The sequence below is a fragment of the Streptomyces sp. NRRL S-1813 genome (assembly GCF_000719605.1).
Lineage (GTDB): Bacteria > Actinomycetota > Actinomycetes > Streptomycetales > Streptomycetaceae > Streptomyces > Streptomyces decoyicus.
Window position 1 is genome coordinate 1 of record NZ_JOHB01000047.1, and the last position, 46387, is coordinate 46387.

At 71.5% G+C, this 46387-nt stretch carries 40 protein-coding genes; 31 read left to right on the forward strand and 9 right to left on the reverse strand.

Annotated elements, in window-relative coordinates; genetic code table 11:
* The first annotated feature begins 827 nt into the window (after positions 1–827).
* The 5 genes from IF67_RS0135860 (at position 828) to IF67_RS0135880 (ending at position 6389) form a co-directional block, all read left to right on the forward strand.
* The gene (locus tag IF67_RS0135860) at positions 828–1682 is read left to right on the forward strand and encodes a response regulator transcription factor (RefSeq protein ID WP_030992848.1); all 855 of its coding nucleotides are present in this window, start codon (positions 828–830) and stop codon (positions 1680–1682) included.
* Positions 1683–1760: 78 nt separating this feature from the next.
* Positions 1761–2786 (forward strand): LacI family DNA-binding transcriptional regulator, encoded by a 1026-nt coding sequence (locus IF67_RS0135865; RefSeq protein WP_030992850.1) that lies wholly within the window; start codon positions 1761–1763, stop codon positions 2784–2786.
* A gap of 115 nt (positions 2787–2901) precedes the next feature.
* Complete coding sequence (locus tag IF67_RS0135870; RefSeq protein ID WP_030992851.1) at positions 2902–4008, forward strand: S1C family serine protease; 1107 nt, start codon at positions 2902–2904, stop codon at positions 4006–4008.
* 159 nt (positions 4009–4167) lie between these two features.
* The gene (locus IF67_RS0135875; RefSeq protein ID WP_030992853.1) at positions 4168–4902 is read left to right on the forward strand and encodes a response regulator transcription factor; all 735 of its coding nucleotides are present in this window, start codon (positions 4168–4170) and stop codon (positions 4900–4902) included.
* On the forward strand, positions 4899–6389 hold the full coding sequence (locus tag IF67_RS0135880) for a HAMP domain-containing sensor histidine kinase (RefSeq protein WP_051818983.1): 1491 nt from the start codon (positions 4899–4901) through the stop codon (positions 6387–6389). Before IF67_RS0135875 ends, IF67_RS0135880 begins: the two co-directional genes overlap by 4 nt.
* A 56-nt stretch (positions 6390–6445) precedes the next feature.
* Here the strand turns inward: IF67_RS0135880 and IF67_RS0135885 are convergent, their stop codons facing one another.
* Positions 6446–7828 (reverse strand): DUF2993 domain-containing protein, encoded by a 1383-nt coding sequence (locus IF67_RS0135885; RefSeq protein WP_030992857.1) that lies wholly within the window; start codon positions 7826–7828, stop codon positions 6446–6448.
* Positions 7829–8136: 308 nt separating this feature from the next.
* Between IF67_RS0135885 and IF67_RS0135890 the strand changes: the two genes are divergently transcribed.
* Positions 8137–8994, forward strand: coding sequence for an SDR family oxidoreductase (locus IF67_RS0135890; protein WP_030992858.1), 858 nt, complete (start codon positions 8137–8139; stop codon positions 8992–8994).
* Here IF67_RS0135890 and IF67_RS0135895 read toward each other — a convergent pair.
* Positions 8930–9547, reverse strand: a complete 618-nt coding sequence (locus tag IF67_RS0135895) for a DUF3995 domain-containing protein (protein ID WP_158713213.1) — start codon at positions 9545–9547, stop codon at positions 8930–8932. The genes IF67_RS0135890 and IF67_RS0135895 overlap by 65 nt on opposite strands.
* 188 nt (positions 9548–9735) lie before the next feature.
* On the opposite strand from IF67_RS0135895, the gene IF67_RS0135900 reads away from it, so the two are divergent.
* Together IF67_RS0135900 and IF67_RS0135905 are read left to right on the forward strand one after the other, a co-directional pair.
* Positions 9736–10662, forward strand: coding sequence for an aminoglycoside phosphotransferase family protein (locus tag IF67_RS0135900; RefSeq protein WP_030992862.1), 927 nt, complete (start codon positions 9736–9738; stop codon positions 10660–10662).
* A 324-nt stretch (positions 10663–10986) separates the two neighbouring features.
* Positions 10987–11520: a class I SAM-dependent methyltransferase gene (locus IF67_RS0135905; protein WP_234341576.1), complete on the forward strand. Its 534-nt coding sequence runs from the start codon at positions 10987–10989 to the stop codon at positions 11518–11520.
* 131 nt (positions 11521–11651) lie between these two features.
* Here IF67_RS0135905 and IF67_RS0135910 read toward each other — a convergent pair whose 3' ends face one another.
* Entirely contained in the window at positions 11652–13460 is a 1809-nt protein-coding gene (locus IF67_RS0135910) for a bifunctional metallophosphatase/5'-nucleotidase (protein WP_051818985.1), read from the reverse strand.
* Positions 13461–13614: 154 nt separating this feature from the next.
* Here IF67_RS0135910 and mshD point away from each other — a divergent pair, with 154 nt between their 5' ends.
* Positions 13615–14553, forward strand: coding sequence for a mycothiol synthase (gene mshD / locus IF67_RS0135915; RefSeq protein WP_030992866.1), 939 nt, complete (start codon positions 13615–13617; stop codon positions 14551–14553).
* Positions 14554–14641: 88 nt separating this feature from the next.
* Here mshD and IF67_RS0135920 read toward each other — a convergent pair whose 3' ends face one another.
* A complete protein-coding gene (locus IF67_RS0135920; RefSeq protein ID WP_063754428.1) occupies positions 14642–15289 on the reverse strand; it encodes a GNAT family N-acetyltransferase in 648 nt (215 codons plus the stop codon).
* A gap of 102 nt (positions 15290–15391) precedes the next feature.
* Between IF67_RS0135920 and IF67_RS0135925 the strand changes: the two genes are divergently transcribed.
* The 7 genes from IF67_RS0135925 to IF67_RS0135955 all read left to right on the forward strand — a co-directional run bounded on the left by IF67_RS0135925 (position 15392) and on the right by IF67_RS0135955 (position 24481).
* Complete coding sequence (locus IF67_RS0135925; protein WP_078889848.1) at positions 15392–16483, forward strand: ABC transporter ATP-binding protein; 1092 nt, start codon at positions 15392–15394, stop codon at positions 16481–16483.
* Positions 16480–17523, forward strand: coding sequence for an ABC transporter permease (locus IF67_RS0135930; RefSeq protein WP_030992871.1), 1044 nt, complete (start codon positions 16480–16482; stop codon positions 17521–17523). The genes IF67_RS0135925 and IF67_RS0135930 overlap by 4 nt, the downstream gene beginning before the upstream one ends.
* A gap of 508 nt (positions 17524–18031) precedes the next feature.
* A complete protein-coding gene (locus IF67_RS0135935; protein WP_030992872.1) occupies positions 18032–20314 on the forward strand; it encodes an RNA degradosome polyphosphate kinase in 2283 nt (760 codons plus the stop codon).
* Positions 20277–21620 (forward strand): CHAD domain-containing protein, encoded by a 1344-nt coding sequence (locus IF67_RS0135940; protein WP_030992874.1) that lies wholly within the window; start codon positions 20277–20279, stop codon positions 21618–21620. The genes IF67_RS0135935 and IF67_RS0135940 overlap by 38 nt, the downstream gene beginning before the upstream one ends.
* A 134-nt stretch (positions 21621–21754) precedes the next feature.
* Positions 21755–22192, forward strand: coding sequence for an NUDIX hydrolase (locus IF67_RS0135945; RefSeq protein ID WP_030992879.1), 438 nt, complete (start codon positions 21755–21757; stop codon positions 22190–22192).
* Between the two features lie 256 nt (positions 22193–22448).
* Entirely contained in the window at positions 22449–23879 is a 1431-nt protein-coding gene (gene rox, locus IF67_RS0135950) for a rifampin monooxygenase (RefSeq protein WP_030992880.1), read from the forward strand.
* 275 nt (positions 23880–24154) lie between these two features.
* Positions 24155–24481, forward strand: coding sequence for a histone-like nucleoid-structuring protein Lsr2 (locus IF67_RS0135955; protein ID WP_030080924.1), 327 nt, complete (start codon positions 24155–24157; stop codon positions 24479–24481).
* Between the two features lie 236 nt (positions 24482–24717).
* On the opposite strand, the gene IF67_RS0135960 is transcribed toward IF67_RS0135955, so the two are convergent.
* Positions 24718–25725: an aldo/keto reductase gene (locus IF67_RS0135960; protein WP_030992881.1), complete on the reverse strand. Its 1008-nt coding sequence runs from the start codon at positions 25723–25725 to the stop codon at positions 24718–24720.
* Positions 25726–25900: 175 nt separating this feature from the next.
* Here IF67_RS0135960 and IF67_RS0135965 point away from each other — a divergent pair, with 175 nt between their 5' ends.
* Positions 25901–26788: a helix-turn-helix transcriptional regulator gene (locus tag IF67_RS0135965; protein ID WP_030992882.1), complete on the forward strand. Its 888-nt coding sequence runs from the start codon at positions 25901–25903 to the stop codon at positions 26786–26788.
* 120 nt (positions 26789–26908) lie between these two features.
* On the opposite strand, the gene IF67_RS0135970 is transcribed toward IF67_RS0135965, so the two are convergent.
* Positions 26909–27769 carry a class I SAM-dependent methyltransferase gene (locus IF67_RS0135970; RefSeq protein WP_030992883.1) on the reverse strand — a complete coding sequence of 287 codons (861 nt, stop codon included), beginning with the start codon at positions 27767–27769 and terminating at the stop codon, positions 26909–26911.
* Positions 27770–27945: 176 nt separating this feature from the next.
* Here IF67_RS0135970 and mshA point away from each other — a divergent pair, with 176 nt between their 5' ends.
* The 3 genes from mshA (at position 27946) to IF67_RS0135985 (ending at position 30937) form a co-directional block, all read left to right on the forward strand.
* Positions 27946–29316: a D-inositol-3-phosphate glycosyltransferase gene (mshA, locus tag IF67_RS0135975; protein ID WP_030992884.1), complete on the forward strand. Its 1371-nt coding sequence runs from the start codon at positions 27946–27948 to the stop codon at positions 29314–29316.
* Positions 29309–29860, forward strand: a complete 552-nt coding sequence (locus IF67_RS0135980) for a YbjN domain-containing protein (protein WP_030992885.1) — start codon at positions 29309–29311, stop codon at positions 29858–29860. The genes mshA and IF67_RS0135980 overlap by 8 nt, the downstream gene beginning before the upstream one ends.
* 168 nt (positions 29861–30028) lie before the next feature.
* Entirely contained in the window at positions 30029–30937 is a 909-nt protein-coding gene (locus IF67_RS0135985; RefSeq protein WP_078889843.1) for a class I SAM-dependent methyltransferase, read from the forward strand.
* 91 nt (positions 30938–31028) lie between these two features.
* Here the strand turns inward: IF67_RS0135985 and IF67_RS0135990 are convergent, their stop codons facing one another.
* Positions 31029–32444 (reverse strand): MDR family MFS transporter, encoded by a 1416-nt coding sequence (locus IF67_RS0135990; protein ID WP_078889844.1) that lies wholly within the window; start codon positions 32442–32444, stop codon positions 31029–31031.
* A gap of 278 nt (positions 32445–32722) precedes the next feature.
* Between IF67_RS0135990 and IF67_RS0135995 the strand changes: the two genes are divergently transcribed.
* Entirely contained in the window at positions 32723–33484 is a 762-nt protein-coding gene (locus IF67_RS0135995; protein WP_030992888.1) for a phosphoglyceromutase, read from the forward strand.
* 180 nt (positions 33485–33664) lie between these two features.
* Complete coding sequence (locus IF67_RS0136000; protein WP_030992890.1) at positions 33665–33913, forward strand: SCO4226 family nickel-binding protein; 249 nt, start codon at positions 33665–33667, stop codon at positions 33911–33913.
* Positions 33914–34329: 416 nt separating this feature from the next.
* Here IF67_RS0136000 and phoU read toward each other — a convergent pair whose 3' ends face one another.
* Complete coding sequence (gene phoU / locus IF67_RS0136005) at positions 34330–35007, reverse strand: phosphate signaling complex protein PhoU (protein ID WP_030080899.1); 678 nt, start codon at positions 35005–35007, stop codon at positions 34330–34332.
* A 539-nt stretch (positions 35008–35546) separates the two neighbouring features.
* Between phoU and IF67_RS0136015 the strand changes: the two genes are divergently transcribed.
* Together IF67_RS0136015 and IF67_RS0136020 are read left to right on the forward strand one after the other, a co-directional pair.
* The gene (locus IF67_RS0136015; protein ID WP_030992895.1) at positions 35547–36815 is read left to right on the forward strand and encodes a sensor histidine kinase; all 1269 of its coding nucleotides are present in this window, start codon (positions 35547–35549) and stop codon (positions 36813–36815) included.
* Complete coding sequence (locus IF67_RS0136020; protein ID WP_006603892.1) at positions 36812–37492, forward strand: response regulator transcription factor; 681 nt, start codon at positions 36812–36814, stop codon at positions 37490–37492. The genes IF67_RS0136015 and IF67_RS0136020 overlap by 4 nt, the downstream gene beginning before the upstream one ends.
* Positions 37493–37671: 179 nt before the next feature.
* On the opposite strand, the gene IF67_RS0136025 is transcribed toward IF67_RS0136020, so the two are convergent.
* Entirely contained in the window at positions 37672–38313 is a 642-nt protein-coding gene (locus IF67_RS0136025) for a hypothetical protein (protein WP_030992898.1), read from the reverse strand.
* Between the two features lie 853 nt (positions 38314–39166).
* Here IF67_RS0136025 and IF67_RS0136030 point away from each other — a divergent pair.
* The 7 genes from IF67_RS0136030 to IF67_RS0136060 all read left to right on the forward strand — a co-directional run bounded on the left by IF67_RS0136030 (position 39167) and on the right by IF67_RS0136060 (position 46232).
* The gene (locus IF67_RS0136030) at positions 39167–39649 is read left to right on the forward strand and encodes a CarD family transcriptional regulator (RefSeq protein WP_003953493.1); all 483 of its coding nucleotides are present in this window, start codon (positions 39167–39169) and stop codon (positions 39647–39649) included.
* 357 nt (positions 39650–40006) lie between these two features.
* Complete coding sequence (gene ispD / locus IF67_RS0136035; protein WP_030992901.1) at positions 40007–40753, forward strand: 2-C-methyl-D-erythritol 4-phosphate cytidylyltransferase; 747 nt, start codon at positions 40007–40009, stop codon at positions 40751–40753.
* Positions 40740–41273 carry a 2-C-methyl-D-erythritol 2,4-cyclodiphosphate synthase gene (ispF, locus tag IF67_RS0136040; protein ID WP_078889846.1) on the forward strand — a complete coding sequence of 178 codons (534 nt, stop codon included), beginning with the start codon at positions 40740–40742 and terminating at the stop codon, positions 41271–41273. The genes ispD and ispF overlap by 14 nt, the downstream gene beginning before the upstream one ends.
* Before the next feature lie 153 nt (positions 41274–41426).
* A complete protein-coding gene (locus IF67_RS0136045) occupies positions 41427–41831 on the forward strand; it encodes a PPOX class F420-dependent oxidoreductase (RefSeq protein ID WP_030992905.1) in 405 nt (134 codons plus the stop codon).
* Between the two features lie 123 nt (positions 41832–41954).
* Entirely contained in the window at positions 41955–43349 is a 1395-nt protein-coding gene (cysS, locus tag IF67_RS0136050) for a cysteine--tRNA ligase (protein ID WP_030992907.1), read from the forward strand.
* Positions 43350–43477: 128 nt separating this feature from the next.
* Complete coding sequence (gene rlmB, locus IF67_RS0136055) at positions 43478–44434, forward strand: 23S rRNA (guanosine(2251)-2'-O)-methyltransferase RlmB (RefSeq protein WP_030992909.1); 957 nt, start codon at positions 43478–43480, stop codon at positions 44432–44434.
* A 157-nt stretch (positions 44435–44591) separates the two neighbouring features.
* Positions 44592–46232 carry a DoxX family protein gene (locus IF67_RS0136060; protein ID WP_199812844.1) on the forward strand — a complete coding sequence of 547 codons (1641 nt, stop codon included), beginning with the start codon at positions 44592–44594 and terminating at the stop codon, positions 46230–46232.
* The last annotated feature ends 155 nt before the right edge of the window (positions 46233–46387 follow it).

The window sequence follows — 46387 nt, forward strand, 5'->3', positions numbered from 1 at the left end:
CTGCGCTCCGCCTTTGCTCTTTCTTGGAGCCTTCGGAAGCAAAGCCCACACACCAGGCCCCTCCGGCCCGTCCCCTCCCGTGAGTGGAGAAAGTAAAAGCGGATGGGGGCGGGCCCCCGGCGTGGCCGTTTCCATGTGATCCACAAGCAGCACCGGACCACCTACGAGCACCCCCACCAGCCTTCCCCCATCCCCCAACGGGAGGGGACGCGCCGCAGGACGAAGTCCGCAGGAGCGGCACCGCACCCGACAGCCCCGCGCAGCGACCCGGCCCGCCGCAGGCGCAACGGCGAGACACCACCACGGCGGGACAGCCAAAAGCGTGGGAAGACCACAACCGTCCGCATCGTGGGAAAGCGCGAAGGAAAATGCAGGGCTTTCCGGAGTGCCGCCGGAGCTGCCCGCGAGGGCGCTGCCGGAGGGGTGACCGGAGGGGACGTCGGCCGCTTCATATGGGGGCTTGCGAGGGGTGGGGGCCGGCCTCGGCCCCCACCCCGTCGGCGGTCAACATTGGCCCCGATGACCACTCGAAGTGATCGACGGAACACAAGAAGCTGCCGAATCGGCCTCGGGTCCGGGGAGCATCTGAGCTATTCTGCTGGGCATGAAGGATCCGGGCAGCGTTGCCCCCGGGTCCTTTTGTGCTTTCAGCCACGCGAGCCGCGGCTGTGAGGACCGTACGAAGCAGTGCCGCAGACTCCCCCGGCCGAGGCCGGGAGCCCCGTCGCAGGGACCGAGGAGGAACCAGACGTCATGGGCGAGCGAAGCAGGCAGGACCGCACGCAGCAGAGGATGGAACACCCCGAGAACCGGGTAGGTGGTCGGAAGTGAGTTCCCTTCTGCTGCTGACCAATGCACTCCAGCCGTCCACGGAGGTGCTCCCGGCGCTCGGCCTGCTGCTCCACAGTGTGCGGGTGGCTCCCGCCGAGGGCCCGGCCCTCATCGACACCCCGGGGGCCGACGTCATACTGATCGACGGCCGCCGCGACCTTCCGCACGTACGGTCGCTGTGCCAGCTGCTGCGGTCCACGGGCCCCGGCTGTCCGCTGGTCCTGGTCGTGACGGAGGGCGGACTCGCCGCCGTCACCGCGGACTGGGGCATCGACGACGTCCTGTTGGACACCGCGGGCCCCGCCGAGGTCGAGGCGCGGCTGCGGCTGGCGATGGGCCGCCAGCAGATCACGACCGACGACAGTCCGATGGAGATCCGCAACGGTGATCTCTCGGTGGACGAGGCGACCTACAGCGCGAAGCTCAAGGGGCGGGTCCTGGACCTGACCTTCAAGGAGTTCGAGCTGCTGAAGTACCTGGCGCAGCACCCGGGCCGGGTCTTCACCCGCGCCCAGCTCCTCCAGGAGGTGTGGGGCTATGACTACTTCGGCGGTACGCGGACGGTCGATGTGCACGTCCGCCGGCTGCGCGCCAAGCTCGGCCCCGAGCACGAGTCGCTGATCGGCACGGTCCGTAACGTCGGCTACCGCTTCGTGACACCGGAGAAGGTGGAGCGGGCGGCGGAGGCCAAGGCCAAGGAGGCCAAGGCGAAGGAGGACGCGGCGAAGGCGGCGCAGTCCTCCCCGGACGCGGCACCGGCCGAGCGCCGGGCGCCCGAGAGCGGTGACGGCTCCGGGAAGGCGGTCACCGGGGGCGTGGACCCGCACGGTGTACGGGCGGGCCGCAGGTAGCAGGGTGGTGCGGCAGGTCCGTGAACCCGCGGAGAACTGCCGCACACCCCCTTGCACCACCCGCGTAGACTGCCGCGCGTGGCCAAGGTGACGCGGGATGATGTGGCAAGACTGGCGGGTACATCCACCGCCGTTGTCAGTTACGTCATCAACAACGGACCCCGGCCGGTCGCCCCGGCCACGCGCGAGCGGGTGCTCGCCGCCATCAAGGAGCTCGGCTACCGGCCGGACCGTGTCGCCCAGGCGATGGCGTCCCGCCGTACCGACCTCATAGGCCTGATCGTGCCGGACACCCGGCAGCCGTTCTTCGCGGAGATGGCGCACGCCGTCGAACAGGCCGCCGCCGAGCGCGGAAAGATGGTCCTGGTCGGCAACGCCAACTATCTCGACGAGCGCGAGGTGCACTATCTGCGCGCGTTCCTCGGGATGCGGGTGTCCGGGCTGATCCTGATCAGCCAGGGGCCCAGTGAGCATGCCGCCGCCGAGATCGATGCCTGGGACGCGCGTGTGGTGCTGCTGCACCGGCGCCCGGACGCCATCGACGACGTCGCGGTGATGACGGACGACATCTGGGGCGCGCAGCTGGCGACGCGGCATCTGCTGGAGCACGGCCATCCCTATGTCGCCTTCCTCGGCGGCACGGAGGAGACCCCGAAGTCCGGTGACCCGGTCACCGACCACGTCGAGGGCTGGCGGCGGGCCATGCTGGAGTCCGGGAAGCCCACGGACGGGCGCTACTTCCAGGCGCCGTACAACCGCTACGACGCCTACCAGGTCGCGCTGAAGCTGCTGGCGGGGCCGGACCGGCCGCCGGCCATCATGTGCGCGACGGACGACCAGGCGATCGGGGTGCTGCGGGCCGCCCGCGAGCTGCGCATCGATGTGCCCGGCGAGCTGGCGGTCGCCGGCTTTGACGACGTGAAGGAAGCCGGGCTGACCGATCCGCCGCTGACCACGGTCGCCTCGGACCGCCAGGCGATGGCGCGGGCGGCGGTGGACCTGGTGCTGGACGACGGGCTGCGGGTGGTGGGCTCCCGGCGGGAGCGGCTGCGGCAGTTCCCGTCGCGGCTGGTGGTGCGGCGCTCCTGCGGCTGTGGCGGCTGAGGGAGCCGGGAAGTAACGCTGATCCGGAGGCCTTTATTCCGGGCATATTCGCTTCTGTCGGGTCTCTCAGGGCGCTCTCAGGCCGTTCTCATGCATCCGCGGCAGAGTCATCACCATGACCGAGAGCTACCGCCGAAGCGGCGATGAGTTGCCCCAGGACCGGCCGTACGCATACGGCAATGACTACGGCCACCCCTACGGCCACGAGGCGGGCGGGGCCGCGCAGAGCGCCCCGGGCGCCGGGGAGCGGGCGTTCCCGCCGCCTCCGCCCCCGTACGCCCCCGAGCCGCAGGCGCCCCGGGCGCGGCGCCGGGCCCGCCGGCCGGTCGCGCTGATCGCGGCGGTGGCACTCGCCTCCGGTCTCATCGGCGGGGGCAGCGCGGCACTGATCGCCGGCGCCACCACCCAGTCGGCGCAGAACGGCCCCTCCACCCCGCTCGTCAACGCGGGCAAGACCGGCGGCAGCGGCGTCTCGGGCGTGGCCAAGGCGGTCAGCCCGGCGATCGTGGAGATCAAGGCGCAGACCGGCAGCGGTGAGTCCACCGGCTCCGGTGTCGTCATCACCAGTGACGGCGAGATCGTCACCAACAACCATGTGGTGGCCGGCGCGAACACGGTGACCGTGACCTTCAGCGACGGCAGCCGGAAGACGGCCGAGGTCACCGGCACCGACCCCGGCAAGGACCTGGCGCTGATCAAGGTGCGCGGCGCCAAGGGCCTGACCGCGGCCTCGCTCGGCGACTCCGACAAGATCTCGGTCGGCGACCAGGTGGTGGCGATCGGCTCCCCCGAGGGCCTCACCGGGTCCGTGACCAGCGGCATCGTCTCCGCCCTCAACCGGGATGTCACCGTCCCCAAGGAGCAGGGACAGGGACAGGGGCAGGGGCAGGACGGGGGCCAGGGCGGGGGGCAGGGCGGCCGGGACGGCTGGCCGTTCGAGTTCGGCGGCAACGAGTACAACGGCGACACCGGCTCGTCGAAGACCTCGTACAAGGCCATCCAGACCGACGCCTCGCTCAACCCCGGCAACTCCGGCGGCGCCCTGATCAATATGCAGGGGCAGATCGTCGGCATCAACTCCGCGATGTACTCGCCGAGTTCGGCAACGAGCAGCACGGCCGGCAGCGTCGGCCTCGGCTTCGCCATCCCGGTCAACACCGTCAAGGCCGACCTCGACTCGCTGCGCGGCGGCGGGGACGGTGGCAGCAACAGCGGCGTCTGACCGCGCACCCGTCACCCCGTCACCCCGGCACGAGACGCTCCGGGACGGACCTGCCGGACGTCGTCCGGAGGGCCCCCGTCGCGTTACCCCTCTCGGAGCGCCCCGCGCCGTGCAAGGCTGAAGGCCAGCCGTTCCGTATCCCACCCGAGGTAGTCACGCATGAGCCCCGCCGAGCACGGTGACCATCCCGCCCGCATCCTGATCGTCGACGACGAGCCCGCGGTCCGTGAGGCCCTGCAACGTTCGCTGGTCTTCGAGGGGTACGGGACCGAGCAGGCGGTCGACGGTCTGGACGCGGTCGAGAAGGTCGCGTCCTACGACCCCGAACTGATCGTGCTGGACGTCCTGATGCCCCGGATGGACGGGCTGACCGCCGCCCGCAGGCTGCGGGCGAGCGGGGTGCGGGTGCCGATCCTGATGCTCACCGCCCGTGACACGGTCGGCGACCGTGTCACGGGTCTGGACGCCGGTGCCGACGACTACCTCGTCAAGCCCTTCGAGCTGGACGAACTGCTCGCCCGGATCCGTGCGCTGCTGCGCCGCAGCTCGTACGCGGCGGCCGGTGCGCCGCCCGAGGAGGGCGAGACGCTGAGCTTCGCCGATCTGCGGATGGACCTGGCGACCCGCGAGGTGACCCGGGGCAGCCGGCAGGTCGAGCTGACCCGTACGGAGTTCACCCTGCTGGAGATGTTCCTCGCCCATCCGCGGCAGGTCCTCACCCGTGAGCAGATCCTGAAGGCCGTATGGGGCTTCGACTTCGAGCCCACCTCCAACTCCCTCGATGTGTACGTGATGTATCTGCGCCGCAAGACGGAAGCGGGCGGTGAGCCGCGGCTGGTGCACACCGTGCGGGGGGTCGGCTACGTCCTGCGGGCGGACGGCGGTGCGGAATGAGCACGGGCGAGACCACGCGGCACGTCCGGCGGCCGGGCCCCATGGACCGCTTCCGGCAGCTGCCGCTGCGCTCGCGGCTGGCGATGCTCACGGCCGTGGCGGTCGCCATCGCGGTGGCCCTCTCGGCCGCCGCCTGCTGGCTGATCACCCGTGACCGGCTCACCGAGCAGCTGGATGTGCAGCTCAGCAGCGTCGAGGTGAACCCCAGCTACGTCCAGGCGCTCAGCGCCTACTGCGCCAACCCGGACGACGGGGTGCACTTCCAGCCGACGCCGTACACCATCCAGCTGGTGTCGGCGGGCGGCTATGTCTGCACCTCGCCGGAGAAGGCCTCCATCGCCGCGCAGCGCCCGGACACGGCGGTGGCCGAGGGGCGGCTGGAGAGCACGGTGCACACCACGAAGGCCGAGGACGGGGCCGAGATGCGGGTGTGGACCAAGCAGTACCGCGGCCCGCTCACCGACGCCCAGGGCAAACGGCTGGCCATCTCGGTGGCGGTGCCCATGAACCAGGTCTCCCAGCCGCTCGACCAGCTCGCGCTGGTGCTGCTGATCGTCGCCGGGGTCGGGGTGCTCGGCGCGGCGACGGCCGGCCTGTGGGTGGCCCGTGCGGGTCTGAAGCCCGTCGACCGCCTCACCGACGCCGTCGAACACGTCGCCCGCACCCAGGATCTCGCCATCCGCATTCCGGTCGACGGCGAGGACGAGATCGCCCGGCTCTCCCGCTCCTTCAACTCCATGACCGCGGCGCTGGCCGCCTCCCGTGATCTCCAGCAGCAGCTGATCGCGGATGCGGGCCATGAGCTGCGTACGCCGCTGACCTCGCTGCGTACCAATATCGATCTGCTGGTGCGCAGCGAGCAGTCCGGCCGGCCGATCCCGTCCGCCGACAAGGTGGCGCTGCTGGCGTCGGTGAAGGCGCAGATGGGGGAGCTGGCGGCGCTGATCGGCGATCTCCAGGTGCTGTCGCGGCCCTCGGAGCCGGGGCAGAGTGCCGTCGAGGTCGTGGCGCTGCACGAGATCGTCGGATCGGCGCTGGAGCGGGCCCGGCTGCGCGGCCCGTCGCTGACCATCGCGGCGGACCTCGCCCCCTGGTACGTACGGGCCGAGCCCGCCGCGCTGGAGCGGGCGGTGGTGAACCTGCTGGACAACGCGGTGAAGTTCAGCCCGCCCGGCGGCACCGTCGAGGTACGGCTGGCCGGCGGCGAGCTGACCGTGCGCGATCACGGTCCGGGTATTCCACAGGACGAACTGCCCCATGTCTTCGAGCGGTTCTGGCGCTCCCCGTCCGCCCGCAGCCTGCCGGGCAGTGGCCTGGGGCTGTCGATCGTGGCGCGTACGGCGGAGCAGGCGGGCGGCGCCGTGCGGCTGCGGTCCGCGGACGTCGGCGGTACGGAGGCGGTCCTGACGCTGCCGGGCGCCGCGACACCGCCGCCCGGGATGCCGGAGCCGCCGCGGCCCCAGGGACCGCCTCAGGGGCCGCAATAGCAGGAGCGGCGGCGTGCCCCACGCACGCCGCCGCTCCTGCGGCCCTGCGGTGTTCCCTACTTCTTCTTCGCGGCGTCCCCGAACGGGAGATTCGACCCCGAGAGGTCGGCGCGGATGCCGTCCCGCTCGACGGAGATATGCCGCAGCCGGACGTCCCCGGGTGCCTTGGGGAGCTGGAAGGACAGCGACAGCCGGTCCGCGAGCTGCGGCTTGGTGAGCCCGGTCAGGGCGCCGAGGATCTTCGGGTCGATACCGACCTTCTGAAGCATCCAGGGGTGGTCCGCCACCACGTCGACGAGGTTGACCTTCATCAGCTTCTGGATGAAGCGCGGCGACCCGGTCAGCTCGTGCAGCTTCTCCTCGTTGCGCAGCGCGTCCTGGATGTACGCCTTGGGGATGCCGATCCGGTCCGCGATCGCCGGGACGCCCAGCATCGCCTTGATCTTGGCGGCCTGGTGGCTGAGCTCGGCGGCGGTCTTGCGGGTCAGCCGCAGGCCCTCTTCCTTGCCGGTGCCGGGGCGGTAGACGGCGATATCGCCGATGTCCAGGCGCATCCGGCTGATGTCGGTGGAGATCCCGCGGTCACCGGCCCGCTGAATGCGCGCCTCGGCCCGTACCCGCAATTCATGGCCGGCGATCGGCAGTTGTCCGACCGCGCGGACCGCGTTGGGGCCCATTTCGCTGAATTTCACCTGCGAGGCGCCCAGCTCGCGATTCATGTCGTCGAAGGCGAGCAGCACGCTGCCGTGCATGGTGCCGATCGTGGCGCCCTTGATGGAGCTGGGCAGATCGCCGTCGATACGGACGTCGTTGGCGGTGGCCTCGAATTTCGCCAGGGAAACCCGGTCGGCGGCCAGGTCGGGAATCGTCACCTTCACCTGGTCGACGTGCTTGCCCATGACCTGGGTGAGGAAGGGGAATCCCGCGATGTCGACCTCGGGAGTGGCGTTCAGATGCAGGGCATCCTTCACCTTTTCCGCGGTCTTGTTCTGCGCGTAGAGCACCGCGAACCGGTCGAAGAGCGCGAGGAACGACGTCCCGACGAGGACGGCGACCAGCAGCTTCACGGTGATCGACATGGCGGCGAAACGGCTGATGCCGCGCTTCTTGCGGCGGTGGTTCGGCGGCTTCCAGGCCGGGCCGTCCGTGTCGTCGTCCGAGCGCAGGCCGAGGCCCAGCGGGTCGTCGCTGTCGTCGCGCTCGTTGAGGTAGGTGCGGCGGCGGGGAGCGCCGGCGGCGTCGAACGCGTCGGCTGCCGGGGCGGGTTCGGGCTCCGGCTCGGGGTCGGCGAGGGCTGCCAGGTCGGCGTAGGGATTGACCGTGTCGAGCTTTCTGGTGTCGCCCGTGGGGTCGTTCGCGGCGCCCGTCGCGGCGTCGGCGGAGTGGTGCCGGGTGGCGGGCGAGGGCGGCGGCGAAGATATGCGTGTGGGGGTTCGCATCCGTACATCCCACCACGGGCGGGACCCTTGAATGCAAGTTGTACTGGTGGTAAGTCGGATACGCGAAGCTTGTCCCGCCGGACTTGATAAAAAATTGCCGCGCTTGTGGGGTGACCTGAACTACCGTCACACCTCTTGGTGACCTGAGCGGCCGTGCGCACCTTGTTGGGGTCTGTTGATATCTGTCCGCGCTCCCGCCTTATTTACCGCACTTACTCGTTTCCTTCCACTCATTCCACTCATTCCGCTCACTCGACCGACAAACGGAAGACGGTAGTCATCCCATGACGTCTCACGAAGGCAGTTCCATGATCGTGGTAACCGGCGCAACGGGCAATATCGGCCGCAGTCTTGTCGGCCGGCTCCTCGCGGAAGGCGCCGCGGTACGCGCGCTGACCCGCGATCCGGCGCGCGCGGGCCTGCCGGCCGAGGCCGAGACGGTCCGCGCCGACCTCACCGGCACGGACGACCCCGGACCGCTGCTGGCCGGCGCGGAGGCGCTGTTCCTCAACCTCGCGGCCGGCGGCGACCGGGCCGCGGCCGCGCTGCTCGGCGCCGCCGTCAAGGCCGGGGTGCGCCGGGTCGTCCTCAACTCCTCGATGGCCGTGACCGATACCCCGGCCGACGAGGACAACTTCATCGCCCGGCTGCACGCCGGACTGGAGCGCGCGGTGCGCGACTCCGGCCTGGAGTGGACCTTCGTCCGCGGCGGCAACTACGCCACCAACGCCCTTGGCTGGGCCCCGTCGATCCGTGCGTCGGGTGTGGTGCGCGAGGCGCACCCGGACGCCCAAGGGGTCCCCGTCCATGAGGCCGACCTCGCCGATGTCGCGGCCGTCGCCCTGCTCGACCGCAGCGGCGCGCATCTGGGCAAGGCGTATGTCGTCACCGGTCCGGAGCGGATGACCGTTGCGCAGCAGGTCGCCGAGATCGGGCGGGCGACCGGGCGCGAGACCCGGGTCGAGCGGATCTCCGAGGAGGAAGCGGCCGAGGCGATGACCGGGCGGCATCTGACCAAGGAGGCCGCGCTGGAACTCGTCCGGATGTTCGGCCGGACGGTCGACGCGCCGCCCTTCCCCGTCTCGGACGCCGTCGAGCGGGTCACCGGCCGGCCGGGCCGGACGTTCGCCCGCTGGGCACAGGACCACGCCGCCGACTTCTCCTGAACGGGCCGGCCGCCGGCGCCCCGGCGGCCCGCAGGCTCCTTTGATGGAGCACGGCCAGCGGCAGCAGCACCACCGCGCCCACGAAGAAATACGCATTGATCGCCATGCCCGTCCAGAACTCCCCGGACGAGGGGTCGGCCGGCCGCTCCGCCAGCCCCAGCAGGCCGTACGGGGTGAGCCCGGTGACCATGGTGAGGTTTTCCACGAGGCCCGGCACTCCGCGTACCACGAGCAGGACCGCCCCGAACCAGAGTGGGAGGGCCACCGCCCACGGGGGGAGGCGGCGGCCCCACGGCCGGACGGTCGCCAGTGAGAGGACCGCGCCGACCGCGGACATCGCGGTGATCAGCCCGTCGTACGCGAGGAATCCCCACACGGGGACGCTGTCCTGCCCGCCCATCGCCGACCGGTAGTCGATGCCCATCCACAGATGCCATACGAACGAGGCGGTCAGCCAGCCGAAGGCCGCATACGCCCAGAACGCCGTCCGCCGGCGCAGGTGCCGCGCCGTAGCCGCAGGTGCCACCGGAGCCTTGCTCCGCAGAGAAGTCATGTCCCGCACGCTACGAGCGCCGCGGTCGAGCGGCGTCCTCCTCCGGGTGCGGTTCCTTCCCCCGTACGGCGGATCCCCAACTCGCCCTGGAGGGAACCCTGATGCCCCCGTGTCGCGCCGCAGAGCCCTCTGCCGTCGCGCCGGAAAAGCCTTTGCCGCCTCCCCGCTCACCGCCTTACCGTCCGCGCATGCTGCCTCGCGTGGACACGGACGAAGAATGGGACGCGATCGTCCCCGACGAAGCGGTGATGCGGCCCGGCGCCGCCGCTCTGTGCGCCCGGCTCGGCGTCCGCGCGGGCCCCCTTTCCCGCTTCCCCACGGGCTCCCAGCCCGTCTACGCCGTCGGGGACCGCTACGTCCTCAAGCTCTTCCCCGCTGCCGCTGCCGACGACGGGATCGCCGAGGCGCGGGTGCTCGCCCACCTCCAGGGGCGCCTCCCCGTCCCCACCCCCTATGTCCACGACGCCGGCGGGTGCGAGAACGGCTGGCGCTATGTGCTGATGTCCCGGCTGCGCGGCACGGACCTGGCCGTCGCCTGGCCCCGTATCCCCGCGGCCGACCGGGACCGGATCGCCACCGAGGCCGGTGAGACCCTGGCCGCCCTGCACGCCCTGGACCCGGCACCGCTCGCCGATGTGCTCGGCCCCGGCGACTGGGGAGCCTTCACCGACCGGCAGCGCGGCACGGCGGCCGGCCGGCAGCGCGCCCATGACCTGCCCGAGCCCTGGCTGGAACAGATCCCGGGCTTCCTCGCGTCGGTGGCGCTGCCCGCCGGGCCGCCCGGCGTCCTGCTGCACACCGAGTTCATGCGGCAGCATCTGACCGTCGACCCCTCGGACGACTGGCGGCTGACAGGACTCCTCGACTTCGAACCGGCCATGATCGGGCCTCGCGCCTATGACTTCGTCGCCGTCGGCCTCTTCGTCTCCCGGGGCGACCCCCGTCTGCTGTCGCGCATCTTCCGCGCCTACGGGGAGTCCTTCACCCCCGGCGAACTCCTCGCCCACACCCTGCTGCACGTCTACAGCAATCTGCCCTGGTACCTCCGCGAACTGCCCGCCCCGCCCGAGCCGACCCTGGAGTCCCTCGCGGAGACGTGGTTCGGGGCGAGCTGAGGGCGGTGCGGCGGCGGGCCGGTCAGCGACAACCGGCCCTGACCTGCCCGCCGGCGCCTTTCTGCACTTGCTGACCCGTCCCGGATGCCGCCGTTCTCTTGCGCCGGCTGGGGCGGGAGTTCGGGTGAGTCGTTGTCCGGCCTGTACCAGCGGCTTCGCGCCCCGGCACGCACGGACTGCCCTATGGCCGTGATCCACCAGGGCGGGGCTGGAGGCCCCGGGTTCGGACGCAATCCGTGTGCACACGGATGGTGTTACTGGGGAGTGCCCGCAAGGGGTTGCCGGTGAGCACGACACGATGTCGCGCTCGGTATCCTCGCCGGAGTGCCGCGTCCAGTGGCTGTTGCGGATGCCGCGCAGCTCCCCTTGGCATCGACAAGCGTCGACGGCGCGCTCACCCTTCACATGCTTTACCACGTCGAGGACATTCCCACGGCGATCAAGGAACTCGCCCGGGTCGTCAAGCCGGGCGGAGTCGTGATCGCGTCCACCAACAGCGCTCGCGACAAAGCAGAGCTCGACCGTCTGTGGGAGCGCGCTGCGGGCGACGTGCTCGGTGTAGTCAAGGGGCCGGCCAGGATTTCCCTCAGTGCCCGCTTCTCCCTGGAGCGGGCATCCGGCCTGCTCGGCGCGGCGTTCGACAACGTGGAAACGATCGCGCTACCGGGGACCATCGCCGTGCGCAGTCCGGAACCCGTCATCGCGCACATGAAGTCGTACCGCGCGTGGGCCGACCAACACGCGGTCCCGTTCGAGGAAACGGTCGAGCGGGCGCGGGAGATCGTGTCCGAGCACATTGAGAGGAACGGCGCGTTCGAGATCGGGTGTCTTGGCGGAATGCTTGTCGGCACTCGGTGAGCCGCCCCACCGACGAAGACGTCCCCGCTCCGGCGCATGGCCGGAGCGGGGACGCGGTGTTCGAGGGAGCCGAAGCGGTGCCCGGCGCCGTCGGGAGGTCCTGAGTGGAGGTCCTGAGCGGGTGTTGCTGCCTACTTCACGACCGTGATGCGGTCCGCCTTCGGCGGGGTGAGGGGCTTGTCCGCCGAGGAGTGTGCCGTCAGGTAGGCGGTGAAGGCGTCCAGGTCGGAGGGGCCGACGTACTTGTTCTTGCCGTCCTTGAAGGCGGCGAAGCCGTCACCGCCGCCGGCCAGGAACTCGTTCATCGCGACGCGGTAGGTCTTGGCCGGGTCGAGGGCGGCCCCGTCCAGCTTCACCGAGTCCTTGACGACGCGCGCGGCGCCCGACTTGGTCATGTCGAGGGTGTAGGTCAGACCCTCGGAGACCTGGAGGATCTTCGGGGAGGCCTCGTTGGGGCCGCTGACCTGCTGCTGGAGCCCGGCCAGCAGCTGGGCGCCGGTGAGGTCGACGACGTTCAGCATGTTGGTGAAGGGCTGGACGGTGAACGCCTCGCCGTAGGTCACCACCCCGTCGCCCTCCGAGCCGGACGCCTTGAAGGCGAGGTCGGAGCGCACCCCGCCGGGGTTCATCAGGGCGAGCTGGGCGCCGCCCTTGCCGTCCGCCTCGGTGGCCTCCAGCTGGGCGTCGGAGATGACGTCGCCGAGCGGTGACTCGGGGGCGTTGGCGCCGCGGCCCGCGATGTCGGCGGAGATGTGGCCGACGGGGCGGCCCGCGACCGGTGCGGCCAGCTTGTTCCAGCGGGTGATCAGCGACGTCATGTCCGCGGCCTTGGGCTGGGTGCGGTCGACGACGTGGTTGGCCGCATGGGGCGCCTTGACCGTGGTCCGCACGATGTCGTGGGTGCGACGGTCGTAGGTCAGCGTGGTGTCGGTGTAGAGCTTGCCGTAGGACGCGGCGGAGGTGACGGTGCGCGGCCTGCCGGACGGGTCCGGGATGGTGCAGCTGTAGGCCTGGTGGGTGTGGCCGGTGACCAGCGCGTCGACCTTCGGCGTGACGTGCTTGGCGATGTCGGTGATCGGCCCGGAGATGCCGTCGCCGGGGCCGGGGCTGTCGCACTTGTAGTTGTACGAGGTGGAGGCGGGCAGGCCGCCTTCGTGGATGAGGGCGACGATCGACTTCACGCCCTGCTTGTTCAGCACCTTGGCGTACTTGTTGATCGTCTCGACCTCGTCGTGGAACTTCAGGCCCTTGACGCCGTCGGCGTTGACGATGTCCGGGGTGCCCTCCAGCGTCACCCCGATGAAGCCGATCTTGACGCCCTTGTGCTTCCAGACGGTGTACGGCTTGAGCAGCGGCTTGCCGGACTTCTCGTCCGTGACATTGGCGGTCAGGTACGGGAAGCCCGCGCCCCGGAACTTTTTGCCCTTCTCGTAGCAGCCGTCCTTCGGGTGACAGCCGCCCTTCTGAAGGCGGGTCAATTCGGCCCGGCCCTCGTCGAATTCGTGGTTGCCGACGGAGGTGACGTCCAGGCCCAGCTTGTTCATCGCCTCGATGGTCGGCTCGTCGTGGAACAGGCCGGAGAGCAGGGGGCTGGCGCCGACCAGGTCGCCGGCCGCGGCGGTGACCGAGTAGGGGTGGCCCTTACGGGCCGTGCGCAGGGACTGTGCGAGGTACTCGGCACCGCCCGCCGGCACGCTCTTCTTGCTGCCGTCCGGCTGGATCTCCTCGACCGTGCCGGAGGAGCCCTGCGGCGGTTCGAGATTGCCGTGGAAGTCGTTGAAGGAGAGCAGCTGCACATCGACGGTGCGGCCGGCGCGGGCGGCGTGGCCGGTGTCGGCACCGGCCGGCAGGGCGGTGGCGGTGAGCCCGGCGGCGGCCAGTACGGCGGCGCCGATCGTCAATCTTCGTACGGTGCGGCGCCGTTGCGGTGTCGCTGGCATGTGTTCCCCTCCTGGATGGTCCTGAGCGGACGGCAGCTTATTGTCGACGCGCGTAGCGCAACAGGGGTCTCCGGGTTACGAGCCGGTTGCCGGGAGGACGAGGAGCCGCGGGTGGTGCCCCGCCGGGAACCCGGCAGGGTCGTACGCTTCACACATGACTGACGCTGCACAGGAGATGGGCCGGGCCGGCCGCAGGATCCAGGTGGTCGACGAGCTCGCGCCGGAAGAGGCCGGAGCCGTCCTCGATCTGATCGAGCAGGCCGCGCGTACGGACGGGCAGCCCGCCGTGTCCGAGCAGGGGCGGCTTCAGCTGCGCGGAGGCGTACGCGCGGGCGTGCGCCATGTGCTGGTGTACTCGCACGGCGACGAGGCCGAGGGGCTGGTCGCCTACGGGCAACTGGAGGACACCGACCCGGTGGAGGCACCGGCCGCCGAGCTGGTGGTGCACCCGGGGCACCGCGGCCGCGGGCACGGCCGGGCGCTGGGCAGCGAGCTGCTGGAGCAGTCCGGGCGCCGGCTGCGGGTCTGGGCGCACGGCGGGCATCCGGCCGCCCGGCACCTCGCCCAGACCCTGGGGCTGACGATGTTCCGGGAGCTGCGGCAGATGCGGCGCTCGCTGACGGACCTGGAGCTGCCGGAGCCGGTGCTGCCCGAGGGGGTGTCCGTACGGACCTTCCAGCCCGGCACCGATGACGCGGCCTGGCTGGAGGTGAACGCGGAGGCCTTCGCACACCACCCGGAGCAGGGTTCGCTGATCCAGCGCGATCTGGACGACCGCAAGGCCGAGGGGTGGTTCGACCCGAAGGGCTTCTTCCTGGCGGAGAAGGACGGGCGGCTGGTCGGCTTCCACTGGACCAAGGTGCACGCCGACGACGGCCTCGGTGAGGTCTATGTGCTCGGGGTGCGCCCCGGCGCCCAGGGCGGCGGTCTGGGCAAGGCGCTGACGTCGGTCGGACTGCGGCATCTGGCCGGTCAGGGGCTGCCGACGGCGATGCTGTACGTCGACGCGGACAACGCGGCGGCGGTGAGCGTGTACGAGCGGATGGGGTTCGCCACGCACGAGACGGATCTGATGTACCGCTCGGAGACGTGAGACGGATCTGATGTACCGCTCGGAGACCTGAGCGGGACGGAGGACGAGCGCCGCCGCGGGGCGGGCCCACGAGGGCCCGCCCCGTTCGTCATTGCTGCCGGGCGCGCTCGTCCGGCTGTTGCCGCCGCTCCTCCTGCTCCTCCTGCTGCGCCCGCCACTCGCGCGCCAGCATCGCGTAGACGACCTCGTCGCTCCACTCCCCGTCGAGGAACTCGTTCTCCCGCAGATGGCCCTCCCGGCGCATCCCCAGCCGTTCGAGCACCCGGGCCGAGGCGGTGTTGCGCCCGTCCAACTCGGCCTGGATGCGGTGGAGGTGCAGCTCCTCGAAGCCCAGTTTCAGCAGCGCCCGGCTCGCCTCGGTGGCGTAGCCGTGACCGGCGTGGTCCGGGTGGAAGACGTAGCCGATGCCGCCCTGGCGGTGTGCCCGGCTCTTCCAGACGAGGGTGACGTCGCCGACCAGGGTGCCGCTCTCGCGGACGACGACGGCGAGCTGGAGGACGTCGCCGGACTCGCGCAGCGTGGTGCGGGTGGTCTTGGCGTCGACGGAGGCCCGCGAACCGGCCTCGTCGAAGGGGCCCCAGTAGAGGTAGCGGCAGACCTCGGGGCGGCGCTGGTAGGCGTGGATCGCGGCGAAGTCGTCGTGGAGGACGGGGCGCAGATCCAGGCGCTCGGTGCGTACCGGGTAGCCGGGGGTGTACGGCAGCGGCGGCGTCACGGGTGCGGAAGAAGGGGGCACACCGGAAGCGTATGCAGCGGAGGTTGACAGGTGCAGCCCATTTCCCCCACCCTTTCACTACTTAATTAGTGGAATGGCTTAGGGGGACGGGTGATGCGGCCGATGGCCACGGAAGAGGTGACCGGCCGGGCCTCGGGGCGCACCGCCATCGAGGCGATCGGCCTCGGCAGGCGCTACCGCCGCCGCTGGGCGCTGCGCGACTGCACCTTCCGGCTGCCGGCCGGCCGTATCTGTGCACTGGTCGGGCCCGGCGGCGCCGGGAAGAGCACCCTGTTCTCGCTGGCTTCCGGCCTGGTCCGCCCCAGCGAGGGGACCGTACGGGTCGGCGGCGCGGCCCCGGACACCGCCGCGGGCCGCGCCCGGGTCGCCCACCTCACCCAGGGCAAGCCGCTCTACCCCCGGCTGACGGTGGCCGAGACGCTGCGGCTGGGCCGCGAGCTCAACCCCGGCCGCTGGGACGGGCGGTGCGCCGAGCGCGTCGTCCAGGAGGGCCGGATGCCCCTCGACGCCCGGGTCGGCGCTCTCTCCGGCGGGCAGCGGACCCTCCTCGGGCTCGCCCTCGCCTTCGCCAGGAGCCCCGAACTCCTGCTGCTGGACGAGCCGCTGGCCGGCCTCGATCCGCTCGTACGGCACCGGGTCACCGCACTGCTGCTGGCCCGGGCCGCCGAGCACGGCACCACCGTCGTGCTGTCCTCGGACCTGCTCGCCGAGCTCGACGGGGTCTGTGACTATCTGCTGGTGCTGGGCGGCGGCCGGATGCGGCTCGCGGGCGAGATCGACGACGTCATCGGGGCGCATGCCCTGGTGCTGGGGGCGCACCGGGACGGGGCGCTGCCGCCCGCGGTCGCGGCGCACACGGTCATCGACACACAGACGTCAGGGCGCCACTTCACCGCCGTCGTACGGCGCAAGGGTGCGGTCGCCGCCGGGCCCTGGGAGACCGTGGAACCGTCCCTGGAGGAACTTCTGCTCGCTTATCTGCGCGCGCCCGACGCGCCCGCACTGATAGCGCCGAGCGCGGAGCCGGTCGCGGCGCGGTGGCGCCGCCGGCCGGGCAACAAGCCGGGGATTCCCGGTATGCCGCGCAACGGACCGCCCGGCCCCACAGGCCGTACGGGCGGCTGGAAAGGCCCGCCGGGCGGCGCGGCGGGCACACGGTACGACCACCACAGCGGCAAGGGAGCGGCAGCATGACCACCACGGCACACCCCGGCACGAACGGGCGCGGCACAACGGGCGGTCCGGGCGGCACCCGCCAGGCGGACGGCCGTGGGCCGCTGGGCGGGCTCGTGTGGCTCGTGTGGCGCCAGCACCGCCTGGTCTTCGGCGTGCTGCTGGCCGCGGCGGTCGCCGGCGCGGTCTTCTGCGCGGTGCTGCGCGGCCAGATGGCCGGGTTCATCGACTCCCACCACATCGCCGGCTGTTCGCAGATCTCCCTCGTCCCGCGCTGTGCCGACGCCCAGGAGGCGGTCACCGAGTTCCGCAACACCTACGGCTCGCCCCTGCGGCTCGTCGAAGTGGGCCTGGTGCTGCTGCCCGCACTGATCGGGCTGTTCCTCGGCGCCCCGCTGATCGCCCGGGAGCTGGAGGCCGGCACCGACAAGCTCGTACTGACCCAGTCGGTCGGCCCGCTGCGCTGGCTGGCGGCGAAGACCGGTCTGCCCGCGCTGATCGTCCTCACCGCCACCACGGGGCTGTCGCTGGTCTTCAGCTGGCTCTGGCAGGTCGCCGGTGACGAGGTCTCCGGCTTCTACTGGTACTCGGCCCTCGGCTTCCAGTCGCTCGGCCCGGTGCCCGTCGCCTACTCCCTGCTGGCCCTGGCGGTCGGCGTACTGGCCGGTCTGCTGCTGCGCCGTACGGTGCTGTCGATGGGCGTCACGCTCGCCGCCGTGGTGGTGGTGCAGGTTGCGCTGGCCCAGCTCAGGCCGTACCTGCTGCCGGCCGTGACGGCCGAGTTCCCGAACAGCCGGCCGGCCCAGCTGCCGGACGACGCGTGGATGGTGGGCCAGGGCAACTACACCCGGTCCGGCGCCCGGCTGTCCGACGCCCCGTGCGATCCCGCCCCCAGCTACGAGGCCTGTCTGCGGCAGCACGATGTGGCCGGCCAGTACATGGAGCACCACCCCGTGTCGCAGCACTGGCCGCTGGCGTGGATCGAAGCCGGGATCGTGCTGGCGGTGGCGGCGGTGCTGACGGTGATCGCCTTCCGGGTGATGCGGCGCCGGCACGGCTGAAACGGGCGGCCCGGCTGAAACGGAACGGGCGGCCCGGCCGAAAAACGGGCGGCCCGGGTCCGGCCGGCGGCCGGCCCCGGGCGCAAAGACGGGAAACGGGGGATGCCGCGGCGGCCCCCGCATGCCTCCCGGGATGCGGGGCCACGGCGCTCCGCATCCCGGGAGGCACCATGCGTGTGACAAAGGCTGCCCCGGGGGAAGCACAGGGGGACGCACCCCGGCGGCGGCACCGGATACCGGGCCCCGGACCGCACCGCCCCAGGAGCCCTCCCGGCCCCGGGCACGGCCACCGGCCCCCGGCAACAGCCTCCGGCTGCCCCGGAAAACGCCTGGGAGTAGCACCCCGCTTGCCTGGCCGCCATATCCGCTTCACCGGCGATTCAACGTCGCTTGCGAGCATCGGTGAATGCAGCCCGCTGTGCCGAACGTCCCCCACCCGAGGCTCCATCTCGCGCCGCCGCCATTCCCTGACGCGCCTGGAACCCCCAGGACGCGGAAGAATAAGGTCATGAACCAGCAGCCCAGCGCTGAGGCACAGGCCCAGCCCGAGACGCCGACCCCGCAGCCCCCGCGGGCCGCGGCCCCCTCGGCTCAGCCTTCCGTGGGCTCCATCGCCGCGCACCGCCCGCAGGCGGTCCGGGGCACGGTGCCCGGACTGGAGCCCGACCTGGACGCCGATCCCGATGCGTACGAGGACGAGGGCGTGGTGGGCGCCGACGGCGAGGAGCTGCCCGGCGACCGGTTCCTGGACCGCGAGCGCAGCTGGCTGGCCTTCAACGAGCGCGTGCTCGAACTCGCCGAGGACCCGGCCACCCCCCTCCTCGAACGGGCGAACTTCCTTGCGATTTTCGCCAGCAACCTGGACGAGTTCTTCATGGTCCGGGTGGCCGGACTCAAGCGACGGATAGCCACCGGCGTCGCCACCCGCTCCGCGTCCGGACTCCAGCCCCGCGAGGTGCTGGACCTGATCTGGACCCGCTCGCGTGAGCTCATGGCCCGGCATGCCGCCTGCTTCCAGCAGGACATCGCCCCCGAGCTCGCCGACCACGGCATCCATCTGATCCGCTGGCCCGAGCTGACCGAGAAGGAGCAGGCCCGCCTGTTCACCCTCTTCCGCCAGCAGATCTTCCCGGTGCTCACGCCCCTGGCGGTGGACCCCGCGCACCCCTTCCCGTACATCTCCGGCCTCTCGCTGAACCTGGCCGTCGTCGTGCGCAACCCGGTCAGCGGCCATGACCACTTCGCGCGGGTCAAGGTGCCGCCGCTGCTCTCCCGCTTCCTGGAGGCATCCCCGCAGCGCTACGTCCCCATCGAGGACGTCATCGCCGCCCACCTGGAGGAGCTGTTCCCGGGCATGGAGGTGCGCGCGCACCACATGTTCCGGGTCACCCGCAACGAAGACCTGGAGGTCGAGGAGGACGACGCGGAGAACCTCCTCCAGGCCCTGGAGAAGGAGCTGATGCGGCGGCGCTTCGGGCCCCCGGTGCGCCTGGAGGTCGAGGAGTCCATCGACCCGGCCGTGCTCGACCTGCTCGTCCAGGAGCTGAAGGTCTCCGACGCCGAGGTCTATCCGCTGCCCGGCCCGCTGGACCTGACCGGCCTCTTCGGCATAGGAGCGCTGGACCGGCCCGAGCTCAAGTACCCCAAGTTCGTCGCCGGCACCCACCGCGACCTCGCCGAGGTGGAGTCGGCGTCCGCGCCGGACATCTTCGCCGCCCTGCGCAACCGCGACGTCCTCCTCCACCACCCCTACGACTCCTTCTCCACCTCTGTCCAGGCGTTCCTGGAGCAGGCCGCCGCCGACCCGGACGTGCTCGCGATCAAGCAGACGCTTTACCGCACCTCCGGCGACTCGCCGATCGTGGACGCGCTGATAGACGCCGCGGAATCCGGCAAGCAGGTGCTCGTCCTCGTCGAGATCAAGGCCCGTTTCGACGAACAGGCCAACATCAAGTGGGCGCGCAAGCTGGAGGAGGCCGGCTGCCATGTCGTCTACGGCCTGGTCGGCCTCAAGACACACTGCAAGCTCTCCCTCGTCGTCCGCCAGGAAGGCGAGATGCTGCGCCGCTACTCCCATGTGGGGACCGGCAATTACCACCCCAAGACGGCCCGGCTCTACGAGGACCTCGGCCTGCTCACCGCCGACCCGCAGGTCGGCGCCGACCTCTCCGATCTCTTCAACCGGCTCTCCGGCTACTCACGCCGGGAGACCTACCGCCGTCTCCTGGTCGCCCCCAAGTCCCTGCGGGACGGCCTGGTGCAGCGCATCGAGAAGGAGATCGCGACCCAGCGGGCGGGCCGTCCTGCCTACGTCCGCATGAAGGTCAACTCGATGGTCGACGAGGCCGTCATCGACTCGCTCTACCGCGCCTCCCAGGCCGGTGTGCCGGTCGATGTCCTGGTGCGCGGAATCTGTGCGCTGCGCCCGGGAGTCCCCGGCCTGAGCGAGAACATCCGCGTCCGCAGCATCCTCGGCCGCTTCCTGGAACACTCCCGGGTCTTCATCTTCGGCAACGGCGGCGAGCCCGAAGTGTGGCTGGGCAGCGCCGACATGATGCACCGGAACCTGGACCGCCGGATCGAGGCACTGGTGCGGGTCGCCGACCCGGCGCACCGCGCCTCCCTGAACCGGATGCTGGAGACGGGGATGTCCGGCTCCACGTCCTCCTGGCACCTGGGCCCGGACGGCGACTGGACCCGGCATGCGGTGGACGCGGACGGCGCGCCGCTGCGCAACATTCAGGAAATGCTCATTGACGCCCGGAGGCGCCGGCGTGGCCCAGCGACATGACCAGCCGACCGGAGGGCCGGCGGGCCTCATCGGAACCGGATACGACTTCGGCGCAGCGCCCGGAGCCCGTTCCGCGGTGGTGGACGGCCCGTACGGAGGCGACGACGGCATCCACGGGCCGGACGACGCCTCCTGCGGACGGGACGGCTCCGTGCACCGGCCGCTTATGACCCCCGGCTCCCCCGGCGACGACGGCACCGGCCCCGGCGGCGACATCAGCACCGTCCTCGCCGCCCGTACGGCCGAGGAGGTGCTCGCCGGCTATCTGCACCAGCAGTCCGCGGACTTTCTGCGCAGCCTGCGCCTGCACCGGGAGAGCGGTTCAGACGCGGAGGGCGCCGGCGAGGCCGCCTGGCAGCTGCGCCGCGCCGCCCGCCGGATCAGTGCCACCCTGCACACCTTCCGCCCGCTGACCGAGGAGGCCTGGGCCGACCAACTCCGTTCCGAACTGGGCTGGTTGTCCGGCACCCTCGCCCGCGAACAGGCCTGCGCCGCCCGCCGCGAGCGGCTCATGGCGGCACTTCAGCGGCTGACGGGCCGCGGCGAGCGCCCCGACCGGTCCGACCGACAGGGCCGGCCGGACCGCGCCAAACGGGGAGACCGTACAACCACGAGCTCCGCCACCGGACCGGCCGCACGGGCCGCCGGTCCGCCCGCCACCGCGTCATCGGCTCCCGCCGCCGAACCGGATGACGGCGCGCTGTCGGCCGGTGCCGCGCGGGCCGGAGCGCTGCTGGACCGCCAGCTCACCCTCGCCCGCACCCGCGCCCACTCCGCCGCGTTGCAGGCCCTGGGCTCCTCCCGCTTCCACGCCGTCGCCGACTCCGTGGCGGTGCTCGCCTCCGAGGCGCCGCTGACCCGTACGGCCGCCGAGCGCTCGGCCGGTGAGGCGCTGCCGCCACTCGCCGAGCAGGCGCACCGACAGCTCGCCGAGGCGGTCGCCGCACTGCCGCTGTCCCGCGCGGGCTACCCGTACAACGCCGCGGCGCTCTCCGCCGACCAGCGCCAGGACGCGCCCTGGCACCAGGTCCGGATGCTGGTACGGCTGAGCCGTTACGCCCGGGAGGTGCTCGCGCCGGAGTACGCCGACACCCGCCTGGCGGAGGCCGGCCGGGCGCTGGAGTGGCACCGCGACGCCGCGGAGGCCGCCGCAGCCGCCGCCGCGGCGGCCCGCACCCCGCGGATCGCCCCGGCCACGGCGTACGCCCTGGGAGTGCTGCACGCCGACCAGCGGCACGAGGTGGAGGCGGCCCGGTTCGCCTTCGGCCGGGTATGGCTGCCGCGGACCCCGGAGCGCAAGAGCTGAGCACGGACGGAAGACCAGAGCACGGACCGAAGACCGGAAAGGGCCGAGGAGCGAGGAGCGAGGAGCGAGGAGCGAGGAATACGCCGGGGAACCGGAACGGCGAACGGCACGGCGGACCGGGAGGAGGTGATGATGTGACGGTGCCTCAGAAGCCCATTCGCGCGGCGGGATGCGTCCTGTGGCGCCGGTCATCGTCAGGCGACGGCATCGAACTTGCCCTGATCAGACGCCCGAAGTGGGGAGACTGGTCCCACCCGAAGGGCAAGCTGAAGCGCGGGGAGGACCCCCGGCATGCGGCGGTGCGGGAAACGCTCGAAGAGACCGGCATGACCTGCGAACTCGGCCCGGAGCTGGCCACCCTCCGGTACTTGGTCGACGACCGCCCCAAGGAGGTCCGCTACTGGGCGGCCGAAGCCACCGGCGGCGCGTTCGAGCCGAACGACGAGGTCGACCGGATGCTGTGGGCGCCCCCTGCCGCTGCACGCGGTTACCTCACGCAGGAGCGGGACAAGGAGCTGGTCGACGCACTGCTCAGTGCTTTCCACGCCACCGGGGAGGGACTGCGAGGGTGACGTGGATGCGGGGGAGAACCGGTGCGGCGCGATGCGCCAGGACGCCGGGCTCACGGAGGGGCTCGGCAAGGGCTCGACAAGGGGCTCGATAGGGGCCTCACGAAGGAAAGAAGATCACCCACTCCTCGCCACTCTTAACATATAGCGCACCGGGGGGCTTGCGGCAAGACCCCCGTCGTGCCGCAGAATCACCGGCCGAAGCCAGAACCGGCGGAGTCGGCTTCGAAGAATGCGACGTGGTGAGGCGGGGGTTTTGATGATCGACGTGATCGTTGCCGGCGGTGGACCGACCGGGTTGATGCTGGCGTGCGAATTGCGGCTGCACGGTGTGCACGTGGTCGTGCTGGAGAAGGAGACGGAGCCGACCGCATATGTCCGCGCGCTCGGCCTGCACGCGCGCAGCATCGAGGTGATGGACCAGCGCGGTCTGCTGGAGCGGTTCCTCGCGCTCGGCAAGCAGTATCCGGCCGGTGGTTTCTTCGCCGGCATCGCCAAGCCGTCGCCGGAGCGGCTGGACACCGCACATGCGTACGTCCTCGGTATCCCGCAGCCCACCACCGATCGCCTGCTGACCGAGCACGCCCTCGAAGCCGGCGTCGAGATCCGGCGCGGCTGCGAACTGGTCGGGCTGAGCCAGGACGACCAGGGGGTGACCGTCGAGCTGGCCGACTCCACGCAGCTGCGCTCGCGCTACCTCGTCGGCTGCGACGGCGGCCGCAGCGCGGTGCGCAAGCTGCTCGGCGTCGGCTTCCCCGGTGAGCCCAGCAGGGTCGAGACGCTGCTGGGCGAGATGGAGGTGGCCGTGCCGCCGGAGACGCTGGCCGCCGTGATGGCCGAGGTCCGCAAGACCCAACTTCGGTTCGGCGCCGGGCCCATGGGGGACGACGGGGTGTACCGCGTCGTCGTGCCCGCCGAGGGGGTGGCCGAGGACCGCACGGTCCCGCCGACCCTCGAGGAGTTCAAGCAACAGCTGCGGGCATACGCCGGCACCGACTTCGGCGTGCACTCGCCGCGCTGGCTCTCCCGCTTCGGCGACGCCACCCGGCAGGCCGAGCGCTACCGGATCGACCGGGTGCTGCTGGCCGGCGACGCGGCGCACATCCACCCGCCGACCGGCGGGCAGGGGCTCAACCTCGGGATCCAGGACGCGTTCAACCTCGGCTGGAAGCTGGCCGCCACGGTCAACGGCTGGGCACCGGAGGGGCTGCTGGACAGCTACCACGCCGAACGGCACCCGGTGGCCGCCGATGTGCTGGACAACACCCGTGCGCAGATGGTGCTGATGTCCACGGACGCGGGTGCCCGGTCGGTGCGCCGGCTGGTGGCGGAGCTGATGGACTTCGAGGACGTGAACCGGCATCTGACGGAGAAGATCATCGCGATCGGGGTCCGTTACGACTTCGGCGCGGGCCACGAACTTCTCGGCCGCCGGATGCGGGACGTGGGGCTGAAGCGCGGGCGCCTCTACGGGCTGATGCACGGCGGCCGCGGACTGCTGCTCGACCAGACCGGCCGGCTCTCGGTGGCGGGCTGGGCGGACCGGGTCGACCACGTCGTCGACGTCAGCGAGGAACTGGACGCTCCCGCGGTGCTGCTGCGGCCGGACGGCCATGTGGCGTGGGTCGGTGAAGATCAGCAGAGTCTGCTCGACCAGCTGCCCAAGTGGTTCGGCGCTGCCGCCGGCTGAGCGCGCGGTGGTGCGCGAGGCCTCTGCGTCAGCGGTTCCGTCGCTCGCCACATCGGTCACGATTCGACGCTGACGGGCGATCGGGAATCGTGACCATGTCTCCTCACATGGGCCATGTCCCCCGTACGTCCTGCCCCGTTTCTGCGCCGGTCCCTTGAAGTGCCACCTGCCGCAACGAAGCCCGGACCGGAGGATTTTTCCCGTCAACCAGTTCGTCGCACCAGCAGGCCGGGGAAAGGGCCGGCCTGCTAATTTCAGGGGTTTACACTGCCTGCATGGCACAGAAGGTAATCACCATCTACACGGACGACCTCACGGGCGAAGAGTCCACCGAGGCCGCTACGCACACTCTTTCTCTTGACGGTGTGACTTACGAGATCGATTTGAGTCCGGACAGTTACGACCAGCTGCTGGAAGCAGTGGGGCCGTTCTTGAAGGCCGGCCGCAAGACCGGGAAGGGCCGTAAGCCGCGCAAGGCGGCAGCCGCCGGTAATGAGGACACTGCCGCGATCCGGGCCTGGGCCAAGTCGAGCGGGTACAACGTCAGCGACCGTGGCCGGGTGCCCGCCGAGATTCGTGAGGCTTACCAAAAGGCCAAGTGAATTTTTTGCATAAACCGGAAGCCCCTCACCACATGTGAGGGGCTTCTTTGTGTCCGGTTCCGGCGGGGTGGGCTGTCCGCAGAGGCAGTGGCGGCCCGGCGTTCCGGGCAAGGGAAAAGGACAAACAAGAAGGCATTCATTTCCGTGGATTAGCCGCCCCCCGGCCGCGGCGCATTGCGGGGAGGGGAGATGCGGCCGGGGCCGCCCCGTGCCCATGGGCGGCCCCCGCTCCTGGTTCAGCGGCGCCGCAGGGAGGCGTCCGCGAGGGCCGGCGGCAGGTAGTAGCTGTCGGCCGGGTTGAGGTCGGTGCCCGGCGGGACGATCGCGTCGATCCGGTCCAGGACGTCCGCGCCGAGCGTCACCTCGGAGCCCTCCAGCATGTTGTCGAGCTGGTCGAGGGTGCGCGGGCCGATGATCACGGAGGTCACCGCCGGGTGGGACCGTACGAAGGCGGTCGCCAGATGCGGCAGCGTCAGGCCCGCTTCCGCCGCGAGCTTCGAGAGCGCGGCGACCGCCTCCGCCTTACGGGCGTTCTCCGGCACCGACAGATCGAACTTCTGGCTCTCCAGCCCCGCGCGCGAACTGGCCGAGAGATCGCGGCCGGAGAGCCAGCCGGCGCTGAGCGGGCCCCAGGTCAGCACGCCCATGCCGTAGCGCTGCGCGGTCGGCAGCACCCCCCGCTCCGCCCCGCGCGCCAGCATCGAGTACGGCGGCTGCTCGGTACGGAAGCGGAGGTGGCCGCGGCGCTCGGCGGTCCACTGCGCCTCGACGAGCTGCTCGGCCGGGAAGGTGGAGGTGCCGATCGCCCGCACCTTGCCGGACCGTACGAGGTCGGAGAGCGCGGAGAGCGTCTCGTCGAGGTCGGTTGCCGGGTCGGGGCGGTGCACCTGGTAGAGGTCGAGATAGTCGGTGCCCAGCCGGCGCAGGCTGTCCTCCACCGCGCGGATGATCCAACGCCGGGAGTTGCCGCCGTGGTTGGCGTCCGGTCCCATCGAGTTGAAGAACTTGGTGGCCAGGACGATGTCCTCGCGGCGCCCCTTGAGCGCCTTGCCGACGATCTCCTCGGACTCGCCCGCGGCGTACACGTCCGCGGTGTCCACGAAGTTGATGCCGGCGTCCAGCGCACGGTGCACGATCCGTACGCAGTCGTCGTGATCGGTGTTGCCCCAGGCGCCGAGCATCATCGCGCCGAGCGCGTACTCGCTGACCGAGATGCCGGTACCGCCGAGGATCCTGCGCTGCATGAGCTGCTCCTTATGCGAGTTCTCAGGGGCCGTCCCCGGGGCGTGCCGGAGCGGCCTCCGGGGCGCCTGAGTCGTATGTGCACCACCTTGCTGTCCGTACGAGGAGCGGACCAGGCCCGTCACAGCCTGGGTCCGGCGGAACCACCCGACCGGCCGTGCGTCGCATACTGGACCGATGCTGCACGCCGAAATCGAGATCAGTTCGTTCCTCAAGGCGCGCCGGGCGGCGCTCGACCCGGCGGACCTCGGCCTGCCCGGCGGGGTCGGCCGCCGCCGGGTGCGCGGGCTGCGGCGCGAGGAGGTCGCCCAGCTCGCCGGCATCAGCGTCGACTACTACACCCGGATCGAGCAGGGCCGTGCGCCCGCCATCTCCGACTCCGTCCTGGACGCGATCGCGCGGGCGCTGCGGCTGTCCGGCGGCGAAGTGACGTATCTGCGCAACATCGCCGTCCCCCGGCGCCGTACGGCGGACTGCGTTGCCGCCCCGGGCTCGGACCGCGGCCCGTGCGCCGGGCCCCGGCAGACCGTGCGCCCCGAGATCCAGCAGCTCCTGGACGCGATGGAGACCACCGTCCCGGCCATGGTCCTCGGCCGCGGCCTGGACATCCTGGCCTGGAACACGCTCGGCGGCCGGGTCGCCTTCGACCTGCCGGCGCTCGCCCCGGACCGGCGGAACACCGCGCTGCTGGTCTTCCTCGACCCGGCGGCGCGCGACCTGCACCCGGACTGGGAGGCGAAGGCCGTGGAGGTGGTCGGCAATCTGCGCGCCGAGAGCGGGCGGCACCCCGAGGACCCGCGGATCTGCGAGGTGGTCAATGAACTCCTCCTGCACAGCCGGGACTTCCGGCGGATCTGGGAGACACAGTCGGTGCACGAGTGCCTGCGCGGTGCCAAGCGCATTGTGCATCCGCACGTCGGCGAGCTCTTCGTCACCTTCGAGAGCTTCCGGCTGAGCACCGATCCGGACCAGGCGCTGGTGACGTACACGGCCGAGCGCGGGTCGCAGACGGAGCGGCGGCTGCGGGAGCTGGGGACACTCGGGCACCCGGTCCTGACCGCGTAGAAGCCGGTCCTGACCGCAGAGAAAAGGGATGCGCCCGCCCGTGTGGAGACGCGCCCGCCCCTGCGGAGACGCGGCCGTCCCTAGGGGAATACGCCCGCCCCTGTCGAGAGACGCCCGCCCCTACGGATGGGCGCGTGCCACCGCACTGCCCCGAGGAGCCAGCGCCTCCCACCGCACCGTGACCTCCCCCTGGCGCCGGCGCCGCGGGTCACCGGTCAGCGGCCAGTCCGTGGCCAGGGCCTGTACGGCGGCGCGCCACCGCTGGCGGGCGCCGAGGGCGCCGAGCGGGGCGGCGGTGGCCCAGGCGCGGTCGAAGTCCCGCAGGAAGGCATGGACCGGCTCGCCCGGCACATTGCGGTGGATCAGCGCTTTCGGGAGGCGTTCCGCCAGGTCGGAGGGTGTCTGGAGGGAGCCGAGCCGGGCGGCGAAGGTGACCGTGCGGGGCCCCTCGGGGCCCAGCGCCACCCACACGTGCCGCCGCCCGATCTCGTCGCAGGTGCCCTCTATCAGCAGCCCGCCGGGCGCCAGCCGTGCGCACAGCCGCCGCCACACGGCGGCCACCTCGTCCTCGTCGTACTGCCGCAGCACATTCGCGGCCCGGATGAGGACCGGTGCCCGCTTGCGCTGCCCCGGCAGCGGCACCTCGAAGCCGCCGTGGAGGAAGTCCAGCCCCGGCCGCTCGTACGGCCGGGCGGCCTCGACCCGCGCCGGATCTATCTCTATGCCGACGACGCGGGCGTCCGGGCGGACCGTACGCAGCCGGCCCAGCAGCTCCACCGCGGTCCAGGGCGCGGCGCCGTAGCCGAGGTCGACCGCCACGGGGTCGGCGGCGCGGCGCAGCTCGGCGCCGTGTTCGGCCGCTATCCAGCGGTCCATGCGGCGCAGCCGGTTGGGGTTGGTGGTCCCGCGGGTGGCGGTTCCGACGGGCCGGGACGGCGGGGGTATGAGGGCGGCGGCGGAGACCGTGGGGCGGCGGACCATGCCCTCGAGGGTATGGGGTGGACGCGGGAAATCCGCCCGCCGCGGTACCCGGGCCACACTTGGTCACGCTTTGGCAAAGTACGGCCGGAGCGCGCCGGACGGAAATGGATGGCCGGGGTGTGTTGTTGCAGGGGGTCGGAGGCGTGCCGCCCGCCTCGCCTAGGAGGTAGCTCGACGTGAGCCCATACGTGTCCCGGCTCCGCAGTCGGCCCCCCGGCCAGTTCGCGGGCCAGGGCCGCCTGCGCCTGCCCGGCAGCCCGCGCCGTCCCCGCCGGGTGGCCATGCTCAGCGTCCACACCTCCCCGCTGCACCAGCCCGGGACGGGCGACGCCGGCGGCATGAACGTCTACATCGTCGAGCTGGCCAAGAAGCTCGCCTCGATCAACATCGAGGTGGAGATCTTCACCCGCGCCACCACCGGCACCCTCCCGCCGGCCGTCGAGCTCGCCCCGGGCGTCCTCGTACGGCATGTGGACGCCGGCCCGTACGAGGGCCTGGCCAAGGAGGAGCTGCCCGCCCAGCTGTGCGCCTTCACCCACGGCGTGATGCAGGCCTGGGCCGGCCACCGCCCCGGTTACTACGACCTGGTGCACTCCCACTACTGGCTCTCCGGCCATGTCGGCTGGTTGGCCGCCGAGCGCTGGGGCGTCCCGCTGGTGCACGCGATGCACACCATGGCCAAGGTCAAGAACGCCGCGCTGGCCGTCGGCGACGCCCCCGAACCGGCCGCCCGGGTGATCGGCGAGACACAGATCGTCCGCGCCGCGGACCGTCTGATAGCCAACACCGCCGAGGAAGCGGGCGAACTCGCCCGGCATTACGAGGCCGAGCCCGGCAAGGTCGCCGTGGTGCACCCCGGCGTCAACCTCGACCGCTTCCGGCCCACCGGCGGCGAGGTCGCCGAGAGCCGGGCCGCCGCCCGCGCCCGCCTCGGCCTGCCGCAGGACGCGATCATTCCGCTCTTCGCCGGCCGCATACAGCCGCTGAAGGCTCCCGACATCCTGCTGCGCGCCGCCGCCGCCCTGGTGACCGAGGACCCCTCGCTGCGCTCGCGGCTGGTCGTGCCCGTGGTCGGCGGGCCCAGCGGCAGCGGCCTGGCCAAGCCCGAGGGGCTCCAGAAGCTGGCCGCCCGGCTCGGCATCGCCGACCTGGTGCAGTTCCGCCCGCCGGTCGGCCAGGAACAGCTCGCCGACTGGTACCGCGCCGCATCCGTGCTGGTCATGCCCTCGTACAGCGAATCCTTCGGACTGGTCGCCATCGAGGCCCAGGCCTGTGGCACCCCGGTCGTCGCGGCCGCGGTCGGCGGTCTGCCGGTGGCCGTACGCGACGGCGTCAGCGGATTCCTCGTCGCCGGCCACGACCCGGCCGACTACGCCCGCGCACTCGGCCGTTTCGTCGCGGACCCGGCCCTGCCCACCCGTATGGGCACCGACGCCGCGCGCCACGCCCAGTCCTTCGGCTGGGACACCGCCGCCGCGGCAACGGGCGACGTCTACACCGCCGCCGTGCAGGAACACCGCCGTCACCTACGATCCCTCCATGGGTGACGAGCGAGAGACGAGCGGTGTGGTGGGCAGCACCACGGCCGGGACGATTCCGACGGCGCGGACCGTGATCGAGCGGACCCTGGCCGACGCCGAGCTCGAATGGGAGTCGCCCTCCGACGGCACCTACGTCATCAAGCTCCCCGGCACCCGCAAGCTCTCCACGACCTGTTCGCTCATCGTCGGCAGGCACTCCCTCTCCATCAACGCCTTCGTCGTCCGCCACCCCGACGAGAACCACGAGGCCGTGCACCGCTGGCTCCTCGAACGCAACACCCGTCTCTACGGCGTCAGTTACGCGATCGACAAGCTCGGTGACATCTACCTCGTGGGCAAGCTCCCGCTGGCCGCCGTCACCCCCGACGAACTCGACCGCATCCTCGGCACGGTGCTGGAGAACGCCGACGGCAGCTTCAACACCCTGCTGGAAATGGGCTTCGCCACCGCCATCCGCAAGGAGTACGCCTGGCGGGTCTCCCGCGGCGAATCCACCCGCAACCTGGACGCGTTCACGCATCTGACGCGGAACGGCGGTGCGGAGGCGTAAGCCCCGCGTACGGGACGTTATTGCCGAAGCGGCAACAAGGTTTGCTCCCTTCCTCCTCCTGAGCGCATGGTCGGCGCCAGGAGGTGCTCACCCATGGAAGACGCACTGGTCACCCGGACCGGCGGGACGAGACGTACTGATGGCGATCGAACGGCTGGAGCAGATGCGATGACCACGACACAAGCCCGGCACGACGACCACTCCCACGATCACGGCCACCCCCACCACCACGGCCACGACGACGACTTCGACTGGGCCGCGATGGCCGACCTGCTGGAACTGGAGGGCGAGACCCACAGCCCCTACGTCCGCCAGGCCCTGGCGGAGCTCGGCGATCTGAGCCCGCGCCGCATCCTGGACATCGGCAGCGGCCCGGGCGTCGCGGCCTGCCGGATGGCGTCGGTCTTTCCCGAGGCCGAGGTCACCGCGGTGGACGGCACACCGGAGCTGCTGGCCCGCGCCGCGGAACGGGCCGAGCGGCTCGGCGTCCGGCTGCGGACCCAGGCGGCCGAGTTCCCGGCCGGGCTCGCCGGCCTGGGCCCGGCGGACCTGGTGTGGACCGCGCAGGTCGTGCACCACGTGGGCGACCAGCAGGGCGCGCTGGACCAGCTGGCCGGGCTGCTCGCCCCCGGCGGTGTGCTGGCCGTCGTCGAGGGCGGTCTGCCGCCCCGCTGGCTGCCGCGCGACCTGGGATTCGGCCGCCCCGGCCTACAGGAGCGGCTCGACGTGGCGATGGCCGACCGCTTCAGCCGGATGCGGGCCGAGCTGCCCGGAGCGGTGCCGGTGGTGGAGAGCTGGTCCGGCATGCTGCGGGCCGCGGGGCTCACCGCCGTACGGAGCAAGACCTTCCTCGTGGACCACCCCGCGCCGCAGGCCGACGGCCCGGAGCAGCCCGTACGGCTCTCGGCCCGGCGGTCCCTGGAGCGCTGCCGCGACACGCTCGCCGGCCTCCTGGACGACGTGGACCTGACGACCCTGGACCGGCTCCTCGACCCGGCCGACCCGGCGGGCGTCGACCGGCGCCCCGACGTCTTCCTCCTGACCGCGAAGACCGTGCACTTCGGCACCGCGGCCTGAGCGTTTCGCACAGGCCTGAACGCCACGATGACGGGCGGGTGCCCGGCCGGACCGCCCCGGCCGGGCACCCGCCCGCTCGGACCGCCGGCCCCTACTCCGCCTTCGAAGGCCGCGCCGACGCCTGGGCGGAAACCGTAGCCGTAGCCGTAGCCGTAGCCGCGGCCGCGACCCTGGCTGCCGGACCCGACGTGGCGTCCTCCGGCACCGGTGCCATGGCCGAAGCCGGCGTCGTGTCCGTGGGGGAGCCGGCCACCGCTCCGGCGCCCGCCTGCCCCGGCAGGCTCCGCAGCAGCAGGCCGTAGCCCAGAGCGGCCACCGTGCCGATCACCGCGCAGCCGGTCCACAGCGCATCGGCGCCGTAGTGGTCGATCACCGTGCCGCCGAGCAACGGGGCGGCCAGGGAGGCGATCGACCAGGACAGGGAGTACATGCCCTGGTAGCGGCCGCGGCCGTGCAGCGGGGACAGCCGCACCACCAGGCCCATCTGGGTGGGGGAGTTGATGATCTCGCCGAGGGTCCAGACGGCGACGGCGACCGCGTACATGGCGACCGAGCCCGCCAGCGCGGTGAGCCCGAAGCCGTAACCGGTGAGCAGGGCCGAGCAGATGAGGAGCATCGCCGGGCTGCGGTGTTCGATGAAGCGCGTCACGGGGATCTGGAGCAGCACGACGAGGACGCCGTTGACCGCGATGACCAGGCCGAAGTCGGCGCTGGAGAAGCCGTCCTGACCCATCGACACGGGCATCGACACGTACGCCTGCTGGAAGAGCAGAGCGAGCAGCAGGTTGAGGCCGACCACGGTCATGAAACGGCCGTCGCGCAGGACGGTCAGCATGGAGACGGGGGCGGGGGCCGCGCCGGCGTCCTGCCCGGCCGGGGCGCTCGCGGTGGGGCGCGATTCGGGGAGCTTCCAGAAGACGATCAGCGCGCAGCCCAGGACGAGCGTGGCCTCGCCCAGGAAGAGGACCAAGTAGCCGTGCTGGGCGATGAGTCCGGCGGCGGTGGACGAGACGGCGAAGCCGAGGTTGATCGCCCAGTAGTTGAGGGAGAAGGCGCGGACCCGGTCCTCGGGGGCGACGATGTCCGCCATCATCGCCTGCACGGCGGGGCGGGAGGCGTTGGTCGCCATGCCGACCACGCCCGCCACCGCCGCGATGGCGACCGGGCTCTCCATGAAGCCGAGCAGCGCCACGGACGCTGCCGTCGACAGCTGGGCGATCAGCATGGTGGGCCGGCGGCCGAGCCGGTCGGTCAGCACCCCGGCGCCCACGGACGAGATCACTCCGCCGAGCCCGTAGAGCGCACCGACCAGGCCCGCGTACGAGGCCGAGTGGCCGCGCTCGACGGTCAGATAGAGGGCGAGGAAGGTGGCGACGAACGCCCCCAGCCGGTTGATCAAGGTGCTGGTCCACAGCCACCAGAACTGCCGGGGGAGACCGGAGACGCTCTCCCTGGCGGCGCGCCGGAGACGGGCCGGCCCGGAGGGACTCGTTGTGGATGCGGACATGACATTTCCCCCGTGGAGTGACGATGTGGTGCGGTGCGGTGCGTGGCAGAGATGCGGAGAGCGAAGCGGGCGGTACGGCGGACGGCCGGGAGCGGCTCCGCGTGAGCGGTGGCCGCGGAGTACGGGCGTGTTGGTAAGTGGCTCAAGCGACGAGCGCAACCTACATACGGGGCGCTCCCCGCCGCCACTCAATTGACGCGAAGCATCAATCGGCATCGGGAAGCCCAGGTCCTGGACCCGCGCAAGGCGCTGCGCGGACTTGGATTACGCTCGACGCCATGGCCGACGCACCGTACAAGCTGATCCTCCTCCGCCACGGCGAGAGCGAGTGGAACGCGAAGAACCTGTTCACCGGCTGGGTGGACGTCAATCTCAACGAGAAGGGCGAGAAGGAGGCAGTCCGCGGCGGAGAGCTGCTCAAGGACGCCGGCCTGCTCCCCGACGTAGTGCACACCTCCCTCCAGAAGCGCGCCATCCGCACCGCGCAGCTGGCCCTGGAGTCCGCCGACCGGCACTGGATCCCGGTCCACCGCAGCTGGCGGCTGAACGAGCGCCACTACGGTGCGCTCCAGGGCAAGGACAAGGCACAGACGCTGGCCGAGTTCGGCGAGGAGCAGTTCATGCTCTGGCGCCGCTCGTACGACACCCCGCCGCCCCCGCTCGACGACGACTCCGAGTTCTCCCAGGCCCACGACCCGCGCTACGCGTCGATCCCGCCGGAGCTGCGCCCGAGGACCGAGTGCCTCAAGGACGTCGTCCACCGCATGCTGCCGTACTGGTACGACGGCATCGTCCCGGACCTCCTCGCCGGTAAGACGGTCCTGGTCGCCGCCCACGGCAACAGCCTGCGCGCCCTGGTCAAGCACCTCGACGGCGTCTCCGACGAGGACATCGCCGGCCTGAACATCCCCACCGGCATCCCGCTCGCCTACGAGCTGGACGCCGACTTCCGCCCCGTCAAGCGCGGCGGCACCTATCTCGACCCGGAGGCCGCCAAGGCCGCCATCGAGGCAGTGAAGAACCAGGGGAAGAAGAAGTAACACCCCGCACCGCACGGCCCCCGTCCGCGGCTTTCGCTGCCGGCGGGGGCCTTTGCGTGGTGTGCGCCGTGGTGACGACCGCGTCGGCAGAGGCGGACCGCGTCTGTGGATGCGGCCTGCGCCTGGGGATGCAGCATGGAAGAGGGGCCGCATTCGTCTGCAACCGGAAGGATGAGCGCGATGCCCAAGTTCATGGACATCCATCACGGCATGAAGGGCGTGACGCCCGACCAGCTCAACGCGGCGCACCAGGCCGACCTCGCGATCCAGAGCGAGGAAGGCGTGACCTTCGAACACGCCTGGGCCGACACCGACTCCGGCGATGTGTTCTGTCTGTCGGAAGCGCCCTCGGCGGGCGCCGTCCAGCGCATCCACGAGCGCACCGGCCATAAGGCGGACGAGATCCATCCGCTGTCGATCAGCCTGTGACCCGGCTCCGCAACAGGCCCGGCCCGTAAGCAGGGGGCCGGGCAATCCGGAACACGGCAGCGGCCCCGACCGGACGATCGACCGGTCGGGGCCGCGGTGGCGCTGTGCCGTAGGGGCGCCGTGCCGTGACGGTCGCTAGCAGCCGCCGCCGCACTGGCACGATCCGCCCGACTGGCAGCCGCAGCTACAGCCGGGGCCGCAGGCGCAACCGGCGCGCAGGGAGTGCGGTGGCTGCGGAGCGACGTGGGGCGCGGAAACGGGGGAGTCCGCCATGGGTGCCATGCATTGCCTCCTAGGGGTCACCTGGTGCCCATTGCAAGCCCGGGGGACGAGGCGCGTCAACGGCGCGTGGAGGCACACGTCAACGGCGCGCGGCGCTTCACGGGGCGGACTCGCGCCCTTCTCCCGCGCCTCGGCTATGCGCCTTCCACGGCCGTCGGCGGGGCCAGCTCGTCGGCGTGCTCGCCGGTCACGAGGTAAACGACCCGCTTCGCGACGGAGACCGCGTGGTCCGCGAAGCGCTCGTAGTAGCGGCCCAGCAGGGTCACGTCCACGGCCGTCTCGATGCCGTGCTTCCAGCGGTCGTCCATCAGGTGCTGGAAGAGCGTGCGGTGCATCGTGTCCATCGCGTCGTCGTCCTGCTCCAGCTGGAGCGCGAGATCGACGTCCTTGGTGATGATGACCTCGGCGGCCTTGGCCATCAGGCGCTGCGCCAGCTGCCCCATCTCCAGGATGGTGGCGTGCAGATCGCGCGGCACGGCCGTCTCCGGGAAGCGCAGCCGGGCCAGCTTGGCCACGTGCTGGGCCAGGTCGCCGGAGCGCTCCAGGTCGGCGCTCATCCGCAGCGAGGTGACGACGATCCGCAGATCGGTGGCGACCGGCTGCTGCCGCGCCAGCAGGGCGATCGCGCGGGCCTCCAGATCGCGCTGGAGATCGTCGACCTTCTCGTCGGCGGCGATGACGTTCTCGGCCAGCTTGAGGTCCGCGTCGAGGATCGCCGTGGTGGCGCGCCCGATCGCGGAGCCGACGAGCCGGGCCATCTCGACCAGGCCCTCGCCGATCGAATCCAGCTCCTCGTGGTACGCGTCCCGCATCTTGACCTTCTCTCGCTTCGATGTGGTGGTGGGGCGTGGGGTGGGAGGTGGAACGGGGTGCAGGGTGACCTGTGCCCACGCTCTCACGGCCGGTGCCCGCGCGGCCCGTGCCCCGGAAGGGCGGTGCTCCTCGGAGCCGGTACTCCGTGGTGCCGGTGCTCCGGAGGTCGTCGCCCCGCGGTCGCTCAGGGTGTCCGGCCGCGCATCGGTGCGGAACCGGTCCGCCACCCGCACCGTCACCCTGCGGGTACCGCGCGACCTGCGGTGCCACCGCGGGTGAACCGGCACCGACGTGAAGGTGAACTCTGGGCGACGCATCCACGGCCCCGGGGGCTGCCCCGCGGTTCACCTGGCCGAGCGCCACAGCGGCAGGGCGCGAGCGCCGGTTTCCCCAGGGACACCCGCCGGGCGGCCGCACGCCCCGCACCGGCCTCCGGAGTGAACCGGCGTGGACGGCACGGTGAACTCTGGGCGACGGCTGTTCGAGCAGAGCCCCGCATGGCTGGGGAAGTGTCCGATCCGGCGCATAACCTGGAGTCATGAACGTGGACGCGGCCGTCGCCGCAGTGGCTGCGATCGCCGGGCTCTGCACCGGTGTCTTCGCCATGCTGGCGTTCCGCTGGAGCGAGCGTGACCAGGCCAAACCCACCCGCACCTCGCTGCACACGGAAGCCGTGCTGCCCCCCGGGGTCGACACCGTGCTGTCGGTGCTCCGCTCCTCCGCCGTGGTCCTCGACGAGGCCGACTCCGTCGTCAAGGCCAGCTCCGCTGCCTACGCCCTCGGGCTGGTCCGCGGCGGCAAGCTCGCCGTCGAGCCGATGATGCAGATGGCCCGCGACACCCGCAGGGACGGCGAGATACGCCAGGTCGAGCTGGATCTGCCACGCCGCGGCACCGGCCGCGGCGAGGCCCTCGCGGTCTCCGCCCGGGTCGCCCCGCTCGGCTCCCGGCTCGTCCTGCTGCTGGTCGAGGACCTCACGGAGGCCCGTCGCATAGAGGCGGTCCGCCGTGACTTCGTGGCCAACGTCAGCCATGAGCTCAAGACGCCCGTCGGCGCCCTGTCGCTGCTCTCCGAGGCCGTGATGGACGCCAGCGACGACCCCGAGGCGGTCGAGCGCTTCGCCGGCCGGATGCAGAACGAGGCCACCCGCCTGACCAACCTCGTCCAGGAGCTCATCGACCTCTCCCGGGTGCAGAACGACAACCCGCTGGAGGACGCCGAGCCGGTCCGGGTCGACGAGCTGGTCGCCGAGGCGATGGACCGCTGCCGCCAGCAGGCCGGCACGAAACAGATCACCATGGCCGTCGGCGGTGCTGATGACCTGCACGTATGGGGAAACCGCGGCCAGCTCGCCGCGGCCCTGGGCAACCTCGTCGAGAACGCCGTCAACTACTCCCCGGCACGCACCCGCGTCGGGATCGCCGGGCGCCGTGTCTCCGTGCCCGGCGGCGACCTGATCGAGATCGCGGTGACCGACCAGGGCATCGGGATATCCGAAAAGGACCGGGACCGCGTCTTCGAGCGGTTCTACCGTGTGGACCCGGCGCGCTCGCGCGCCACCGGCGGGACCGGTCTCGGCCTCGCCATCGTCAAGCACGTGGCCGCCTCGCACGGCGGGGAGGTCACGGTGTGGAGCGCTGAGGGACAGGGCTCCACCTTCACCCTGCGTCTCCCGGAAGCCGGAGCCGTACGCGACCGCGAACGGCCCGCCGACCCGTCCGCGGAGGGCCTCGACGACGAGGACCGCCCGTACGAGACCTTCAACGATCCGCTCCCAGCTCACCCAGCCCCGGAGGTCCTTCCGTGACCCGAGTGCTTGTCGTCGAGGACGAGGAATCGTTCAGCGACGCACTGTCGTACATGCTCCGCAAGGAGGGTTTCGAGGTCGCCATCGCGGCTACGGGCCCCGACGGACTGGACGAGTTCGAGCGCAACGGCGCCGACCTCGTCCTGCTGGACCTGATGCTGCCGGGCCTGCCCGGCACGGAGGTCTGCCGCCAGCTGCGTGGCCGCTCCAATGTCCCGGTCATCATGGTGACCGCCAAGGACAGCGAGATCGACAAGGTCGTCGGCCTGGAAATAGGGGCCGATGACTACGTCACCAAGCCCTTCTCCTCCCGTGAACTGGTCGCCCGCATCCGCGCGGTGCTCCGCCGCCGCGGCGAGCCGGAGGAGGTCACCCCGCAGGCCCTGGAGGCCGGCCCGGTCCGGATGGACGTGGACCGCCATGTCGTCACGGTCTCCGGCGGCAAGGTCGACCTCCCCCTCAAGGAGTTCGACCTCCTGGAGATGCTGCTGCGCAACGCCGGCCGTGTGCTGACCCGTATGCAGCTCATCGACCGGGTCTGGGGCGCCGACTACGTGGGCGACACCAAGACCCTCGACGTGCACGTCAAGCGGCTGCGCGCCAAGATCGAGCCCGACCCGGGCGCGCCGCGCTACCTCGTCACGGTCCGCGGCCTGGGCTACAAGTTCGAGCCGTAAAGAGCGCCAGGCACCGCACCTCGGCGGTGGGCTCCCCGGTACCCGGCAGGGAGCCCGCCGCATTCGGCGGTGCCCCCGCCCCGCGCGCCGCGGGAACACGCCTCAGGGGCGCCCGTCCGGATCGGACGGGCGCCCCTGAGACGTGTCTGTGTGACGGCCGGCTGCCGCCGTCGTGCCGGTCAGTGACCGCTGTGCGCCGACCCGGGCTTGGCCGAGCCGGAGGGGCTGGCCGAATCGGACGGCTTGCCCGACGCGGAGGGCTTGCCGGAGCCGGACGGGGACGCCGAGCCGGACGGCTGGGGCAGCTGCGACGGCCCGTAGCCCTCGAAGTAGCTCTTCGCCGGGACCACGGCGGCGTCCATCTTCACCTTGCCGGTGGAGCTGAAGGCGAACGTCAGCGGCTGCATGTTCCCGTCCTTGACGGCCTCGCGGCCGCTGGCCAGGACGGCCGAGGCGTTGCCCTTGCCGCCGATCACGACGGAGCCGCCGGCCGGCACGGAGATCGGGCCCGAGCCACCGCCGGCGGGCGAGAGCTTGGCCGACTGGCCGGTCCCGTCCACGGAGATCGTGGTCAGCTTCTGGGCCTTGCCGCCGTTGTTGAACACCGTCGCGGCCACCACGGCCGGGCCCTTGGCGTTCAGGTCGGGCTGGGTGATGACGGAGACGTTCTGGATCTTGATGTCGCCGACGGAGGTCGCGGCGTTGTCCGGCTTGACCTGCAACGTCTGGGCATCGTTCCCCGCCCCGCACGCGGACAGCGTGGCGATCGAGAGCGAAAGGACGGTGGCGGCGAGGACGCCGCGTCGAAGGCTGCGGCTCACGGCGGCGGCATCTCCTTGACGAGCTACGGCGGCCGAACGTTCGTGCCCGGTCGCGGATGGGCGGCTGGGGCGGCACTGCGTACGCGTCATGACGACGGGTGCGTGGAGCCGCCCTATGGGTGTGTCAGCGCCGCTAGGTTACCGAGCCGTCCTCTCGCCGCCGCACCCGACCCGCCCCCAGCGCGATCAGGTGCCCGCGACCGCTGTCCGCGCACAAGTCCCCAGGCCCCGGAAGCGGGTTCCCGGAAGCAAAGCCGACCGCAGTTCACGGTCCGCCGGGAACGGGCCGGGAGAACGGGCCGGGGACAACCCGGAGAACGCCGGTCGCGGCACACCACGCGACACATCCGGGACACAGGTTCCTCGCGACCGTCCTCTTCCTCGGGACCGTTCACCGAGAACGTTCCTCGAGAACAGGGGTGGGAATATTCGACAAGCGGCCGTTCGGGTGGCGGGCGATGGGTTTCCCCCCGGGGAAAAGCAGTATTCGCAGGGAATGTGAAGGCCTCGCGGAATTGATCACGCTCTTCGCGACCCCGGCTCGTGATCAATTCGGGAATCGGTCCCGAGGGGCCCATGAGCAGCCGAACGGAGCAGCGGAACTCGCTCATGTGGATCCGTGCAAAACGGGACGTTCGACCTGTCGATCACCGCCTTCCCGGTACGTGACGGGCATGTTTCCGCTCACCCGTGCAGCCCCTCCGACCTGCGAATACCCGTCTTCCGGGGCCCTTTGCAGCACGTTCCGGTCACTGTTGTCAAGCCCCGAGATATGCCCTGACCTGCGAAAACGCCATTCAGAACGGTCCGTTCCCGTGTTAGCATGGATAGCCACGGAAGGGGTACCTGTCACATGACGTTCAAGGTTGGCGACACCGTGGTCTATCCCCATCACGGGGCCGCGCTGATCGAGGCCATCGAAACTCGCCAGATCAAAGGCGTGGACAAGACCTACTTGGTGCTGAAGGTCGCCCAGGGCGACTTGACTGTTCGTGTGCCAGCGGACAATGCGGAGTTCGTCGGCGTACGCGACGTGGTTGGTCAGGACGGGCTGGACCGGGTCTTCGAGGTGCTTCGTGCACCGTATGCCGAAGAGCCGACGAACTGGTCCCGTCGTTACAAGGCAAATCTCGAGAAGCTCGCTTCCGGTGACGTCATCAAGGTCGCCGAAGTGGTTCGCGACCTGTGGCGGCGTGAGCGTGAGCGCGGACTGTCCGCCGGTGAGAAGAGGATGCTCGCGAAGGCGCGCCAGATTCTGGTGAGCGAGCTCGCCCTCGCGGAGAACACCAACGAGGACAAGGCCGAGGCCCTGCTCGACGAGGTACTCGCGTCCTGACGACGTGTGCGTCGGCGAGAGCCGGCGCAGCGACGACGTAGCAATGCCGCGGTGCCCGAGTGACGACCGTTTCCCCTGTGGAGCGGTCTGTTGCCGGGCGCTGCGGCATATCTGCTGCTACGGCATGACTTATGGGTGTGACCTGCCGGGAGCGGCGTGGGCCGCCGATTCCCAGTGGCGTACCGGTACCGGGCAGCTGCCTCGACCGATGTCACGGAAGGGTCCGGTCAAGGCGGCGCGCCCGGCACTCCCCCCGGCCTTCGGCCCGGGGGTGCCCCCAAGGCCATACCCACACCGCCCGAGGAAACAAACCTGTCTGCGTCAATTCCGGGCTCGGCCCGGACTCCGGAGTCATCGATGTCAGATCCTTCCCGCCCGGTCCGCACCGCCGCGGTGATCCCCGCCGCCGGCCGCGGTGTCCGGCTCGGTCCCGGCACCCCCAAGGCGCTGCGCACGCTGGGCGGCACCCCCATGCTGGTGCACGCCGTCCGCGCGATGGCCGCCTCGCGCGCGGTCTCCCTCATCGTGGTGGTGGCCCCGCCCGACGGCGCCGCCGAGGTCAGCCGCCTGCTCCACGAGCACCCGCTCGCCGAACGCACCGAGCTCGAGGTCGTCCCCGGCGGCGAAACCCGCCAGGAGTCCGTACAGCTCGGTCTGGCGGCGCTCCCGGACACCATCGACGTCGTGCTGGTGCATGACGCCGCGCGCCCGCTGGTCCCGGTCGACACGGTCGACACGGTGGTCGCGGCCGTACGCGCCGGTGCGCCGGCCGTCGTCCCGGCGCTGCCGCTCGCCGACACCGTCAAGCAGGTCGACCCGCAGCCGCAGGGCACCCCGGAGCCGGTGGTCGGCACCCCGGAGCGGTCCCTGCTGCGCGCCGTGCAGACCCCGCAGGGCTTCGACCTGGCGACCCTGCGCAAGGCGCATGACACCGTCGTCGAGGGCGAGGGCGCCACCGATGACGCCGGGCTGGTCGAACGGCTCGGTTCGCCGGTCGTGGTCGTCCCGGGCCACGAGGAAGCGTTCAAGGTGACCCGGCCGCTGGACCTGGTCCTGGCCGAGGCCGTACTCGCCCGCAGGAGGGCCACCGATGGCTATGTCTGACCCGACCCCTTCCGGCGCGCTCCCCGGCGCCCCTCTCGTCCCCCTCGTCGGCATCGGCACGGATGTGCACGCCTTCGAGCAGGGCCGGGAGCTGTGGTGCGCGGGTCTGCTCTGGGACACCACGGAGAGCGACGGCTACGGCCTGGCCGGTCACAGCGACGGCGATGTGGCCGCGCATGCCGCCTGTGACGCACTGTTCTCGGCGGCCGGCGTCGGCGACCTGGGTGCCCACTTCGGCACCAGCCGCCCCGAGTGGTCCGGCGCCTCCGGAGTGACCCTGCTGGCCGAGGCCGCCCGGATCGTACGGGCCGAGGGCTTCACCATCGGCAATGTCGCGGTGCAGGTCATCGGCGTACGCCCGAAGGTCGGCAAGCGGCGGGACGAGGCCCAAAAGGCGCTGTCGGCGGCCGTCGGCGCGCCGGTCTCGGTCTCCGGGACGACCTCGGACGGGCTGGGCCTGACGGGCCGCGCCGAGGGCCTGGCCGCGGTGGCCACGGCGATCGTCTTCCGTACGGCCTGACCCGTCGCCGTACGGCGGCAGGCGCGGCGCCCGGAGTCCCCGTTGCGGCGCCCGGCATCCCCCGCACGGGGCGGGAATGCCGGGCGCCGTACGGGTGTTGGGGGGAAGATCGGAGTATCCGTGTCCCGGAACGGCCCGCAGGAAGGATCCCTCGTGACTGCCACCTTGTCCGACGACCTCAAGAACCTCCTCGATACTCCGGTCTTCGTGACCGTGGCGACCATCCAGCCCGACGGCAGTCCCCAGGTCTCCCCGGTCTGGGTGAAGCGGGACGGCGACGACCTGCTGTTCTCGACGACCGTCGGCCGGCGCAAGGAAGCCAATCTCCGCCGTGACCCGCGGGTCACGGTCGTCGCCCAGCCCTTCGACGCCCCCTATACGTATGCCGAGGTCCGCGGCACCGCCACGCTCACCACCGAGGGCGGGCGGGCGCTCATCGACGAGCTGTCGCGGAAGTACACCGGCAAGCCGTACGCGGACTTCAACCCCGCGTCGGCCGACGACTCCGAGCGGGTGGTCGTCCGGATCACCCCGCGCAAGGTGGTCGGCAGCATCTGACGGGGTCCGCGGACCGCTCAGGAAGCGCCGACACTTCCGGCGAAGACGGCACCTATGACGGATACGTCACCCCGTGGCCCCATGGGTCGCGGGGCACTGCCTTGTTCCGACTACCCTGGTTCCGTGACGATTCGCCTGTACGACACCAGCGCCCGGCAGATTCGCGATTTCACCCCGCTCACGCCGGGCTGTGTCTCGATCTACCTGTGTGGTGCGACCGTGCAGGCCGCCCCGCATATCGGGCACATCAGGTCGGGACTGAACTTCGACATCATGCGCCGCTGGTTCGAGTACCGCGGCTACGACGTGACGTTCGTGCGCAATGTCACGGACATCGACGACAAGATCATCAAGAAGGCGGACGAGCAGGGCCGCCCCTGGTGGTCGATCGGCTACGAGAACGAGGTCGCCTTCAACACGGCCTACGACACCCTCGGCTGCCTGCGCCCCACCTACGAGCCGCGTGCCACCGGCCACATCCCCGAGATGATCGAGATGATGCGCGGCCTGATCGAGCGCGGTCACGCCTACGCCGCCGACAGCAACGTCTACTTCGACGTGCGGTCCTTCCCGGAGTATCTCCAGCTGTCCAACCAGGAGTTGGACAACCTCCTCCAGCCGTCCGGCGAGGGCGAGACCGGCAAGCGGGACCCGCGCGACTTCGCCATGTGGAAGGCGGCCAAGGAGGGCGAGCCCAGCTGGGAGACGCCCTGGGGCCGCGGCCGCCCCGGCTGGCATCTGGAGTGCTCGGCGATGGCGCACAAGTACCTGGGTACCGCGTTCGACATCCACGGCGGCGGCATCGACCTGATCTTCCCGCACCACGAGAACGAGATCGCGCAGGCCAAGGCGTACGGCGACGACTTCGCCGCGTACTGGACCCACAACGCCTGGGTCACGATGAGCGGCGAGAAGATGTCCAAGTCGCTGGGCAACTCCCTGCTGGTCTCGGAGATGGTCAAGCGCTGGCGCCCGATCGTGCTGCGCTACTACCTGGGCACCCCGCACTACCGCTCCATGATCGAGTACAGCGAGGACGCGCTGCGCGAGGCGGAGTCCGCGTTCGCGCGGATCGAGGGCTTCGTCCAGCGGGTCGTCGAGAAGGCCGGGGTCGTCGAGCCCGCGGCCGAGGTGCCGCCGGCCTTCGCCGACGCGATGGACGACGACCTGGGTGTCCCGCAGGCGCTGGCGATCGTGCACACCACCGTCCGGCAGGGCAATTCCGCACTGACCGCCGACGACAAGGAAGCGGCGGTGGCCCGGCTGGCCGAGCTGCGTGCGATGCTCGGGGTGCTCGGTCTGGACCCGCTCGACGAGCGGTGGTCCGGCGGCGGCACGGACCGCGGCGAAGACCTCCACGGTGTGGTGGACTCGCTGGTCCGTCTCGTCCTCGAACAGCGCCAGGCCGCCCGCTCCCGCAAGGACTACGCCACCGCCGACGCCATCCGTGATCAGCTCCAGCAGTCCGGACTCGCCATCGAGGACACCCCCTCGGGCCCGCGCTGGTCGCTGTCCTGACCTCGGCCCCACGCCTCGTCGGCCACCCGGATTCGCTCCGCACGGTGGCCGCGGGCGACACTCAATCCATACGTACGTACCCACTCCACGTCGCGAGACGTCGAGAGCAGTGAAGAAACAGGTGACCCATGGCCGGCAACAGCCAGCGCAGGAACCGCCGCACGTCCAACAAGAAGGGCGCGCAGGTCGGCAGCGGCGGTAAGCGGCGCCGGGGCCTGGAAGGCAAGGGGCCGACCCCGCCCGCCTCTGAGCGCAAGGGACATGTCAAGAACCGCGTGGCCAACGCCAAGGCGAAGCACGCCGCGGCCCGTCGTCCCGCGCCCCGCCGCGGCGGTGCGAAGGGCACCGCCGAGCTCGTCGTCGGCCGTAACCCGGTCTTCGAGGCGCTGCGCGACGGCGTGCCCGCGACGAACCTCTACGTCCAGCAGTTCATCGACACCGACGAGCGGGTGCGCGAGGCGCTCCAGCTCGCCTCGGAGCGCGGCAACATCAACCTGATGGAGGCGCCGCGCCCCGAGCTGGACCGGATGACCAACGGTCTCAACCACCAGGGGCTGGTCCTCCAGGTCCCGCCGTACGACTATGCGCACCCCGAGGACCTGGCCGCGGCCGCCTTCGACAACGGTGACGACCCGCTGATCGTCGCGCTCGACGGCGTCACCGACCCGCGCAACCTCGGCGCGGTGGTCCGCTCCGTGTGTGCCTTCGGCGGTCACGGCGTGGTCGTGCCGGAGCGCCGGGCGGCCGGCATGACGGCCGGTGCGTGGAAGACCTCGGCGGGCACCGCGGCGCGTACGCCGGTCGCGCGCGCCACCAACCTGACCCGGACCCTGGAGTCGTACCAGAAGGCCGGTCTGACGGTCGTCGGTCTGGCCGCGGACGGCGAGATGGAGCTCCAGGACGTCGCGGCGCTGGACGGCCCGGTCGTGATCGTGGTCGGCAGCGAGGGCAAGGGCCTGTCGCGGCTGGTCGGCGAGACCTGTGACGTGCGGGTGCGGATCCCGATGCCGGGCGGCGCGGAGTCGCTGAACGCCGGTGTCGCGGCCGGTGTCGTCCTGTGGGAAGCGGCGCGCCGCCGCGCCTGAGCCCGGGTGCCCCGGGGCGGTCGGCACGCAGCTGTGCCACACCCCGGGGCAGGACCTGACCCTCTGTACGTCTCTCCGGTATCCCGTGATCTTTTGACGGGTCTCGGACAGATCGACCCGGTCAAGGCAGTGTCTTAAACGCGGGTCACTCGGTTAGATGAGCGTGGACACCAGAACACCCCGCACGCCTACGGGGGGACGCTCGCCGGGCTTCGATGACGAGCCGGGCCTGAGCTCGGTCAAGGTGCCGTGCGATCCCGCGCAGGTCATCGTCAACCACGCCAGCTTCCGCGTACAGCTCGCCGCGCCCGCGGCGCGCGGCGCCATGGCCGACACCGCGCGCATCCCCGTCATCAGGGGCTCGTCCGCCGGTGCCAGACGCCGGGCGCCCGTGGTGTGGAGCGGCCGCACCGACCCGGGCGGCACGGCCGGCGCCACCACCCAACTCCTGCACGCGGTGCGCAACGCGGGCCTCGGCCTCGACGGCGGCCAGGCCGAGGACGTCGGCACGACCCAGGTCCTGCCCCGGATCCGCCTCGGCGACGCCGCCCCCGCCCAGACCGTGATCGGCCAGCGCGGCCCCGTCGACCCCGACAGCCCGCTGCTGCGCGGCGTACGCCCCGTGGGCAGCGCATACGGCGACACCTACCGCGACCATCCCTACCGGCCCCCCTACGGCGACCGCGGCCACACCGACGACGGTTACGACGACGACCGGTTCGAGGCACGGGACGACTACGACCCCGATGCCAAGCGGCGCGGCACCGACAGCGTGCGCCACGCGTACTACCCCGGCCGCCGGATGAACCTCGGCGTCGTCCTGCTGCCGCTGCGCATCTTCCTCGGACTGATCTCCGTCTACGCCGGCATGGGCAAGCTCTGCGACCCCGTCTACTTCGACGGCGGCGAGCGGGGCTCGATGGTCAAGTGGCTGATGTCGCTCGACCCCTGGGCGCTGGCCGTCCCGCTGCGTGACTTCGCCGTCTCGCACCCCGTCGGCGCCGGTCTGACCGTCGCCTTCCTCCAGGTCGTCGTCGGCGTCCTGACCATCTGCGGACTGTGGCAGCGCGTCGCCGCGTCCATCGGCGCGCTGCTGTCCGCGGCGCTGCTGATGACCGTCACCTGGCGTACCGTCCCCGCCTACGACGCCCCCGACATCATCTACCTCGCCGCCTGGAGCCCGCTGATCATCGCGGGCGCCCCCGTCTACTCCATGGACGGACGGCTGGCAGGCGAGGCCTGGCGGCGTCTCGGCCCCCGCGTCGAGGTGGCCGACCTGCGGCGCCGGGTGCTGCGCCGCGGCGCCGTGATGACCACGGTGGTGGCCGGACTGACCCTGATCGTCGGCTCGCTGCTCGGCGGCGCCGTACGCTCCGCGACAGTCGCGACGGTCCCCCGCCCCGGCGAGCCCGCGATCAACAACCTGCCCGGCTCCCCGCTGCCCCGCCCCGGCAAGCACTCCGCCCGGCCCGGCCAGCGGCACAAGGGCAGCGCCGCACCGCGCCCCGGAACGCCCTCCGCGGACGCCTCCCACAAGACCCGCAAGCCCGGGACCCCGTCCGCGTCGACCTCCGGCACCGGACGGTCGACGGGCAGCTCCAGCGGGCTCTCGCAGCAGCCGGGAGCGACCACCAGCGCACCGCAGCAGACCGTGCCGACCCGCGCCCCGGTACCGACCCATGTACCGACGTCGACGGGCGGCACCGGCGGCGGCACCACCGGCACCGGCAGCACCGGCACCGGCGGCTCCGGAGGCGACTCCGGCCGCGACAACGCCCTGGGCGGCCTCCTCGGCTGACCTGCTGCTCCCCCCGCTTCCCCGCACCTGTCCCCGATCGCTTCCGATCTCTCCGTATGGCCTGGAATCACTGGGCGCTACGGGGAGGGGGAGTGGTCGGGGACGGGTTTTTTGGGGGCGGGGGCTGTGCGTGTGTGGGGGGGGAGGGGCAGGCC

What these genes read in the sequence shown, in the direction of transcription:
- IF67_RS0135890 (WP_030992858.1), top strand. Translation starts at nt 8,137, where the DNA reads ATGATCGTGGTAACCGGCGCAACGGGCAATATCGGCCGCAGTCTTGTC.
- IF67_RS0135895 (WP_158713213.1), bottom strand. Translation starts at nt 9,547, where the DNA reads ATGACTTCTCTGCGGAGCAAGGCTCCGGTGGCACCTGCGGCTACGGCG.
- IF67_RS0135900 (WP_030992862.1), top strand. Translation starts at nt 9,736, where the DNA reads ATGCTGCCTCGCGTGGACACGGACGAAGAATGGGACGCGATCGTCCCC.
- phoU (WP_030080899.1), bottom strand. Translation starts at nt 35,007, where the DNA reads ATGCGGGACGCGTACCACGAGGAGCTGGATTCGATCGGCGAGGGCCTG.
- IF67_RS0135965 (WP_030992882.1), top strand. Translation starts at nt 25,901, where the DNA reads ATGCTGCACGCCGAAATCGAGATCAGTTCGTTCCTCAAGGCGCGCCGG.
- IF67_RS0135880 (WP_051818983.1), top strand. Translation starts at nt 4,899, where the DNA reads ATGAGCACGGGCGAGACCACGCGGCACGTCCGGCGGCCGGGCCCCATG.
- IF67_RS0135995 (WP_030992888.1), top strand. Translation starts at nt 32,723, where the DNA reads ATGGCCGACGCACCGTACAAGCTGATCCTCCTCCGCCACGGCGAGAGC.
- IF67_RS0135925 (WP_078889848.1), top strand. Translation starts at nt 15,392, where the DNA reads ATGGCCACGGAAGAGGTGACCGGCCGGGCCTCGGGGCGCACCGCCATC.
- IF67_RS0135870 (WP_030992851.1), top strand. Translation starts at nt 2,902, where the DNA reads ATGACCGAGAGCTACCGCCGAAGCGGCGATGAGTTGCCCCAGGACCGG.
- IF67_RS0136060 (WP_199812844.1), top strand. Translation starts at nt 44,592, where the DNA reads ATGAGCGTGGACACCAGAACACCCCGCACGCCTACGGGGGGACGCTCG.
- ispF (WP_078889846.1), top strand. Translation starts at nt 40,740, where the DNA reads ATGGCTATGTCTGACCCGACCCCTTCCGGCGCGCTCCCCGGCGCCCCT.
- IF67_RS0135990 (WP_078889844.1), bottom strand. Translation starts at nt 32,444, where the DNA reads ATGTCCGCATCCACAACGAGTCCCTCCGGGCCGGCCCGTCTCCGGCGC.
- rox (WP_030992880.1), top strand. Translation starts at nt 22,449, where the DNA reads ATGATCGACGTGATCGTTGCCGGCGGTGGACCGACCGGGTTGATGCTG.
- IF67_RS0135960 (WP_030992881.1), bottom strand. Translation starts at nt 25,725, where the DNA reads ATGCAGCGCAGGATCCTCGGCGGTACCGGCATCTCGGTCAGCGAGTAC.
- mshD (WP_030992866.1), top strand. Translation starts at nt 13,615, where the DNA reads ATGACTGACGCTGCACAGGAGATGGGCCGGGCCGGCCGCAGGATCCAG.
- IF67_RS0136030 (WP_003953493.1), top strand. Translation starts at nt 39,167, where the DNA reads ATGACGTTCAAGGTTGGCGACACCGTGGTCTATCCCCATCACGGGGCC.
- IF67_RS0135910 (WP_051818985.1), bottom strand. Translation starts at nt 13,460, where the DNA reads ATGCCAGCGACACCGCAACGGCGCCGCACCGTACGAAGATTGACGATC.
- IF67_RS0135955 (WP_030080924.1), top strand. Translation starts at nt 24,155, where the DNA reads ATGGCACAGAAGGTAATCACCATCTACACGGACGACCTCACGGGCGAA.
- IF67_RS0135970 (WP_030992883.1), bottom strand. Translation starts at nt 27,769, where the DNA reads ATGGTCCGCCGCCCCACGGTCTCCGCCGCCGCCCTCATACCCCCGCCG.
- ispD (WP_030992901.1), top strand. Translation starts at nt 40,007, where the DNA reads ATGTCAGATCCTTCCCGCCCGGTCCGCACCGCCGCGGTGATCCCCGCC.
- IF67_RS0135885 (WP_030992857.1), bottom strand. Translation starts at nt 7,828, where the DNA reads ATGCGAACCCCCACACGCATATCTTCGCCGCCGCCCTCGCCCGCCACC.
- IF67_RS0135930 (WP_030992871.1), top strand. Translation starts at nt 16,480, where the DNA reads ATGACCACCACGGCACACCCCGGCACGAACGGGCGCGGCACAACGGGC.
- IF67_RS0135980 (WP_030992885.1), top strand. Translation starts at nt 29,309, where the DNA reads ATGGGTGACGAGCGAGAGACGAGCGGTGTGGTGGGCAGCACCACGGCC.
- IF67_RS0136000 (WP_030992890.1), top strand. Translation starts at nt 33,665, where the DNA reads ATGCCCAAGTTCATGGACATCCATCACGGCATGAAGGGCGTGACGCCC.
- IF67_RS0135875 (WP_030992853.1), top strand. Translation starts at nt 4,168, where the DNA reads ATGAGCCCCGCCGAGCACGGTGACCATCCCGCCCGCATCCTGATCGTC.
- IF67_RS0135935 (WP_030992872.1), top strand. Translation starts at nt 18,032, where the DNA reads ATGAACCAGCAGCCCAGCGCTGAGGCACAGGCCCAGCCCGAGACGCCG.
- rlmB (WP_030992909.1), top strand. Translation starts at nt 43,478, where the DNA reads ATGGCCGGCAACAGCCAGCGCAGGAACCGCCGCACGTCCAACAAGAAG.
- IF67_RS0135985 (WP_078889843.1), top strand. Translation starts at nt 30,029, where the DNA reads ATGACCACGACACAAGCCCGGCACGACGACCACTCCCACGATCACGGC.
- IF67_RS0136015 (WP_030992895.1), top strand. Translation starts at nt 35,547, where the DNA reads ATGAACGTGGACGCGGCCGTCGCCGCAGTGGCTGCGATCGCCGGGCTC.